Here is a 57,671-nt window from a genome sequence, read left to right as displayed (position 1 = left end):
GCCCGCCGGAAACAGCGACCAGTAACCCGAGAAGAACGGCATACGCGATGATGACGGCCTGCTCCTGGCGCCGGGTGACGCCGATGGACCGCAGCACCGCCCGTTCGCGTTTGCGCTGGAGCAGACCCAGCACAAAGACATTCAGCACACTCAGTCCCGCGGCTGCCATCACCACGTACCCCGCGATCGTGAACGGCTTCAAGAAGCGGGTGATCCCAGAGCTGGCGGCGGTGCGCCACTGCTCGTTGTCGTACACCGACAGTCCGGCGTCGAGGGCGAGAAAAGCATCGCGGTGCGCGGACGCCTCGGCGGGCGAAGAATATTGGACCGCAACCTGATCGCGCACGGCGGCCCAGCTCGAACGTGCCACGCCGTCTGATGCCAGGACGACATCGCCCACCGCGGTGTCATCGACCATCTGCGGATGGAAGACACCGGCTACCTGGAATTGCTTGCGGCCGTGGATGGTCGGCAGCTCGACGGTGTCGCCCGTGGTCACGCCGAGCCGGCTTGCAGCAATCTCACTGAGGGCGATCTGCCCGTCCCGCAGTCCCTTCCACATCGTGTCGCCGTCCCGGATCGGTTGGTACAGCGCCTGGCTGTACCAGCTACCCGGGGTGACGCCGATGACGAGACGCGACAACGTTCCCGACGAAATGGTCGAACGCCAGCGCGACGACACCTCATGCCCATCGGCGGCCTTGGCGATCAGGTCGAACGTCGGGTCGGCAATATGGCCGTCCCGCTGATCGAGCACCGATTGAGCGGTGACGAGCAACGACGAGGGCAGCAGGGCAGTCTTTTGTTCGGCGACCTGCGCGGTGCCGAGCAGTTGCATGCTCTGCGAGCCGATGGCCAGCCCGGTGCCATCCACGAGCAGCGCGGCCGACAGTGCGAACAGCACTGCGTAGCGGCGCACATCGGCCCGCAGCAGGCGCCCGAGGTCCGGCCGCGCCACGGTCAGTATGTCGATGACTCGCTCGGCACCCCGGGGGGCGAACCACACCGTCACCAGGATCACGCCGAACAGTCCGGCGGTCATTCCGTTGATGCCGACGTTCAACGGCAACGATCCCCGTTCGAAGAACTTCATCAGCACCACGGCGCCGCCCGCGATTGCCACCCCCACCGGCAGCGGCCACAGCGGAATCGTCCTGAGCCGCTGCACACCTCCCGCGCTTGCCATCGACGCCAGCGGCCCCTCCCGAACCAGCCGCAGCGCCGGACCGACCATCGCGAGTACACCCGCGCAGACTCCGGCGGAAGCGCCGATCACGATCAGGCTCGGAGTGAAATGCGCCGTGATGGTGCCACCGGAACCGGCCAACATGGATCGTCCGAACATGTTCACCAGATACGTGCCGAGCGCGAAGCCGCCGGGCACACCCAGCAGTCCGCCCAACAGGCCGACAACCGCACCCTCGCTGAGCATCCCGCTGAACAATCCGGCGGGTTTGGCGCCGATGGCGCCGATGGTCCCCATCACCGCCCGGCGGTCCTCGATGGCCAACAGAATGGTGTTCACCGCGATGAGGCAACCGATCAACACACCGGCCAGCACGGTGAGATTGAAGCTCTGCGTGCCGTTTTCGAGTATCGCAGGCTGGTGTGGCCGAGGTGGTCCCGCCGTGGCGACGTCGGCGATGACGCGATCGACCTCCGCTGTGATGTCAGTGTCGTCTCTCGGTATGGCGAACGCCGCCGTGACGTACCCGGGTATTCCGAGCAGGCCTGCGGCGACCTCCGCCGACGGTGCGAACATGACGTAGCCGTTGTTGATCGACTCGACGCGGTCGAACTCGGGAAACGTCCAACCGACGTGGGCCGAGCCGGCGGGCAAGCCCGGGATGTGCAGTTCGTCGCCGAGCCCGAGGCCATGCCGATCCGCGATGACCGCCGGGATCTGCATCGGGACGCCCGGGCCGTCCGCGGCCTTGCTCTCTTGCACGCGCTGCTCGCAGTTGAACGATCCGACGAGCAACTGGATCTGGCATGACCCGCCGAGCAGAAAGAACCCGTGGGTGGTGTCGGCTCCGAGCCCAGAAACTGTGACCGGTGTCAGGCCCGCCACGATCGGGACGACCGCCGCTGCCCCGGTTACCTTGTCGCGCAATGCATCCACAGTCTCGATCGGTAGCCGGCCGCTGATATTCGGGACGACCTCGACTACTCGCCGGTCGGCGGCGTGGGTGAGCGACGGACCGAACGCATCGAATGGGCGGTTGAGTTCGGCTTTGAGGATCAGAGTGCCCAGCACGATCGCCACCCCGACCGCGACGCCGATGATGCTGAGCAGGGTCCGCCGCCAGTCCGCGATCAAGGCGCCCAGGTGGATACGCCGGAACGACAACCACCCGGCCCGCAGCTTGCGCATCATCGTGCTTCGACCGTCGGGGCATCCTCCGAGCACACCCGTCCGTCGACCAGGTGCACCTCGCGGGTTCCGTAGCCGGCTGCGGTCTGATCGTGGGTGACCAGGACAACCGCCGCGCCGTCTTCATCGGAGAGTTCGCGCAGAAGGTCCAAAACCGCTGTCGACGAATGACTGTCGAGGTTTCCGGTCGGCTCGTCGGCGAGGATGATGGACGGCTGGGCGACCAGCGCGCGCGCCACCGCGACTCGCTGCATCTGCCCGCCGGACAGTTCGGCGGGCCGGTGCCGTGCCCGGTCACCCAGGCCGACCCGCAGCAGCAGTTCCAGCGCACGCGCGTCTGCCGAGCGGGCCGGGACTCCGTCGAGCACCAGCGGCAGCGACACGTTCTCGACCGCGCTCAGCGCCGGCAGCAGGTTGAAGAACTGGAATACGAATCCGAGATGTCGGCGCCGGAAGGCGGCGCGAGCGCCGGTGCTCATCTCCCACATGTCTTGACCGGCCACGGTCACCATGCCCTCATCCGGCGCGTCCAGCCCGCCGGCGATGTGCAGGAGGGTCGACTTGCCGGACCCCGACGGTCCTGTCACAACGACGAATTCTCCTGCCTCCAAAGTAAAGTCGAGACCGTCGACCACCCGCACCTGCTCATCGCCGGTGCGGTAGGTCTTGACGATGTCCACGAGCTGCAGTACGGGCGCCATGCCTTCTCCCTCGGGACGGTGTGCCCGAGTCATCGTCGCGCATGCTGGCGGCTCCGACCTCAGTACCGCGGCACTGCACTGCGGGACGGGACCGGCACACGACTACTGAGCCCATCTGTGACGTCGCCGTCAATATCGTCCTCTCGCGGTGCTGTGCGTCTTATCCTTGGGCGATCGAGGGTCGACGCGCCCTGGATGGGCGGTACCGAGATGACGACGGACGTGGCATGCGGGTCGTGCGGCACCCCGTTGCGCGCGAATGCCAAGTTTTGTGATGAGTGCGGTTCCCGTACTGCGCGCCGCGCCGATATCACGGAGTACAAGCAGGTGACCGTGCTGTTCGCTGATGTGGTGCGGTCGATGGACATCGCGGCCACCCTGGATATCGAACGATTGCGTGACATCATGACCCAGGTGGCGGAGCGTTGTGCCGCGGTGGTCCGCCGGTACGGCGGCGGCATGGTGGACTTCACCGGCGATGGTGTCATGGCGGTGTTCGGAGCGCCGGTGGCGTTGGAGGACCATGCTTTTCGGGCCTGCCTGGCAGCGTTGGCCATCCAGGACGAGGCGAACCGGTTGGCCGACGAGGTCCGGCAACGCGACGGGGTGGGACTGCGGCTGCGGGTGGGGCTGAATTCGGGTCGGGTGATTGTCGGCGAGATCGGGTCGGGGGCGCTGGGCTATACCGCGACCGGTGAGGCTGTCGGGTTCGCGCAGCGGATGGAATCGGTGGCGCCGCCCGGCGGTGTGATGCTCTCGGAATCGACGGCGCGGTTGGTCGAATCTGCCGCGGTCCTGGGTGCGCCGGAAATGGTCCGCATCAAAGGCGGCGACGTACCCGTACCCGCACGCCGGTTGCTCGGACTGAGGCCGCGCCACGGTGCCATGCCCCGCAGAGAGGCACGCCTGGTTGGTCGGGATGCGGAGATGGCGGTGATCGGCGCGCTGGTGGATCGGGCAGCTTCGGGCCGCGGTGGGGTCGTGAACGTGGTGGGCCCGGCGGGCATCGGCAAGAGCCGCGTGGCCCGGGAGGCTGCGGCGCTCGCGGGGGATCGGGGGGTTGCCGTGTTCTGGTCCTACTGCGAATCCCATGCCCGCGACGTGCCATTCCATGCCGTGACGCGGTTGCTGCGCGAGGGACTCGGCGTGGCTGCCCTCGACGGGGAAGCAGCGCGCGCCCGGGTCCGCGAACGTCTGCCGAACGCGGACGCCGCGGATCTGCTGCTGCTCGACGATCTGCTCGGGATTGCCGACCCCGCGGCGCCGCTGCCCCAGATCGACTCCGATGCCCGGCGCCGCCGCCTGACGGCATTGCTCAACGCGGCCACTCAGACGCGTGCCGAACCGGCGCTCGTCATCATCGAGGATGCCCACTGGATCGACGAGGTCAGTGAGTCGATGCTGGCCGATCTCCTCGCCGCCGTCGCAGACACTCCGTCACTGGTGCTGATCACTTTCCGACCTGAATACGACGGCGTGCTGCAGGCGGTACCGAATAGGCAGACGATAGCGCTTGCGCCCCTGGGCGATTCGGATGCTGCCACGCTGTTGGGCGAGCTGCTGGGTTCAGCGCCCTCTGTTGGTGAGCTGGCGGAGGTCATCGCCGACCGAGCAGCGGGCAATCCGTTCTTCGCCGAAGAGATGGTGCGTGAGTTGGCTCAGCGCGGAACATTGACCGGCGAGGGTGGCGGCTATGTTTGTCGGGTCGACGTCGCCGAGGTGAGCGTGCCCGCGACAGTGCAGGCGGCGATCGAGGCCCGCATCGACCGATTGAGCGCCACGGGGAAACGCAGCGTGTACGCGGCATCGGTGATCGGTGCCCGCTTCGAGCGTAAGTTGTTGGGTGCGTTGGGAATCGATGTCGACCTCGACGAGCTGCTGAACACCGAGTTGATCGATCGGGTGAGCGTGGACTCCGGCCAGTACGCCTTCCGCCATCCGCTGATCCGCGCGGTCGCCTACGAATCGCAGCTGAAATCCGATCGTGCCAATTGGCATCGCCGGCTGGCATCGATCATCGAAGAAGGCAACCCTGAGGCCTCCGATTCGAATGCCGCACTCATAGCCGAGCACCTCGAGTCGGCAGGCGAATCGCACGCCGCATACGGCTGGCACATGCGTGCCGGCGGTTGGTCGGCGACCCGCGATGTCCGCGCAGCCCGCCTCAGCTGGGAGCGGGCCCGTGTGATCGCCGACTCGCTGCCCGTCGAGAGTCCCACCCGGCTGGCGATGCGTGTCGCACCCCGGACCATGCTGTGTGCCACTGATTGGCAAGCGCGGGCACCACAGGAAAGCCAGGGGCGCTTCGACGAACTGCGCGAGCTGTGCGGTGCAGCGGGTGACAAGGTCTCGTTGGCCATCGGCATGACCGGGCTGGCCACCGAGCACGTGTTCGCGGGGCGGCGCGAGGGCTCGCGGCTGGCGTCGGAGCAGATGGCGCTGCTCGACGCGATCGGCGATCCCTCCTTGATGATGGGGCTGGCGTTCATCGCATTCGCCAACTGGTTCAGCGTTGGTGAGTTCGGCGAGATCCTGCGATGGTCGCAGACCATCATCGATCTGGCTGCGGGCGATCCCGCCAAGGGAGCCGGCTTCGGTTTCGGCTCGCCACTTGCCGTAGCGGTGGCATTTCGGGGAATCGCGCGGTGGTGGTTGGGCCGTCCCGGGTGGCGTCAGGACCTTGACGGCGCTGTCACGTTGGCCCGAGACAGCGACCCCATCACGCTCAGTGTGGTCGTCACGTGGACGTACGGGCTCGGGCTTGTATACGGGGTGCTTCGGGCCGACGACTCAACGCTCGACGCGATGACGGAGGCGGTGCAGACGGCGGAATGGGCGAGTAGCGACATCGCACTGATCTTCGCCGAATTCGCATTGGGTGGTGCGCTGCTCTGTCGGGATTCCTTGGCTGACCGTGACCGTGGGCTGGAGCTCATTGTGCAGGCCCTCGAATGGCAGCGGGAGCGGATGCCGTCCCTGGTTCCTTCCACCGAGTTGGCTCTCGGCCGGGAGAAGGCCGTGCGCGGCGACCATGATGCTGTCATACCGGTGATGCGCCAAGCCGTGGACGATCTATGCCGGATCGGGTGGTACGGGTATGCCGTATACGGCATCGGGGCTATGGTGGAGACGCTGCTCGAGCGCGGCACCGACCATGACCTGGCCGAAGCCGAAGAAGCGATCATGCGATTGGGAGACCTTCGGGCCGAACAGGATTCGGCGATGTGCACCCTGATGATGCTTCGGCTGCGCGCGTTACTCGCGCGTGCCAGGGGCACCGACGTAGCCTTCCGGGACTGGGCGTTTCAGTACCGCGAGATGGCGGAATCCCTTGGCTTCGAAGTTCATATCGCGCAGGCCAACGCCATATGCGAAGGCGCGGAATAGGATTCAGCGCCGGTCGGGAACCATCGCCGAGGCCCGGGCACTGTGGCCCTCGAACCCGAGAGACTCGGACAGTTCGCGGTAGCGCCGCACCACGTCTCGGTAGACCCCAGCATCGCCCTCTGCTCGGGCCAGCAGTGCGCGCAACCACAACAGGGTGACCCCGACGATCGCCCAATTGTGGTGTGCGGTGGCGGTGTCCAACCGGTCGATCACCGCCTGAGCTTCAGTGACGTCTTCGGCGTCGCCACGCTCCAGCAGCGCCTCCACCAGAAGCCCGGCACCCAGCACTGCGAAGAAGGGCCGCCCGGCGTCGTACAGATCGTCCAGCGCGGTGCGCATCACGTCCACCGCGGCATCGTGGTCGCCGCGCCTCGCCCGCTCGCCGGCGATGGCCAGTTCGCCGACGGGGACCAGGAAGTCAACGGACTCGTGGGACCACGCATCGCGGGCCTGCATCATCAGTTCCAGTCCGCGGTCCCGATCGCTCTCCGAATCCCGGTGCAGCAGTGCAGTGGCCAGCGCGTACTGGACGATGCTGAACGCGGTATCGCTGGAACCCTCGGCGATCTGCGCCGCCTGCTCGATCGCGTGCAACGCGGTGTCGTCGGCCCGAAGCACACCGAACGCGATCGGCAGACCGTAGGTCCAGCCCACCACCATGGCCAGCGTCGTCGGGTCACTGCCTTGAGCCATCACGACGGCGTCAGCCATGTTCTGGCGCCACCCGGATTGGCCGAGCCACCACTGTGCGATGCCCCGCCACGCCAGAGCGGCCGCCAGTGGCGAACCGAATCCGAACTCGGCGCCCATGGCGGCATCACCGTCAGCACGCTCGATCACGGTCTGCGACCACCGCACGATCTCACCGAACTCGCCCGCGTCGAACCAGTTGTTGAACGCGATGAACGACGTACCCACCATCGGCGCGGGATCTTCGAGCGACTCGAGCAGCGTCATCTGTTCGGACGCCAACCGCGAGCCCTCCCGTGTGCGCCCGGCGAACATCAGCTCGGTCTCCAGGCCGTTCATGCCGATCGCCAGCGAGACCTTGTCCCCGGCCGCCTCGCACAACGCGCGCAGCTCGTCGAACCGGTCGCGAGTACCCCGGATCGCCTGCCAACCGGTCGCACACAGTAACGCGCGGGGCGCGATGCGCATCGGCAGTCGGTCGTCGTCGCCATCGGGCAGCCGGTCAGCGATCCGCCGCGCCCGCTCCCAGCTGACCCGGGCCGCTCCGATGTCACGGTTGGCCGACCACGCGCCGGCACGCATGTGCCAGTCGTACGCGGGGTGCAGATCGCCCGCGGACTCGAAGTGTTCGGCTATCAATGCCGCATTCTGGTCTGCCGACTCGGCGCTACTCGTCTCGATCGCGGCGGCTACCCGGCGGTGGAGGTCGGCCCGGTCGGACTTCAACTGCGATTCGTAGGCGACCGCGCGGATCAGCGGATGGCGGAAGGCATATTCCGGGTTCGCGGCGATCTGAACCTGATCGATCAGCTCCGCTCTCAGCAGTTCGTCGACGACCCCGTCGACGTCCAGAGCGTCGAGCAGATCGGCCTCGAAGCGGGCCCCGATCACCGATGCCGCGTACACCGTCCGTTTGCCTTCGGCGGTCAGTCGGTCGATGCGCGCCTCGATGGCGGCCTGCACCGTGGCGGGCACAGTCACTTCGGCGACGTCGACTCGGCAGACATAGCCGCCTCGTTCACCCGTCAACACGCCGCGCTGCACCAACTCGCGCACCATCTCCTCGGTGAAGAACGGATTTCCCGCAGCCCTGTCGACGATGACTGCCGCCACCTCCGCGACCGTCGGGTCTGTGCCAAGCAGGTCGTCGATCAGTGTCGCGGTGTCCGAATCGCCCAGCGGGGAAAGGGGTATCGCCCGGGAGCCGGGTATGTGGTCGAGCGTTCCGCAGTACTCGGGGCGGGCGGTCATCAGGACCAGCGTGGGAGTGCCAGGGATCACGGTGAGAAATGCGGCCAGCATCGCCTCGCTGGCCGCGTCGATCCAGTGGACGTCTTCGATGATGAACAGGGCAGGCTCCGCACGTGCCAGTGACACGGTGTTGACCAGCGCGGTCAGCCGGCGACGACGCGCATCCGGATCGATCTGGGGTAGCGCCACATCGGGGTCTGCCACGCCCAGCAGGTCGTCGAGCAGCAGCAGGTCTTGCGGATCGGCGTCTGGAATCCGTTGTCGGAGATGGGTTCGCGCTGCTTCGCCGTGAAGCTCCGCGATGCCGATGCCCGCCCGGAGCAGTCGTGTCACCGCGTGGAACGAAACATCGCGAGCATGCGATTCGCAGAACGTGCAGAACACCTGCACGCCGCACATCGACGCGAGTGCGGCGGCCTCGCGCGCGACGCGGCTCTTGCCGATACCCGGTGGCCCCACCACGTTCACCACGACACCGCGGCCGGCCACCGCATCGTCCACCGCTGCGGCAAGCGTCGCCATCTCCCCCCGCCGCCCGACCAGCCGCGCCTCGGCACGTCCGGCCAAGCCGTCCCGTGGTTCGACGCCGACGAGCCGGCGCGCAGCCACCGGTGCGTCGGATCCCTTGATGCGCACCCACTCTGGCTCTGCGAGCACAGCAAGCTGCTCGACGAGCCGGGCCGTCGACTCCGAGAGAAGTACGCCACCCGGCGGGGCGGCGGATTCCATGCGCTGCGCCATCCCGACCTGTCGCCCGATAGTTCGGTAGCCCAACGTTCCCGATCCGATCTCCCCGGCGATCACCCGACCGGAATTCAGACCCACCCGCAGCCGCAGTCCCACCCCGTCGCGTTGCCCGACCTCGTCTGCCAACCGCCTCGCCTCGTCTTGGATGGCCAACGCCGCCAAGCATGCCCGAAAAGCGTGATCCTCCAACGCCACCGGCGCTCCGAAGACCGCCATGACCCCGTCGCCGGTGAAATCCACGGTGCCCCCACCGTACCGGCGCACGACCGCCGCCGAACGCTCCGCCACTTGGGTCATGATGTCGCGCAGTCGCTCGATATCCAGCGCGGCCGCGATGTCCATCGAGCGCACCACGTCGGCGAACAGCACGGTCACCTGCTTGTACTCCGCCGCATCACCGGAAACAACCACTGGTGTGCCGCATTCGTCGCAGAACTTGGCCCTCGCCCGCAGGACAGTGCCACACGACCCGCATGCCACATCCGCCGTCATTCGATCACCGCCGAATCCGCGAAGCGGTCAAGGGTTGTCATCGTCGGGTGGTTGTCGTGGGGGCAGCAGGCCGCCGAGTTCGTCACGGCTGGTGGTCTCGGTCTTGAGCATCGCGCGGTACAGATGACTCTCGACGGTACGAACCGACAGCGTGAGACGTTCGGCGACGGCTTGATTGGACAACCCCGCGGCGACCAGCATGACGATCTCACGTTCCCGATTGGTCAACGGCAAAGCTCCGGCCGCCGCGCTGAGCGCGGGGGAGCTGACGCCGCCACACTGCTCGGCGAGGGCACTCGCGCGTGACGAGCAGGTCAGCGCCGAACCGCGCAGACCCTGGCCGCGGTACACGCCTGCGGCGTGGGCGGCACAGTCGACTGCGGCGACGACGTCGCCCATGTTCTCGAATTCCACCGACAGGCCGGCCAACTCGACGGCATCGCCCGTGCCCAAGGCCTCGGCGAAGCGGGCGGCAAGACCGGCGCGTGGCCCCTCGACGATCGACTCGAGCTCTCGCAACCGCGCCGCGCCGGAACGATCGCCGAATTGGGTTGCGGTCTGCAGACAAGCCACCTCCGCGGCGAATTGCCGTTTTTTACAGGCAGTTTCGGAGGCTGACAGCAACAGGGCGATCGCCTCGCTGACGGCACCCAGGCCCGCGGCCACCCATGCCTGGGCGATGGCGCGTTCGTACTCCAGCTTCCGGAATCTGCGCGGCAGCTCCTCCAGCGCGGACAGTGCGGACGCAGCCTCAGTGGTTGCGCCGCGTATGGCAAGCCCTGTCGCATGGATGACCTGATAGCGGTATCCCCAGCCGGTGGCGTAGCCCGCGTGTGACAGGCCCATCGTCGCTTGATCGAGCAGCGCACATGCGGTTTTCAACCGGCCCGCACCCAGGGCCGCGCGCCCTGCCAGGGCCGCTCCGAGCAGTTGGGCGGTACCGGGGAGATCGGCGGCCTGCTCGCGCACGTGGTCGGCCACCTGCACCGCTTCGCCGATCCGGCCGGACAGCAGCAGTGCACTGATGTGAGCGTCGGCGATGTTGAACGTCATCTGCGGTGCGTCGTAAGACCGGATCGCAATGGAGTAGCCGGCCTCCGCGGCGGCGATGGCGGCGGTGGTCTGTCCGGCGTCGGCCGATACCGCGGCGTGCACCCAGGCGGCCTCGGCGCCGACGATGGCGGGAAGGTGCTCGAGCACAAGGTGTTCCGTATAGCCCGCGGCTGCAACCGGGTCATCCATGGCGAACGAATACACGGCCAGGAACGCGTCGGTATAGCTGCGTACCTGGCGTGACCCGGTGTGGGAGGCCTCTTCGATGAGGCGCTTGGCGTCCGCGGGGGTCCCGAGCACCCACAGCATGTTGCTGGCCCGCAGGAAAGCCAGTCGCGCACGGTCGGATTCGGACAGTGATGCGGTGGGGATCTCGGTGAGGACGGCGTCGGCTTGCTCGCCGCGGCCCAGCCACGACAGCGCATGTGCCCGGATGAAAGCCGGCTCGGGTCCGGCTCCGGCGCGGGCTGCAGCGTCCGCGAGCCGGTCCGCCAGTGGCAGGTCTGCCAGCCAGACGGCGCCGCGGGCCGCCCTGACGAGCAGCTCCGCGTCGGGTGGGAGGTCCGAATCCAGGCTCAACGTGGCACGCCGCACCGCGGCTCGGATGTCGTGGCCGTCATCGACTGCGGCCAACTCGGTGGCGACCAGCCCGCACAGCCGCCGGAGCCGGGTGGCGGGCGCACGTCGGCGGCGGACCTCGCCGTAGAGCGGATGGGCGACTCGGACCTCCACGCCACCCGCCGCGGTCTCCAGGGTGATGAGGCCGCGAGTGTCTGCCTCTTCGACGGCGGCGGCACCGGCGATGCGTCGCAGGGCCCCGAGTTCGATGGGCTCGCCGACCGCCAGCGCGTCGACCACATCACCGACCGCGCCCGGCAGGACTCCGATGCGGGATTCGATCAGTTCCACGAGGTTGGGTGGCATCACCGGATCGCCGGTCCACTGCCAGAACCCATGTCGCTGCACCAACCGGCCGTCGACGATCTCCTGCTCGACGATGTTGCGCAGGTACAACGCGTTGCCCTGGGTCAATGCCCAAAGGCGTTGGGCGGCATGGGCGTCTATCGATCCGCCAAGGGTGGCCGAGAGGAGCGCCGCGGTTTCGTCAGCGGTCAGCGGCTGAAGGTCGAGCCTGGTGAACTCGCCGACCTTCAATATCTCCCCGAGCGCTGCGGAGCTCGGCTCGTCACGAACCGTCAGGATGACCTTCGCCGCGCCGCGTTGTACGAGCTGATGCACCACGAACATCGACAGTTCGTCAAGCAGCTGCACGTCGTCGACGCCCAGTACCACCGGGGCACCGTCGGGGGTGGATGTGAGGGTCTCGATCACCGCACGCAGTAGCTGAAGTGTGTCGTTGGCACCCGACGTGGCCCATGCGGTGAACGCACCAAGGGGGACGGACTGGGCGGCGGTGGTGCCCACCACCCACCGGCATTCGTATCCCCGTGACTCGGCGACCGCCAGCGCTTCGCGAGCAATCCGGCTCTTGCCCACACCCGCGGCCCCGCACATGAGGATTCCGGAGGCATCGGAAGCCGACAGCGCGGCTTCGACGAAGCTCATCTCCTTCATGCGACCGGTTAACGGCCACGTCAATCGCACGAAAGGAGCTTAGGTTCGCCGCGGCGGTTCAGGGGCGGCTTCGGCCGATGAGCTGCGCAGACTACCGCGTCAGTGACACCAGTTCTTCGCAGAACCGCACAGTCTCGGCGTCGGAGGTGGCCAGCGGATGCACCAGCATCGTGGTCACGCCCGCCTCGGCATAGGCGGCGAGTCGTTCTTTCACGAATTCCGTTGGCCCGACCAGGGATACGTTGCGCACCAGCTCGTCGGGTACGGCCGCGACGGCCTCGGCCTTGTTGCCTGCCAGGTAGAGATCCTGGATGTGATCGGCAACTTCGCCGAATCCGTAGCGGGTGGCGAGATTGTGGTAGAAGTTCTTGCCGCGGGCGCCCATGCCGCCGATGTACAGGGCCAGTTGGGGTTTCGCCCATGCCAGCCGGTCATCGACGTCGTCGCCGATGGCCAGGCTCGCGCTGACCATCACGTCAAGCGGCCCCAGTTCCGGATCGCGTTTGGAGGCACCTGCGCGCAGCGCGTCACCCCAGACGGCGTCGGCCTTCTCGGGGTAGTAGAAGACGGGCTGCCAACCCTCGGCGATTTCGGCGGTCAGTTCCACGTTCTTCGGCCCCAAGGCTGCGATGGTAATCGGGATGCGTTCGCGCACAGGGTGATTGATCAGGTGAAGCGATTTGCCGAGGCCGGTGCCGAGGTCGGCGGGCAGTGGCAGCTGATAGTGCTTGCCGGTGTAGTTGACGTCCTCGCGCCGCCACACCTGGCGGCAGATCTCGACCACCTCGCGCGTGCGGCCCAGCGGCGCGTCGAAGGGGACGCCGTGGAAGCCCTCCACGACCTGGGGGCCGGACGTGCCGATACCGAGCCGGAAGCGGCCGTCGGAGACGTAGTCCACCCCTGCTGCCGTCATCGCCAGCAGTGATGGGGTGCGGGTGTAGATCGGCACCACGCCTGTACCGAGTTCGATGGTCGAGGTCTTGGCGGCGAGGTAGCCCAGCTGACTGATCGCGTCGTACGAATAGGCCTCGGGCACCAGGGCGATGTCGATGCCCACCTTCTCCAGTTCGACCACCTGATCGGCAGCCTCTTTGAATCCGCCCGCGTAGTTGAGAAAGATGCCCGTCCGCATGGTGGAGTTATACACCATCAACTGGTTGGTTGGGCGATGCGCAGACCGGCCAAATGGGCGCTGCTGTCGGATGGGCTCGTACCGCGACATCGACGGAAGTGTTGTTCCATGCGGCTCGAAGCTGCATTTTCGTCAATCTCGCGTGGGCTGGGCGGGTCATGCGGGGGGCTCGGCGCGTCATGGCCCGGGCGCATCAGCCCTTCAGTAGGGCGGCCACCTTGTCCTCCAACTGGACCGGCGGGGCGTCGGGGTCGGCGAACCCGGTGCGCGGCAGCGCCACCTCCGGGTCGGCGAAGTCCCGGTAGGTCTTGTCGCCGGCCAGCGTGGCCAGCAGGTACCCGGTGAGCAGCGCGCGGACCACCTTCTGCGTGCCGCGGTCCGGGCCGGGCAGACCGATGAACCGGCCGAGTTTGCGGCCTTCGACCAGACCGGCAGACTCGGCCTTGTCGACGGTGCGCAGCGTCGAGCCATGCCACGCCGCGGCCAGCTCGGCAGCGTTGGAGCGGATGTTGAGGGGATCGCCCGTCGAGGCGAGGATCAGGCCGGGCACCTTGAGCGACGCCGCCGGCTGTTCTGCCTCCGGCTTGGTGACCGTGGGGAACAGCGCGGCCACCGCCTTCGGGGCGTGCGGTCCGGACGCCAGCCCGGCCGCCGCGAACACCGCGGCCGAACCGCCGAAACCGTGGCCCGCCAGGCCCCGTTTGCCCGGGTGAACGCTGATCTTGCCGGGACCGAGCCGCACGCCGCTGACAATGTCCAGCGTGGCGCCCAGGTCGAAGGCGAAGTTGAGCACCGACGGCGCCACCCCGGCTTCAGTGCTGGGCGCCGCGGCGACGATGCCCCAGGACGCCAGATGCTCCAGGGTGCGGGTGTAGTTCTCGGCTTTCGCCAGCCAGTCGTGTCCGAACGCCACGCCGGGCAGATTCAGACCGGCTTCGGGCGTGTACACGACACCGGGTACGCCGGCGAATGCCAGGTCACCGCGCAGTACGCGGTGCGGTCCGCGGCGGGTCAACGCGCTGAGGAGCTTCTTGGTGCTGGCCACCCGATGACCGTAGCCCACGGCGGTGTCCGGCCACCGGCATTGAGCGGTTGCCAGAGAGGTGCTGACGAGTGATCTGCGTCAAGGCCGTCGGCGCGGAAGCGGGTGCGGGGCGTCGGCTGCACTACCCTGGGTCCCTATGTGTGGAATCGTCGGCTATGTCGGGGTGCGCCCGGCTCGCGACATCGTGGTCGACGCGCTGCGCCGCATGGAGTACCGGGGCTACGACTCAGCAGGGATCGCGCTGGTCGACGGCGAGGGCGGGCTGACGGTACGTCGGCGCGCCGGGCGGTTGGTCAACCTGGAGACCGCGCTCGCCGAGACCGACGATGATCTGCTCACGGGCAGCACCGGCCTCGGCCACACCCGCTGGGCGACCCACGGCAGGCCCACCGACCGCAACGCGCACCCGCACCGCGACGCCGCGGGCAAGATCGCCGTGGTCCACAACGGCATCATCGAAAACTTTGCCGGCCTGCGTGCCGAGTTGGAAGCAGCCGGGGTCGAGTTCGCCAGCGACACCGACACCGAGGTGGCCGTGCATCTGGTGGCTCGGCAGTACGCTCACGGCGACACCGCGGGTGATTTCCCGGCGTCGGTTCTCGCGGTGCTGCAGCGCCTGGAAGGCCACTTCACGCTGGTGTTCGCCAACGCGGACGATCCGGGCACCATCGTGGCGGCACGCCGGTCCACGCCGCTGGTGGTCGGTGTCGGCAAGGGGGAGATGTTCGTCGGGTCCGACGTCGCGGCCTTCATCGAACACACCCGTGACGCTGTCGAACTGGGTCAGGATCAGGCCGTCGTGATCACCGCCGACAGCTACCGCATCACCGACTTCTACGGCAACACCGATGTCGACTACCGGGAATTTCACATCGACTGGGATCTCGATGCCGCCGAGAAGGGTGGCTACGACTACTTCATGCTCAAGGAGATCGCCGAGCAGCCTGCGGCCGTGGCGGACACTCTGCTGGGTCACTTCGTCGACGACCGCATCGTGCTCGACGAGCAGCGTCTGAGCGATCAGGAACTCCGCGAGATCGACAAGGTGTTCATCGTCGCCTGCGGTACCGCATACCACTCGGGCCTGCTGGCCAAGTACGCCATCGAGCACTGGACCCGGCTGCCCGTCGAGGTCGAGCTCGCCAGCGAGTTCCGCTACCGCGATCCGGTTCTGGACCGCAGCACGCTCGTGATCGCGATCTCGCAGTCCGGCGAGACCGCCGACACGCTGGAGGCGGTGCGACACGCCAAGACGCAGAAGGCCAAGGTGCTGGCCATCTGCAACACCAACGGCAGCCAGATTCCGCGCGAGGCCGACGCTGTGCTCTACACGCGTGCCGGGCCGGAGATCGGCGTGGCGGCCACCAAGACCTTCTTGGCGCAGATCGCCGCGAACTACCTGGTCGGGCTGGCGCTCGCGCAGGCGAGGGGCACCAAGTACCCCGACGAGGTGCGGCGCGAGTACCACGTGCTGGAGTCCATGCCGGCGCTGGTGAAGCGGGTGCTGGCCGGAATCGAGCCTGTGAGCCAGTTGGCGCAGCAGTTCGCGCTGTCGTCGGCGGTGCTGTTCCTGGGGCGCCATGTCGGTTACCCGGTCGCGTTGGAGGGTGCGCTCAAGCTCAAGGAGCTGGCCTACATGCACGCCGAAGGCTTCGCGGCCGGTGAGCTCAAACACGGCCCCATCGCACTCATCGAGGAAGACCTCCCGGTGATCGTGGTGATGCCGTCGCCCAAGAACGCGCAGATGTTGCACGCCAAGCTGCTCAGCAACATCCGGGAGATCCAGGCCCGCGGTGCGATCACCATCGTCATCGCCGAGGAGGGCGACGACACGGTACGGCCGTATGCCGATCACCTGATCGAAATACCGTCGGTGTCAACGCTTTTCCAGCCGTTGCTGTCGACCATTCCGTTGCAGGTGTTCGCTGCCGGGGTGGCCCGGGCCCGCGGTTACGACGTCGACAAACCGCGCAACCTGGCCAAGTCCGTCACCGTCGAGTAACGCCGCGTGCCCACCGCCAAGGAACTGCGCAAGCTTTGGGACCAACGGATCAAAGACGAGTGCAAGGCGCGGGGTCTGCGATTCGTCGGTGGGAGCGGGTTTCAGGCCGACGCGGTGTACCTGAGTGTTTTCTCCGCGAGCCGGTGGGCGACCAAAGGCGAGGCAGTGCCCCGCTGGCGGTGGACGGCGACCATCAAGCCGCTGGTGCTCGACGAGATCCTGTGGGCCGCGTTCATGCCCGACGAGGATCTCGGCGGTCCGCTCAAGCGGCTGAACCTGCGGGTGAACGGTTGGTTCGCCGTTGACGGACTGGAGGTCGGATCAGGCTTCGTCGAGGTGCCCGACCCGGCGCAGCCCGGCACCGCCGTGGCAGCGATGCTCGACGAGTTCGAGCGAGCGCGAGCCGAATTCGTCGCTGCGCATCCCGACGTCGCCACATATCTGAAGGCCGCACAGTCGTTGCCCGCCGAGCAGGCCGGCTGGCCGCGCAACCGGTTGCGCGAGATCCTGACGCTGATCGCGGTCGGAGACCGGGACGCGGCAGGCGCGCTGGCCGACGCGGAGCTCGCCGGGGGAGAGCACGGACCCATGTCGGGACCGCGGGGCAGCGTCTTCGAACTGCTGTCGGTGTTCTGCAAGCCTGCCGAGGTACAGGCCGAGTACTGGGAAAAGGTCAAGCCCACCCACCGGTTGACGGTGGTCTCCGGTACGAGTGGACAGTTCACTGTCACGCTCGCGGCCGGGCGTGAACGCAGCGGCTCCTTCGATCGTCGCCTGCGCAAGTTCAACGGCCGCGACGACTTCGCGCTGATCCTCACGCCGATCGGCGACGAGGACACCTATCTGCAGGCAGCGGGTTCCGGGCCGGACCGGATCACCGTCGAGATCCGGAAACCTGGCGGGCAGCAGTGGGGTGTCGAGTCGGTGCGCTACGTCATCGGACGCCCTGGCTCCGACGGTGCCGCACTGGACCAGCCGATCGAGCTGCCCAACAGCACTCAAATGGTCAGTGCGGCAGAGGTTTTCGATGCCGACGAGGCGGCGGCGCTGTTCACCGATTTCTACCGCGCCGGTGCGATCCCCGAGACTTGTGCACTGCGCCCCGCCGAAGGCTGGACCGCCGACGGGACGAACGTCGACCTACGCTGAAGACATGGATCTAGCGGTACCGGAGGTCAACTTCACGGCACGCTGGGCCCGCGGTGGCCTCGGCGGGTTCATCGACGACGAGGCGTTCGACGACTATCTGCGGGCCTACCGCGCCGGCATGGAGCAGCTGCCCGACTGCGAGATAGTCGATGTCTCAACGACATTCGGCACGGTGCGAGCCTACCGGTTCGCCGGCCCGGACGATGGCGCTCCGGTTGTGCTGTTGCCGGGGCGCAACGCTGCGACGCCGATGTACCGGATCAATCTGACGTCGCTGCGCGCGCATCGCACGGTCTACGGCATCGACCTGCTCGGCGAGGCCGGGTTATCGGTGCAGCACAAAGAGATCCGGACGGCGGCCGACCAGGCGCGTTGGCTCGACGATGCCCTGGCAGGCCTCGGCTTGCCGCGCGCTCACCTGCTCGGCGTGTCGATCGGCGGCTGGACTGCGACGAATTGTGCGGTGCACCACCAGGATCGGATCGCCTCGCTGACGCTGCTGGACCCCGTGTTCACCTTTGCCCGGATACCCGTCAAGACGATGCTGGCCTCGGTGCTCATGTATGCACCCGGGGTGCCCGGGGCCTTGCGGCGCCGGGTGCTCAGTTGGATATCCGGCGGCGCCGATATCGAAGCGCTGGCCGAAACTGAGCTGATCGCCGCCGGATCAAGAGATTTCGCGTTGCGCACGCCGATGCCCACGCTGTTCACCGATGCGCAGCTACGCTCACTGGCGGTTCCCGTGTTGGCGTTGATCGCAGGTCGCAGCGTCATGCTCGATCCGGATCGGGCGGCGGCGCGGGCGCGTGCGCTGCTGCCGCACGGGCAGGTCGAGATGTGGGCGCAGGCGTCACATGCCATCAACGGCGAGTACCCGGACGAGATCGCACTGCGCGCGGGCCGGTTCTGGGACGAGGTGGACGCGTCGTCCTGACCGCACCCGTCAGACGGCGCAGGTCGGGCGAGTGGTCGCCCGGTACTGCCGGGCCCGGTTCACCAGGTCCATGTCCGCCGCGTCGAGGGGCAGCTGTTGTGACATGGACACGTCGAGGACCGCGTCGAACCGCTTCATGATCCTGCGGGCATCCATGCCGAACTGCACGCGCGTGCTCTCGTTCGGCTGGGAGAGCAGGTCGGAATCCAACACGAAGCTCACAATGCGTCGGTCATACCAATCGAGATGCATCTCAGGTCTCCCGTCTGCAGAGTTCACGTGTTGTCAGGTTGGCGACCTCAAGATCGACTATTGATCGCCATCTGATATATCAAGTTCGTTTTAAACGGTACGGCAGACGGCGGGGCCGGTCAAGACCCGCACACCGGGGTCGCCAGATCAGCGATGACCCCGGTGTGCGGGTCTAGGAGCCGATGGAATCGACTACCAGGTGATCGCGTACTCCCCGGCGGCGTCGACGAGCCACTCGGCGAGGTAGCGGGCGAACGACGACCGCACCAGGATGCGGTAGTCGGTTCCGTTGTCGGCCAAGGGAATCAGGACGACCGCGGCTAGCCCGAGCATGGTCTGCGCGGCGGCACCCGGCGCGAAGGCCGACGGATGCAGGTCCAGTGAGCAGCCCTTGGCCAGGACGTCACGGGCATGCTCTCCGCGCAACCGCAGCGTGGTGCGCTGCGCCGAGACGTCGACGGCCGCGCCGTCGTGCTCGGCGACCGCGTCCCGCAGCTGTGCTTCGAGATCCTCGCCGGCCCGGCCGGTGGAGGTCACGAGCCACTCATCGGGCCCGAACCAGATCACCGTGGTGTCCGCGCCGTCCACCGCCGTCGACGGGTTGGTGGGCAGCGCATCGACACCGAGGACCCCGGCCGCCGCGGCGGCGCCCGCCCCACTGGGGTCGACCCACAGATCGACCATGGTGACGAAAGGCTCCTCCTCGAGCTGTGCCGAGGGCGGCAGGTCGGCGAACCGAGATTGCCAGTCCTGCAGAGGGCTTTGGCGGTACAGGGTGTCAGCCATCGCGGCGTGCTCCTTCGGGATCGACCAGGACGCTGCTGGTGACCTCGACGGACACCAGCCTGCCGTCCACGGGAACGTGCAGGGTTTCTCCGATGCGGGCGTGCCCGCCCTTGACCAGGGCAAGGGCGAACGGCCGGCCCAGCTCCGCGCTGCGGTAACTGGACGTGACCTGCCCGAGCATCGGCACCGGCGGCGGGGGAAGGACGCCGTCGGCGCAGGTCTCGATGATCTGGGCGCCCTCGGGAAGCACGGTCTGCGCGTCGACGGGCAGCAGCCCGACGAACTGTTTGCGCAGCGGGTTGAGGTTCTCGGCGCGGGTGAACGACCGCTTGCCGATGAAGTCCGGCTTCTTCTTCGACACCACCCAGTTCATGCCGAGATCCTGTGGTGTCACGGTGCCGTCGGTGTCCTGCCCGATGATCGGGTAGCCCTTCTCGGCACGCAGCACGTGCATGGTCTCGGTGCCGTACGGCGTGATCCCGTACGGCTCACCCGCGGCGATCAGACGCTCCCACACCGCGGTCGCATGCCAGCCGGTGACGTTGACCTCGTAGGCCAGTTCACCGGAGAAGCTCACCCGCCCGATCCGGACGTGCACGCCGTGCCCGTCTTGCTCCTCGCGTCCGCCGTCGAGAGTGGTGTCGCGCCAGGCCATGAACGGGAACGCCTCGTTGCTGACGTCCACATCGCTGAAGACGGCGCCGATCACGTCGCGGGACTTGGGGCCGACGACCGGGAAGGTGTGCCACTGCTCGGTGACCGAGGTCATCCGCACCTTCAGGTGCGGCCACTCGGTCTGCAGCCATTCCTCCATCCACTCCAGGATGTGGGCGGCGCCACCGGTGGTGGTGAACACCTGGAATCGGTCGTCCGCCAACCGCATCACGGTGCCGTCGTCGATCACCATGCCGTCGACACCGCACATCACGCCGTACCGGAGCATGCCGACCTTGAGCGTGCTCATCATGTTCGTGTAGAGCATGTCGAGGAAGACGCCCGCGTCGCGGCCCTGCACGTCGATCTTGCCCAGGGTGGAGCCGTCCAGGATGCCGACCCCGCCGCGGGTCGCCGCGCACTCGCGCAGCACCGCGGTTTCCATGCTCTCGCCGTTCACCGGGTAGTAGCGCGGCCGCTTCCACTGGCCCACGTCTTCGAACACCGCTCCGCGGGCGACGTGCCAATCATGCACGGCGGTAACACGTTCCGGGTCGAACATGTGACCCCGGTTGCGGCCCGCGAGGGCTGCGAAGGCCACCGGGGTGTATGGCGCGCGGAAGGTGGTGACACCCAGTTCGGCGACCGGGACGCCGAGCAGGTCGGAGGTGATACCCGAGGCCACCACACCGGATGTCTTGCCCTGATCGTGTGCGGTGCCGATGGTGGTGTAGCGCTTGATGTGCTCCATCGAACGCATGCCCGCGCCGAGTGCGCGCTGGATGTCCGCCACCGTGGCGTCGCGCTGGACGTCGACGAACTGGCTGGCCGTGCCCGCCGGGTCGGCGACCTGCCACAGCACCATGCCTGCATCGCTGTCCGGCGTCGAATCGGCTTCGCCCGCAAACGGTTCGGCGGCGGTGGCGATGCCGAGCGCGTCGAGTGCCGTGGTCGCTGCCTCGCGCCCGCTGCGCAGGCAGCCGGGCAGGTTGAACACCCCGTTGGCGGAGCCGACGACGTGCACGCCGGCCAGCGGCTCACCGGGCACGAACGCGCCGAGCGCCTCGTCGTAGCGCAGGACGCCGCGGGCCTGGCTGAACAGGTGCACCGCCGGGTTCCAGCCGCCGCTGACGAGCAGCGCGTCACAGGCCACCGCGGTGGCGTCGGTGCTGCCGGACCGGGCGACGAGCGCGTGGCTCACGCGGTCCTCGCCGCGCGTTCCGCGCACCACGGAGTCGGTCTGCAGGTCGATGCCGCGGGCGGCGCATTCGTCGCGCAGCCGCGCCGGGACGTCGGCACGCGCGTCGACGATCGCGTTGACCGTCACGCCGGCATCGTGCAATTCGAAGGCCGCGGGATACGCACTGTCGTTGGTGGTGAACACGACGGCCTGCTCGCCGACCTTGACGCCGTAGCGGTTCAGGAAGGTCCGGGCACCGCCGGCCAGCATGATGCCGGGCCGGTCGTTGTCCGTGAAGACCACCGGACGCTCGTGGGCACCGGCAGCGACGATGACCTGCCGGGCGCGGATGCGCCACACCCGCTGGCGGCTGATCTCCGCGGGGGCCGCGGCACCCAGGTGGTCGGTGCGGCGCTGCACCGCAAGCACGAAGCCGTCGTCGTAGTGACCGAATGCGGTGGTGCGCTGCAGGTGCAACACCTCGGGGTGGGTGGCCAATTCAGCGGTGGCATCGGCGACCCAGTCCAGGGCGGGCTTGCCGTCGATGGTGTCGGTGCTGCCCAGCAGGGCGCCACCGGCTTCGCTCTGCTCGTCGAGCAGTACCACCCGGGCGCCTGCGCGGGCCGCGGTCAGCGCGGCGGCAAGGCCGGCAGGCCCGGCACCGGCGACCAGCACGTCGGTGTGGACGTGGGTGGCGTCGTACCGCGCCGGGTCGGCGGTTTCGGCAAGACGTCCCTGACCGGGCAGGCCGCGGGCGACGAGCCCGTCGAACAGTTCGACGGTGGTCGCCAGCAGCATCGGCTCGGGGAAGGGGTGTTCGATCTGCACCAGACCGCCGGTGTCTTCGGCCCACGCCGAGGTGAAGCCGCGGGGCCGGCCCAGCTTGATGCTGGTGGCCACCTGGTGCACGCCGTTGGCCAGCAGGGCCGAGGCGAGCGTGTCGCCGGCGTGCCCGGTCAGTTCACGATCGTTGAAAGTGAAGGTGTGCACGGTGTTCCGGTCGATACGGCCACCGTCGGGGGTGCGCAATGATGCGGTCATCAGATTGTCGGCTTCTGCTCGTCGGTGCGGTACACGCGGTGGAATCGGTAGGTGGCGGTGTCGCGCAGCGCGTTGAACCAGCGCCTGCAGCCTGCGCTGTGGGTCCAGCGCTCGGCGAACAATCCCTTGGGATTGTTGCGGAAGAACACGTAGTGGCCCCACTCCTCGTCGGTGAGAGCCTGGGGATCCTCGGGGTAGGCGACGTGCGCCTGCCCGCCGTAATGGAACTCGGTCTCCTCGCGCGGCCCGCACCACGGGCATTCGATGAGTTGCATGGTGACTCCTGAGATCTAGTGGGCGACGCCGGCGGCGCCGTGCTCATCGACCAGCGCGCCGGTGATGAATCGGTCGAGGCTGAACGGGGCGACGTACTCGTGCTCGCGGCCGTTGGCGATCGTGTCCGCCAGGCACCAGCCGATGCCCGGGGTCACCTTGAAACCTCCTGTGCCCCAACCAGCATTGATGTAGAGGTTCTCGTAGCCTGCGCGGCCCACGATCGGGGACGCGTCCGGGCAGACGTCGACGATGCCCGCCCAGGTGCGCAGCAGATGCGCCCTGGCGAAGACCGGGAACAACTCCACCGCGGCGGCCATCTGGCGTTCGATGATGTGGAACGCACCGCGCTGGCCGTACCCGTTGTAGGAGTCGACACCCGCGCCCATGACCAGCTCGCCCTTGTGCGCCTGAGACACGTAGACGTGCACGGCATTCGACATCACGATCGTCGGATGCACCGGCTCCAAGAGCTCGGAGACGAGCGCCTGCAGCGGATGGCTCTGCAGCGGCGTGCGGATGCCGAGCATGTCGGTCAGCGTCGAGGTGTGCCCGGCCGCGCACAACAGGACCTGCCCGGCGGCGATGTCACCGCGGGTGGTGCGCACCCCGGTGACCCGGTCGCCGTCGGTGGAGAACCCGGTGACTTCGCAGTTCTGGACGATGTCGATGCCGGCCTCGTCGGCCCGCCGCGCGAATCCCCATGCCACGTAATCGTGTTTGGCGATACCGGCCCGCGGCTGATACGTCGCGCCGAGCACCGGGTACCGGATGTCGTCGGAGATGTTGACGATCGGGCACAGCTCTTTGACCTGCTTGGGGTCCACCCACTCGGCGTCGATCCCGTTGAGCTTGTTGGCCTCAACGCGCCGCACGCTGTCGCGGACGTCCTGCAGGCTGTGCGCGAGGTTGAGTACGCCGCGCTGGCTGAACAGGATCGGGTAGTCGAGATCGTCCTCGAGCCCTTCCCACAGCTTCAGGGCGTGCTCGTAGATGCGGGCGCTCTCGTCCCACAGGTAGTTCGACCGGATGAGCGTGGTGTTGCGGGCCATGTTGCCGCCGGCCAGCCAGCCGCGCTCCAGCACCGCGACGTTGGTGATGCCGTGATTCTTCGCCAGGTAGTGGGCGGTGGACAGGCCGTGCCCGCCGCCGCCGACGATCACGACGTCGTAGGACTTCTTGGGTTCGGGTGTGCGCCAGAGGAAATCGGGGTGCTCCGGCAGGTGGGCGCCGGGCGGGGTCGTGGAAGCTGTTGTCACTGTGCGGCCTTCGTCAGGGAGGGGTAGAGCGGGAAACGGGCTGCCAGAGCGTCGACGCGGTCGCGCAGAGCGGCCAGGCCGGCGTCGTCGGTGTCGGGGCGCAGGGCCAGGCTGATGATGTCGGCGACCTCACGGAACGCGTCGAGGTCGAATCCGCGCGTAGCCAGTGCGGGGGTGCCGATCCGGACGCCCGAGCTGACCATCGGGGGGCGGGGGTCGAACGGAACGGCGTTGCGGTTCACGGTGATTCCGACGCGGTGCAGCCGGTCCTCGGCCTGCTTGCCGTCGAGTTCGGATTCCCGCAGATCCACCAGAACCAGGTGCACGTCGGTGCCGCCGGACACCACGTTGATGCCCGCCTTGCGTGAATCCTCTTGCAGCAGACGGTCGGCCAGGATCTTCGCGCCTTCGAGGGTGCGCTGCTGGCGCTCACGGAACGCGGGCTCGCCTGCCAGCTTGAACGACACGGCCTTGGCGGCGATGACGTGCTCCAGCGGGCCGCCCTGCTGGCCGGGGAACACCGAGGAGTTGAACTTCTTGGCCAGCGCGGCATCGTTGGTCAGGATGATGCCGCCGCGCGGGCCGCCGAGAGTCTTGTGGGTCGTCGAGGTGACGACGTGTGCATGTGGCACGGGCGACGGGTGAAGCCCTGCGGCGACCAGACCGGCGAAGTGCGCCATGTCGACCATGAGGTAGGCGCCCACCTCGTCGGCGATCCGGCGGAACTCGGCGAAGTCCAGCTGCCGTGGGTAGGCCGACCATCCGGCGATGATCACCTTCGGGCGGTGCTCGCGGGCCAGCTCTGCCACCTGGGCCATGTCGACGCGGTGGTCGTCTTCTCGCACGTGGTAGGCGGCGACGTTGTACAGCTTGCCGGAGAAGTTCAGGTGCATGCCGTGGGTCAGGTGACCACCGTGGGCCAGCGCCAAGCCGAGGATCGTGTCGCCGGGCTGCAGCAGGGCGGCCATGGCGGCCGCGTTGGCCTGCGCGCCCGAGTGGGGCTGGACATTGGCGTACTCGGCGCCGAACAGGGCCTTGATCCGGTCGATCGCCAACTGCTCGACGACGTCGACGTGCTCGCAACCGCCGTAGTAGCGCCGGCCGGGGTAGCCCTCGGCGTACTTGTTGGTCAGCACACTGCCCTGCGCTTCCATCACCGACAGCGGTGCGAAGTTCTCGCTGGCGATCATCTCCAGGGTGCTTTCCTGGCGGCGCTGCTCGTCGGTGACGGCGGCGTAGATCTCCGGGTCGGCATCGGCGAGGGACTGGCCCAAGACGGTGCCGTGCGCGGCCTCTGTTTGAACACCCATACTGACTCCTCTGATCCAGACGATTGATATATCAGTTGGCGATCACCTTAGCGGCCGGGTTCGAGCCAGGTCAAGGGGTCTGTTGGGTTTGGTCGACACGGGTTTGCCGATAGCGCGGCGCACCAGCCGCTGCGGCAGGAGAACGGCTTGCTGCGGCCGGTCATCGCAGCACTCGACGCCTGGGCGCAGGGCGTCGAAGGCGGGTGCGGAGTCGCCGGAACAGACGAACTCGCGATGGTTTTGCGATGGCGACGCGTCAGATGACGGCGCGCACTCCGACCTCGAAGCCCGTGACGTGCTGCAGCGTGAGTTCGGCTGCCGCGTCAGCGTCGCCGCTGATGATGGCCGTCAGGATGGCCGAGTGCTCGTTGATGTGCTCGGCGACGTCGGTGAGCCGCTCGAGGAACAGGCAGAAGATGCGGGTCACCAGATTGTGGTAGCGGACCAGCACGTCTTCCAGATGCGGGTTGCCCGCGGCACGGTAGATGCTGCGGTGGATGGTGATGTCCAGCCGCATCAATTCGGTGGGATCGGTGGGCAGATCGTCGATGGTCTTGTACGCGTCCAGCAATTGCTGCAACTCGTCACGCTGCGCGGCGCTGGCACGCTCGGCCGCGCGCCGGGCGGCCAGGGGTTCGAGCTGCAGGCGAATCTCGTTGATATAGGCCAGATCGGTGATCTCCACGCCCGTGGCGAACGTCCCGCGGCGGGGGTAGGAGATGACGAGGCGATCGTCTTCGAGGCGCTTGAGAGCCTCGCGGACCGGCGTGCGACCGACATCGAGTTCGCTGGCCACCCGAATGTCGTCGATGGGCTCGCCCGGCCGGATCTGCAGCGTCGTCAGCTGGTCCCGCAGGGCTAGATACGCACGGTCGGCCAACGAGGCCGGTGCGGATTCTGAGCCGATGGGGATGATCGCCACGGCCCGATCTTAGCAGTGATATCCAACAGTTATTGCGTGCGAACGCACCTATGCAGATTAAAACGCAGTTGATATATTAATCGAGTATCTAACCGCGAGTGGCGTGTGAGCTTCCAGGGGTCGTCACCTAACACAAAGGTCAACGGCGTGACTGTCAGCGTTTTCGAGCTGTTCAAGGTGGGTATCGGCCCGTCCAGCTCTCACACGGTCGGGCCCATGAAGGCTGCGTATCTGTTCGTGTCGCGGCTCGCGGCCGAGGGCCTCATCGACGACACCGCCGCGGTGCGCTGCGACCTCTACGGATCGCTCGGCGCCACCGGCCACGGCCACGGCAGCGTCAAGGCCGTTGTCCTGGGCCTGGAGGGCGAACAGCCGCAACTGGTCGACCCGGTCGCGGCCGACCCGCGTGTCGACGCCATCCGCTCCGAAGGCCAGCTGAGGCTCGCGGGCACCCGCCCGATCCGGTTCGACGTCGACCAGGACATCGTGTTGCACCGCCGGCAACGCCTCGACTTCCACAGCAACGGCATGGTGTTCCACGCGTTCGACGTGGCGGGCAATCAGCTGGAACGTCGCGAGTACTACTCCGTCGGTGGCGGTTTCGTTCTCGACGAGGATGAAACCGGCACCCGGATCCTCGTGGTCGACCCCACCCCGGTGCCGTACCCGTTCAGTAGCGGAGCCGAGATGCTGCGGCTCACCGCCGAAACCGGCATGAGCATCAGCGATCTGATGATGGCCAACGAGAAGGTGTGGCGCAGCGAAGCCGAGATCAGGGCGGGTCTGCTGCACATCTGGGACGTCATGCAGCAATGCGTCGACCGCGGAACCCACGTGACCGGCGTGCTGCCCGGCGGCCTCAAAGTCCGCCGCCGCGCCGCCGAACTGCGCGAGCGGCTGGAGAACGGCGGCGACGAGCACGACGCGCTGCGGGCGATGGAATGGGTGACGATGTACGCGCTGGCGGTCAACGAGGAGAACGCCGCCGGTGGTCGCGTCGTCACCGCACCGACCAACGGCGCGGCAGGCATCATTCCCGCCGTCCTGCACTACTACCGCCAGTTCATCGACAGCTTCAGCGAGGACGGCGTGGTGCGGTTCCTGCTGACCGCAGGCGCAATCGGGTTGCTGTTCAAGGAGAATGCCTCGATATCCGGCGCCGAGGTGGGCTGCCAGGGTGAGGTGGGCTCTGCGTGCTCGATGGCGGCCGCAGGGCTCGCCGAGGTGCTGGGCGCCACGCCGGCCCAAGTGGAGAACGCCGCCGAGATCGGCATCGAACACAACCTCGGCCTCACCTGCGACCCGGTCGGCGGCTTGGTGCAGATCCCGTGCATCGAGCGCAACGCCGTTGGCTCGATCAAGGCGATCAGCGCCGCCCGCATGGCCCTGCACGGCGACGGCACGCATCACGTGTCGTTGGACAAGGCGATCAAGACCATGCGTGAAACCGGCGCCGACATGAGCGTCAAGTACAAGGAGACCGCCCGTGGCGGCTTGGCGCTCAACGTCGTCGAGTTGCCGCTCAACGTGGTCGAGTGCTGAGAGGCAAGCAGTGAACACCTTCACCCTGACCCTGACCTGCCCGCAGCGGCCCGGCATCGTCCACGCCATCACCCGATTCCTGTTCCAGCACAAGGGCGACATCGTCGAGCATCAGCAATTCGACGACGCCGGGCGCGGTCAGCTCTACCTGCGGACGGCCTTTCAGGTCGACGGCGAGTGCACCGAGGACCAGCTGATAGACGAGTTCGCCGCCACTGCAGACGAATTCGGCATGTCATTCACGATCCGCGGTGACCGGGTGCCCCGAGTGCTGGTCATGGTGTCCAAGCAGGGGCACTGTCTCAACGACCTGGTGTTCCGTTGGCGCTCAGGCACACTCGACGGTGAGCTGGCGGCCGTAGTGTCCAACCACGACGACTTGCGGTCCATGGCCGAGGCGGCGGGGCTGCCGTTCTACCGCATCCCCGTCACCGCGGAGAACAAGCCGCAGGCCGAGGCCCAAATGCTCAAGCTCGTCGACGATCTGGACATCGACCTGGTGGTGCTGGCCCGCTATATGCAGGTGCTCTCCGATGAGGCGTGCACCGCGCTCTACGGGCGCGCCATCAACATCCACCATTCGTTCCTGCCGGGCTTCAAGGGTGCCCGCCCCTACCAGCAGGCGTTCCAGCGCGGCGTCAAGCTGGTGGGCGCCACCGCGCATTACGTGACGCCCGAACTCGACGAAGGGCCGATCATCGAGCAGGAAGTGATCCGCATCGATCACACCTACGACGAGCGCGCCCTGGCCACCGTGGGACGCGACGCCGAGGCGCTCGCGCTGGCCCGGGCTGTGCGCTGGCACTGCCAAAGCCGCGTCCTGCTCAACGGACACAGCACCGTCGTCTTCCGCTGACCTCTTCTGTGAGTTAGCTGTACGTCGGTTCCGGCTGGGGCAATCCGCGTGCGCGCGACGCGGAGGCGCACGACGATTGGGGCATGCAACCCAACCCTCTCGACCCCGTCGCCGGTGAGCGGCTGTCGCACGCCGACCGCATCTTCACCTCTGATCTGACGGTCAACGAATTCGTCCTGCTGCACGGGGCCGGATTCGAACCCATCGACCTCGTGATGGGTGTGTCGGTCTATCACGTGGGCTTCCAGTTCAGCGGGCTGCGCCAGCAGATGGAGCTGACCGTGCTCACCGAGGCGACCTACCGGGCCCGCTGGAATGCCATGGCGCGCATGCAAGCTGAGGCCGACAATGTCGGCGCCGACGGGGTGGTCGGCGTCGAACTGTACTGGCGCGCACACGGTGAATCGGGGGAGCACCTCGAGTTCATCGCCGTCGGGACCGCCGTGCGCTACGCCGCGCAGCCGGGCGCGTACCGCCGTCCCAACGGCCAGGCCTTCAGCAGTCATCTCTCGGGCCAGGACCTGATCACGCTGCTGCGGGCCGGGTGGGCGCCGGTCGCGTTCGTCATGGGCAACTGTGTCTTCCACGTAGCGGCCCAGGGCTTTCTGCAGACCATGCGCCAGATCGGGCAGAACGTGGAGATGCCGCAGTGGACTCACGGCAACTATCAGGCCAGGGAACTGGCGATGTCGCGCATGCAGGCCGAGGCTGAACGCGACGGTGCGAAAGGGGTGGTCGGTGTGTACACCGCGGTGGACAACTACTGCTGGGGCTATCACACGCTCGAGTTCTATGCCGCAGGCACCGCAGTGCGCCAGACCGGATCCGGCGAAGCCATCGAGCCGTCGTTCGTCCTGCCGATGAGCGGGTAGTGAGCGCGTTCGATCCCGAGCGGGTCAGCCGGACGGTCGCCGCCGCGCTCGATGGGCCGGGCGGGGTCGGGCTCGTCGTCGCCGTGTTCGCCGGGGTGCCCGGCGTGGTTCACACGCCGGCGCAGCGGGGCATGTTCCGGTCGGCCCCTGAGCGCATCCAGATCGCCGACTGGCGTTACGAACTCGGACGCGACGGGCGGCTGCACACCGCCCACGTCGTCAACGGCATCGTCATCGCCGAGGAAGCACTGGCAGCGGCGGCGGTCGGGCCGCACATCGCCCGTGCGCTGGGGCAGCTGGTCGGCGGGTACGGCGAGAACATTGTGCCGAACATCGCTGCGGCACTGGAGGTTCTGCAGCCCGGAAGCACCGATGCGTGGCCTGCTCAGTGATCACCGGCGACGTCGGATGCCCGTGACGGTCGAGCGGGGCAACCTGCCGGCGCGGGAGTAGCCGGTCAACTCGTCGCCGGTCACCACGACGTCGAAATCGAGGTTCAACCGAATGGGCCTGGTGATCGACTGCCGCCAGGTAACTCGGTCGCCATCGAGTGAAATCTGCTGCAGCTCAACTGTTTCGCCCTTCAGTGTGGCGCATCCGGCAAGCCCGTCCGGCCCGGTTGTGAACGTGTAGGCGACCGACAATGAGCCGATCGGCGTCTTGATCGTCATGTCCCAGTCTCCGTCGATGGTCATGTCACAGCTCCCGAGGTTCGGTTCCCGACGGCTTCCATACCGTGCCGCGGCGTTCGTATTCGAAGAGTTCCTCCACGGCGTGCGCGACCCGCGGTCCGTACGAGAGCTCCAACAGGTACAGCCCCAGGTCGAGACCGGACGTGACGCCGCCCGCGCTGATCAGGTCTCCGTCATCGACCACGCGCGCCGTCACGGCATGCGCGCCCGCCGCGTCGAGCACGTCGATACCCAAGTGATGTGTCGTCGCATAACGGTTCTCGATCAGTCCCGCCATCGCCAACAAGGTCGAACCGCCGCACACCGTGGCAATCGTGACCTCTGGATTGTCAAAAGCGCTCCGCAGCAACGGGATCAGCCCAGTATCGAGCACGCTGGCGAGCCGTACCGGTATGGTCTGCACCCCTGCATCGGGATCACCGGCGATCGGACCGCTGGCGCCGGGGATGATGACGTAGCCCGGCTTGGCGGGGTCCAGTGCGGCCCCGGCGCTGAGCACCAGATCCTGTGTGCCGCTGACCACCGGGCGAGGTCCCTCGGCGGACACCAGCTCGATGGTCAGGTCGCCCCCCACCGTCAGGGCGCCTGCGGCCAGAACCTCGAACGGTGCGATGACGTCGAGCGGGTCGAATTTGTCGTAGAGAACGATTTGCGCGTACACAACGGGCAATGCTGGCCGAGCCCGCACGCTCGAACCAGTGGCTGGATAGCCATATTCCGCCGGTATATTGCCAAGCTGTGCATCGGATCGCCGTGGTCGTCCTGCCCGACAGTGTCCCGTCGGACGTGGCCACTCCTGTCGACCTGTTCGGTCGTGTCCGGTTGCCGGACGGTACGGCCGGCTACGACGTGACGGTGTGCAGCGCCACGCCGGAAGTCCGCGCAGGTCCGATGCGGATCGCGACCGACCACGGGCTCGACGTGTTCCCGAACGTGGACACCATCGTGGTGCCGGGCTGTCATGACCCGCTCGCACCGGCGTCCGACGACCTGATTGCCGCACTGAAAGCGGCCTATGCCAACGGTATTCGTATCGCTTCCATCTGCACCGGGGCATTCGTGCTGGCCGCCACCGGCATGCTCGACGGCAAGCGCGCAACCACACATTGGCTCGCGGCGTCACACTTTCGGACCGGCTATCCCGCCGTCGAGCTGGACCCCGATGTGCTCTATGTCGACGAGGGGCAGATCCTGACGTCCGCCGGCGCGTCGGCAGGGCTGGATCTGTGCCTGCACATGGTGGCCCGCGACCACGGGGCAGCGGTTGCCGCGGAGACCGCCCGGCTGGCTGTCGCGCCGCTGCACCGCGCCGGCGGGCAGGCTCAGTTCATCGTGCGCAACCGGCAGCCGGCCAACACAGAACTCGACCATGTACTCGCGTGGATCGAAATCCATGCGCACCAGCGACTGACGCTCGACGATATCGCCGCGCAAGCGGCCATCAGCGTCCGAACCCTGAACCGCCGGTTTCAGGCCGAGACCGGGCAGACCCCGATCCAGTGGCTGACCGGCGTACGGGTGCGCCATGCGCAGGAGCTGCTGGAGCGGACGTCTGAGAGCATCGAAAAGATCGGTTACCGAGTGGGTTTCGAGTCGCCGACGAATTTTCGCGAGCAGTTCAAGCGGGTTGCCTGCGTGTCGCCGCAGAGCTATCGCGCGACGTTCCGCGATCAGGCCGAGGCGTAGCGCCCAGCCCCGCGGCCAGCCCGCACGCGATCAACGCGACGCCGGCCAACACCGGGGCGGTCGGCCACGATCCGGTGACAGGGATGCCGATCACCGCCGCGGCGACCGGGGCCACCCCGGTCAGCAGGCCCGCGCGCCCGGCGCCCAACCGGCCCACGCACGTGTACCAGAGGATGAACGCGAGCGCGGTGACGCCGACCGCAAGATAGCCGATGGCCATGAGCTCTCCGGCATCGAAAGCCGTTGCCGCGCGCCACCCTTCGGTACTCAGCCCGAGAATGCCGAACATGGCCGCAGCCATCCAGGTGGTGTGCACCGACACCCCGGCCGCGCCGTGTGAACCCAGGACCGGCACCGCGAGCAGGGTGAACCCCGCCTCGCAAGCGAACACCACAAGCGTCCACAGCAGGCCCACGGTGTCCGCCTTGCCGAGGCCTTCGACGATGACCGCGCCCGCGCTGACCACCAGGGCCGCCGCGAGCAGGCGGGTAGTCGGTCGTCGTCCCTCCAGCGCGGGCCCGATCGTCGCCAACGCCACCGGTACACAGGCCACCGCGACCGCGAGGACGGCCGGTTCGGCATGGCGCGAGCCGTGTACGAGCGCGATGTTGAACAGCACCAGGCCGCTCGCAGTGACGCCTGCGAGCCAGAGCCATTCGCTGCCGTGCGGGCGCCGCACGCTCTGGCCGGTCAGCCGCACCCACCCGAGCAGCAAGGCGCACGCGAGCGCGTACCGGCAGGCTTGGGCGGTGAGCAAGGGGGCACCGGCGAGCACCCCCGACACCGCGACGCTGCCGCCGACGAACGTCATACCGAGAGCGCCGCAAAGTGCGGCGCGGGTGGTGCTGGACATGAGTTGATAGTGGTTGGATCATGGTCCAACAAACAGCACCAAATACCGACCTATCGGGTGGACCAAATCTCGTTCGGAGCCGACTTTCTCCAGCTCGACCCGGCAGCCGCGCCGGGCCGCGGTCTCACCGCGTGGCTCACGGATGCCTTCCGCGTCGCGATCGCCGATGGTCGCCTCGTCCCCGGCACCCGGTTGCCTGCCACGCGGGTCCTCGCCGGTGAACTCGGGGTATCGCGTGGCGTGGTGGTGGAGGCCTACCGCCGGATCACCGACGAAGGCCTCGTCGCCGGGCGCTCGGGCGGCGGGACGGTGGTTCTCGCCCGGCCGGCGCGGGTGTCATCGCGCCCCGCACCGCTCGTCGATACGCATCGGCTCCCGCGCCCGCGGTTGGCCGTCGCCGAGGGCATCGACCTGTCGCCCGGTGTGCCGGATCTCTCGGCGTTCCCGCGCAGCACCTGGCTGCGTACCGAGCGGGCCGTGCTGACCGAGACCTCGCCGGACGACCTCGGCTACGGCGATCCGCGTGGGCATCCGCGGCTGCGCGCCGCCCTGGCGCCGTGGCTGGCACGTACCCGCGGACTGCGGGTGGGGCCCGACGACATCCTCATCGTCGCCGGGGTGGCGCAGGCCATGGCCCTGCTTGCCCAGCAGCTGCGCCGCGAGGGTACCGAGGCGGTCGCGGTCGAGGATCCCGGCTCGCGCGGTGCCGTCGAAAATCTCGAATACTGGGGCCTGCGAGCGGTCCCGGTACCGGTCGACGAAGACGGCATCCGCGTCGACGCGCTCGCCGCGTCCGGCACCGGGGCGGCGTTCCTGACGCCCGCGCACCAGTTCCCGACGGGGGTCGTGCTGGGCCCAGCGCGGCGGCGCGAACTGCTGTCGTGGGACGCCGAACTGATCATCGAGGACGACTACGACGCCGAATACCGCTATGACCGAGCGCCCGTCCCGGCGTTGCACCCGGCCGCGCCGGACCGCATCGCCTACACCGGCAGCACCTCCAAGAGCCTCGCGCCTGCGCTGCGGCTGGGTTGGCTGGTGCCGCCGCGCAGCCGCTTCCCCGAGCTGGTGGCGGCCAAGCACGCCACGGACCTGGGGAGCCCCACGGTGCCGCAGCTGGTGTTGGCGCGCTTGCTCGAGTCCGGTGAGTACGACCGCCATGTCCGGCTGGTCCGGGCGAGGCACCGGAGCAGGCGTGATGCGTTGCTGCAGAGCCTATCCGGCGCATTGCCCGCGGCGACGGTCACCGGCGTGGCGGCGGGTCTGCACCTGTTGGTCACGCTGCCCGCCGGGGTCGACGATGTGGCGTTGGCCGACGAGTTGCGGGCAGCAGGCGTTCTGGTGCACCCGTTGTCCTGGCATCGGCGGCTGCCCGGCCCACCCGGGCTGGTGCTGGGCTACGCCTCGCAGACCCCTGACCGGTTACGTGCCGCAGCGGCTACCATCGCTCGCATCCTGGCATGACAGCGTCAGAAGCTGTCGCCGACTTCCACGACGTGCACGCCCACACCCGCAGCCGCGATGAGCCGCAGCTGTTCGGCATCGGCAGTGGAATCGGTTACCAGGTGATCGATCTGGTTGAGCGCCACCATCTTTGCCAGAGTCACCTTGCCGATCTTCGAACCGTCGACGGCTACCACGACGCGTTGCGCATTGGTCGCCATCGCGATGGCCGTGCGGGCCTCCGCCTCGTCGAACGTCGTAGCACCCACCTCGGCCGACATGCCGTCGGCGCCGAGAACTGCCGTGCCCACGGTGATGACCTGAAACGCGTGCTCCGACATAGGGCCAACGGCCTCAAGGGAATTCGACCGCACCAGACCGCCCGTCATGATGACCTTCATGTGCGCGTCTACGGCGCAGTCGGCGGCGATCGTCAGCGAGTTGGTGACCACCGTCATCTGCGGGCGTCCCTTCAGCGCGCGGGCCACCTCACCGGTGGTGATGCCACCGGTCAAGGCGACCGACTGCTGGCCCGCCGGCACAAGCGCGGCCGCATGCTGGGCGATCCGGCGCTTGATCGCGACCATCCGATGATCACGAAGTCGCACCGGGATCTCGCTGCCGCTGGGGTCGAGCGCGCGCGCTCCGCCATGAGTACGCACCAGAAGGCCTTGATCCTCGAGCTCGGTGAGATCGCGGCGAAGCGTCGCAGCAGACACTCCCAATTCGGTGCACAGCACGTGCGAGGCCACTTCGCCACGGTCCCGCAAAAGCGAGAGCACTTCCCGCATTCGGTCGGTGCGTTTGATCGACATCGGCGTGACTCCCTGGGCTGACGATAGAGACAATCAGTTTTACTGATCGTTTTGTGGATCAGTATTGCGCGTTTTGAGCGAGCTTTTCATTATCGACGAATGTTCCACAGCGCCCTCGCCCCATCCCGGGTGGCCTCGTGACCCTGGCCGCCACAACCGATCTCATCGCATCCGCGACCGCCGCGCGCTCTGCCGTCCTGGCGTTCAATGTCATCACCATCGAACATGCCGAGGGCATCGCGGCGGGAGCCGAACACGCAGGCACGGCCGTCATCATGCAGATCAGCGAGAACACCGTGCGCTTCCACGGTGGCCGGATCGCGCCGGTGGCGATGGCGTGCGCACGCATCGCCGAGGGCAGCGTGGTGCCGATCGCCCTGCACCTCGACCATTTTCGGGATACGGCGCTGCTCGGTGAGGCAATCGCGAGCGCGGCCGCACTGGGCGTTACATCGATCATGGTCGACGCCGCCCAGCTGCCCTATCAGGACAATGTCGATCGGACCCGGTCCTTCGCCACGGCTGCGCACCAGGCCGGCTTATGGGTCGAAGCCGAGCTCGGCGAGATCGGCGGCAAAGGCGATGCGCACGCTTCGGGGGCTCGGACGGACCCGGAGGAGGCGGCGGTCTTCGCCGAGCAGACCGGCGTCGACGGTCTCGCGGTGGCCGTGGGCAGCACGCACGCGATGACGGTCCGCGATGCCAGTCTCGACCTGGCCCTGATCCATGAGCTGGCGCAGCGGGTGCCGATTCCTCTTGTCCTGCATGGCTCTTCCGGAGTTCCCGACAGCCAGCTTCGGCAGGCCGTGAACACGGGCATCCGCAAGATCAACATCGGAACCGCGCTCAATGTCGCCTTGACTGGCGCGGTACGGGACGTGCTCGCCGCGGACGCTGTGGTGACCGACCCGCGCAGTTACCTGAAGGCCGGTCGCCAGGCGATCGGCGACACGGTGGCCGAACTGTGTCGTGCTGTCGGATCGCCGCGGCAGGCCGTGATCGCAGGGGAAGCGCAGGCGCGATGACCAACATCCAACCGAACACGTTGCCGGACAACAGGATCGCTCAAACGATCCAACGGCACAAGGGCGGTGAGTCCGTCGGCGTCTACTCCGTGTGCTCGGCGCACCCCACCGTGGTGGCGGCGGCCCTGACCCAGGCCGCGGCCGACGATACCTATGTGCTCATCGAAGCCACGTCGAATCAGGTCGACCAGTACGGTGGCTACACCGGTCTGCGCCCGGCCGGGTTCCGTGACCTCGTGTTGGGCATCGCCGATGAGTACGGGTTTCCGCGCGACCGCGTCGTGCTCGGGGGAGATCACCTGGGACCCAACCGGTGGCAGCATGAAAATGCCTGCACGGCAATGGAAAAGGCGGACATCCTGATCGCCGCGTATGTCGAGGCGGGATACCGCAAGATCCACCTCGACTGCAGTATGTCCTGTGCGGACGACCCGGCGGTGCTCGCCGATGAGGTGGTGGCCGGCCGCACCGCGCGGCTGATGCGGGTCGCCGAGGACGCGGCGCAGCGCGCGGGCCGCGACGGCCCGGTGTACGTCATCGGCACCGAGGTACCGGTACCCGGCGGAGCTCACGAAACCCTCAGCCGACTCACCCCGACGCCTGCCGAACGAGCCCGGCGCACCATCGCGGCGCATCGGGCGGCCTTCGCGGAAATGGCACTGGAACATGTGTGGCCGCGAGTTGTTGCCCTCGTGGTGCAACCCGGTGTGGAATTCGACCACCTGAACGTCATCGACTACCAACACGACGCGACCGCTGAACTGCGCCACGTCCTCGATGCCGAAGACCACCTCGTCTTTGAGGCCCATTCCACCGACTATCAGCGCCCGGCGCAGCTGCGGGAATTGGTGGAGGATCATTGGGCGATCCTCAAAGTCGGACCTGCTCTCACCTTCGCCATGCGCGAGGCGCTTTTCGCGCTGGCGCACGTCGAAGAGGAACTCGTCGCGCCGCCGAACCGGTCAAACCTCGTCGACGTCGTCGAACGCCGGATGCTCGCCGAGCCCGCGCACTGGCAGGCCTATTACGAAGGTGACCCCGTCACCCAGCGCACCGCTCGCCGGTACAGCTACAGCGATCGCCTCCGCTACTACTGGGCCGACGACGAGGTGGATACCGCCCGACGCACATTGCTGGCCAACCTCGATCGCAGCGGTATCCCCATGCCCCTCATCAGCCAATTCCTGCCGGCCCAGTACGAACGAATCAGAACCGGCGAACTGACACCCACCGCGCAGGCGTTGGTGATCGACCGAATACGCGACGCATTGCGGCCCTATGCCGACGCCTGCCGGACCGCACACCCCTTGACCACCGGAGATGCCGATGACTAGCTCACAAGCTCAAATTCCCGCCCAAGAACAAGGCGGCGCAACCATTCTCGAGATCGGTCAGCAGCCGGACGCTTGGCGCGAGATCGCAGGCGAAACCGATGAGGGTCTGGCACGCTTCATCCACGGGATCACCGCACGCCCCGGCCTGCGGGTAATCCTGACCGGAGCGGGCAGCTCGGCGTTCATCGGTCAGATCGTGGCTCCGGCGCTGCGGCGACATCTCGGCTGTCGCGTCGAGGCCATCGCCACGACCGACATCGTCGCCACCCCACGGGTTCACCTGGAGCCGGACACCCCGACGTTGATGGTGTCGTTCGGCCGGTCCGGCAACAGCCCGGAGAGCCTGGCGACGACGGCGCTGGCCGACGAACTCGTCACCGACATCTGGCACCTGATCTACACGTGCGACCGCACGGGGGAGTTGGGCCGGGCACACAGCAACCGCGCGAACTCCCGCGTCGTCTACCTGCCGGAACGCACCAATGACACCGGCTTTGCGATGACCTCCAGCCTGACGTCGATGCTGCTGTCGTGCCTGTTGACTCTCGGGCCGGCGCGACGCGGGAACGTCGAGGCCTTGGCGCAGGCCGCCGAGCATGTGGCAAGTCTGCAGCCCGATATCCGGGCCTTGGCGCGGACGGCCCCGCAGCGCATCGTCTACCTCGGCAGCGGATCGTTGGCGGGGCTGGCACAGGAGTCCGCGCTGAAACTGCTCGAACTCACTGCGGGCGTGGTTGTCACCTATTTCGATTCCCCGCTGGGTTTTCGGCACGGACCCAAGTCGGTCCTCGACGGTTGCACCCTTGTGGTGGTGTACGTTTCGAACGATCCGTACACCCGCCGTTACGACCTGGACATCGTCGCCGAACTGCGTGCTCAGTTGGGCCAGGACGCCGTGAGAGTGCTCAGTTGCGAACCGATCCCGCAGGAGTTGGGCACGGCGACCGTGCTGCCGGGACTCGCTCATCTGGACGACGAGCAGGCCGCATTGCCCTATCTGGTGTTCGCGCAGTACCTCGCGCTGTTCACCGCGCTGGAACACGGTAAGACGCCGGACAATCCGTTCCCGTCCGGTGAGGTCAGCCGAGTAGTGCAGGGTGTCACGATCCATCCGATGCCGTCACTCGACCTGGAAGCGCGGTGATCGTCGATGGCGCATTATCTCGGAGTTGACGGCGGCGGTTCGAAGACCGCGTTCGCGTTGATCGACGACGCCGGGCACCTCGTGGCCCGGGCCACGGCGCCGACCTCGTACTACTTCAACGACGGTTTCGAGATCGTAGAACGTGTGCTGGCGCAGGGGATTACCGAGATCTGCGGACGAGCGGGCATCGACACCGCGAGCATCGACGCCGCCTTCTTCGGCATGCCCGGATACGGTGAGTCCAGCAGCGACATCGACCGACTCGATGCCGTCCCCGCGCGAGTGCTCGGGCACGACCGCTACCGCTGCGACAACGACATGGTGTGCGGCTGGGCCGGCTCGCTGGCGTGCGCGGATGGCATCAACGTGATCTGCGGTACGGGTTCGATGACATACGGCGAGCGTCGCGGCGTCGGACGCCGGGTCGGCGGCTGGGGCGAGCTGTTCGGCGACGAAGGGTCCGCGTACTGGGTTGCCACACAAGGGCTCAACGCCTTCAGCCGGATGAGCGACGGAAGGTTGAAGCCCGGTCCGCTGCACGCGCTTCTCAGGGAGCGCCTGGATCTCGGCAGCGACCTCGACGCCGTGAGTCTGGTGATCGAGAAGTGGTCCGGAAGCCGCAGTTCCATTGCGGCCCTGGCGACTACCGTGTGTCTGGCGGCCCGTACGGGAGACCAGGCTGCTCGACAGATCTTGGTGGCTGCGGCCGCGGAACTTGCCGCACTGGTCGAAACCACCCGGACGCTCATCGGATTCACCGAGCAGGAACCGGTCCCCGTGTCCTACTCAGGTGGAATGTTCTCCGACGACGGCTTTCGGGAGCTGTTCGTCGCCGCGCTCGAAGAGCTCCCCGCCAAGTACGATCTGCAGCTTCCGCTCCTGGATCCTGCGGTCGGTGCGGCCCTCTACGCCGCCAAGCGCAGCGGACATCCGCTGAGTTCACCTGCGCTGCACCAACTCACCGCCACCCAGGCATGATCCGAACAAAGTGACTCCGACATGACCGATGCGACAACCGCCACCTCGACCGGCCACCGCCGTGGCTGGATCTTCTACGCCACGCTCCTGATCGTGTTCTGGGGGATCTGGGGCGCCTGCTCTGCTCTACCCGCAACGATATACGGCTACCCCGACGAAATGATCTACAGCATCTGGGCGCTGACCATGCTGATTCCGGCTGTCTTCGCCTTGCGGCGCCAAAGATTCGACCGGCGGCCACGCGCAGCGGTTTACGGCCTGCTCATCGGAATCACCGGCGCCGGTGGGCAATTGCTGTTGTTCCAGGCGCTCACCATGGGCCCGGCGTATCTGATCTTCCCGATCGTCTCGATCTCGCCGGCCATCACCGTGGTGATGGCGATGGTTCTGCTGCGCGAACGGGTCAGCGGCCTCGCGGTTGTCGGCCTCATCGCCGCGCTGGCCGCCATCATCCTGTTCAGCATCACCAGCTCGGACTCTGTAGGCTCATCCGGGCCGTGGCTTCCGTTGGCCGTCCTGATCTGCGTGGCCTGGGGAGTGCAGGCCTATTTCATGCGAAAGACCGCGACGATCGGCGTCAACGAAGCCACCACGTTCGGCTGGATGGCGATCAGCGCTATCCTTCTCGTCCCGGCCGCGGTGCTGTCGATGGGTGGTATCCCGACCGGATTTCCCTGGCAGGCACCGGTTCTGACGGCGGCGACACAGTTGCTCAACGCGGTCGGCGCCCTGTTCCTGGTGATGGCGCTCAGCCGCGGCAAGGCCAGTATCGTCGCACCCACGACCAACGCGCTGGCGCCCGCGCTCACCATCGTGGTGTCACTGGTCGCCTATCACACCCTGCCCACCCCCTACGGAGCCGTCGGTATCGTGCTGGCGCTGCTGGGCTCCACCCTGATGGTCTACAGCGACGAGAAGCGCGGTGAAGCACCGGCCACCACTGCCGCCGGAAGCGCCCGGACAAGGAGCCTTACATGAAACCCACCGTTGTCATCATCGGAGCGGGCAGCGTCGAGTTCACCCGCGAGCTGCTCGGGGACATCCTGTCGTTCCCCGAACTGCAGTCGATTCGGATCATGTTGCACGACATCGACTCCGAGCGTCTGGACACCGCCGAGGCTATTGCGCGCGCCACCGCTCGCGCGGCGGGGGCCAGCCCGGAGGTGACCGCCACCACCGATCGGCGCCGTGCTCTCGAAGGCGCGGACTATGTCATCAACGTCATCCAGGTCGGTATGCACGAGGCGACACTGCGCGATTTCGAGATCCCCGCGCGCTACGGGCTCAATCAGACCATCGGCGACACCATCGGTATCGGCGGAATCTTCCGCGGTCTCAGGACATTTCCCGTGCTCGCCGGTATCGCCCGGGATATGCAGCAGCTGTGCCCGCAGGCCTGGCTGCTCAATTACACCAACCCGATGGCGATGAATGTCAGCTACCTGCATCACGTCGCGCCGGGGCTGAAGGTACTCGGACTGTGCCATTCGGTGTACTGGACGATGGTCGGCCTGTGCGAACTGATCGACGTGCCGTATGACGACGTGTCCTACTGGTCTGCGGGCGTCAACCACCAGGCGTGGGTGTTGAGGTGGGAACGTGGCGGGCAGAACCTGTATCCGCTGTTGGACGAGCGCATTCGCACCGATCCGGAACTGCGGCGGCGGGTGCGGGTGGACATGTACCGGCGCCTTGGCTATTACCCGACCGAGACCAGTGAGCATTCCAGCGAGTACGTGCCCTGGTATGTGCGCCATCCGGACGAGATCGACCGGCTTCGGATCAACGTCGGCGAATACGTGTCCATCAGCGAGGCGAATCTGGCCGAATACGGCCGCGTCAGAGCACAACTGGCCGACGCCGAGGTACTGCCCATCGACACCGGTTCCACCGAGTATGCACCGCAGGTCATCCACTCGTTGGAGACCGGGAGGCGCCGGGTCATCTCGGCCAACGTCGTCAACCAGGGGCTGATCACCAATCTGCCGGACGGCGTTGCCGTGGAGGTGCCCACCGTGCTCGATGCGCTCGGGGCCCATCCGATGAAGGTTGGTGACCTGCCACCGCAATGCGCCGCGCTCAACCGGAATTTTCTCGGGCCTGTGGACCTGGCGGTGCGCGCCGCGGTTGACGAAGATCCGAGGTTGGTGCGGGCGGCGGCGATGGTCGATCCCAATACCGCGGCCACGCTTACCGTCGACCAGATATGGGAGCTGTGCAACGAGCTCACTGCCGCGCACGGCGACCTGCTACCCGAGGGGCTGCGCTCGAGGGTGGCGCTGTGAAAACCGCCGGCCGTACACCACACCCACGCGCAGACGTCGTCAACAAAGGAGTGTCTACCGTGATTCGACACCGGTTGTGTATCGCAGTGGTTGCCGTCCTGGCCTTCGTGCTCGCCGCATGCGGGGGCGGCTCGTCATCGGGCCCCGTCGAGATCGCCGTGTGGCACGGCTATCAGGACACCGAAGGCGAGGTGTTCAAGGGGCTCATCGAGCAGTACAACAAGGCGCATCCCGATGTCAGGGTCAAAGAGCTGTACTCCAGCAACGACCTGGTGCTGCAGAAGGTCTTGACCGCGGTGCGTGGCGGCAGTGCCCCCGATGTGGCGTACATGTTCGGGTCGTGGTCCCCGAACATCGCCAAGATCCCGTCCGTGGTCGACATGTCCAAGGTGGTCTCGGCGCCTGACTGGAACTGGGACGACTTCTATCCCGCCGAGCGACAGGCGGCGACCGTCGGGGACAAGATCGTCGGGGTGCCCGCTCTGGTGGACAACCTCGCGGTCGTCTACAACAAGAAACTGTTCGCCGACGCCGGGGTTGCGCCACCGACAGCGAGCTGGACCTGGGACGATTTCCGCAGTGCTGCTGCCAAACTCACCGACCCTGCGAAGGGACAGTACGGCTGGCTCATCCCTGCCGACGGCAGTGAAGACACGGTGTGGCACTACGTTCCGATGCTCTGGGAGGCCGGCGGTGACGTCCTGACACCCGGCGGTGATCGGGCGGCGTTCAATTCGGAGGCCGGGGTGAAGGCACTCACTGCGCTGCAACAGATGGCGGTCACCGACAAATCGCTCTACCTCGACACCACCAACGAGAACGGCCCGAAGCTGATGAACAGCGGCAAGGTCGCGATGTTGGTCACCGGCCCCTGGGACCTGAGCCAGCTGTCGGACATCGAATACGGGGTGCAGGTGATGCCCACGTTCGCCGGCGGTGCGCATCAGACCATCTCGGGTCCCGACAACTGGGTCGTATTCAACAACGGGGACAAGCGCAAGCAGGCGGCGATCGACTTCGTGAAATGGCTGACCGCGCCTGAGCAGGTCAGGGCGTTCTCGTTGGGCACCGGTGATCTGCCGACCCGGGTGTCCGTCGGTCAAGATCCGGCGTTCCGCGACAAGCTGAACGAAAAGCTGCCCGGCAGTGCCACATTCGTGGAGAATCTGGCCAATGTGAAAAAGGTGCGGCCGACCGTCGAGCAGTATCCGGCGATCTCCGAGGCGCTGGGACAGGCGATCGTCGCGGTCATGCTCGGCAAGGAACAGCCCGTGGACGCGCTGAACTCCGCTGCGCGGGCCGCCGATGCCGCGCTGGCCGGGAAATAGCCGCGGTGGCGATGCGAGGGCTTATGGCCCGCCTCAATTGGCTCGGCCGGTCGGAGACCGTGGCCGGATGGGCCTTGGTGAGTCCGGCGATGGTGCTGATCGGTGCCTTCGGTCTGCTGCCGGTGTTGATGTCGCTGCTGCTGTCGTTCCAGCAATCGGATCTGCTCACACCCGAAACCCCGTGGGTGGGTATGGACAACTACCGCAAGCTGGCCGACGACCCGGTTGTGGTCGAGGCGATCAAACACACCATCATCTACACCGCGCTGTTCGTGCCCGGCACGATGCTGGTGGGTCTGTTCGTCGCTGCGGCGTTGAACCGCTCGGTGCGCTTCATCTCGGTGTACCGGACGGCCGCGTACATCACCATGGCGGTGTCGACCATCTCGCAGGGCATCATCTTCCTGTGGCTGACCGACCGTGACTACGGACTGGTGAACGCGGCACTCGGTTCCGTCGGCGTGCCCGCACAGCCCTTTCTGGCCTCCCCGTCGCAAGCCCTCTACGTGATCGTCGCCATGACGGTCTGGGGCTGGACAGGGTTCTCGGTCATCGTGTATCTCGCTGCCCTACAAGGTGTTCCCGCCGAGTTGCACGAGGCCGCGGCGATTGACGGGGCGAGTCCCTTCACCCGCTTCCGCACCATCACCGTGCCGCTGCTGGGGCCGGCGAATCTGTTCCTCGTGGTCTGGCTGACCATCAACGCGCTGCAACTGTTCGACGAGGTGTACGCAACGACCCGTGGCGGACCGCTGCGCGCGACCACTGTCATCGTCTATTACCTGTGGGACCGCGCGTTCGTGCAGTTCGATGCCGGCTACGCCGCGGCGATGGCCTATGCGCTGTTCGTGGTCATCCTCGCCATCACGGCGGTCCAGTTCCGGCTAGCCCGTAAGCACGTGCACATCTCATGACCACCACACCGGCACTCGACACCGAAATCACTGCGCCGCAGGCACAGTCACACCCACCGCAGCGGCGTAAGCTGCGCCTGCCGTTCAGCCCGTGGCATCTGGTCCTCATCCCGCTGACCTTCCTGTTGATCGTCCCCCTGCTGTGGATGCTCGTCACCTCACTGGAGAGCGAGGGGGAGGCCAACCGCTTTCCGCCGGTGCTGCTGCCCGAGCGACCGAGGTTCGAGAACTACGCGGAAGCCTGGAACGCCGCGCCGTTCGGTCACTTCTTCCTCAACAGCCTGCTGGTGACCTCGGTGGTGTTGATCAGCAACCTGATAGTCTGCAGCCTCGCCGGCTACGCCTTCGCCCGCATCCGATTTCTCGGCAGGGGAGCGCTTTTCGTCACGCTGATGGCCACCCTCATGGTGCCGTTCCAGGTCACGATGATCCCGGTGTTCCTGATCGTCAAATGGTTCGGTGACAACGTGTGGGCAGGTCTGGGTATCGACCACATCGGTGCGTTGATGCTGCCCAACCTGGCCACGGCCTTCGGCATCTTCTTCCTGCGCCAGTTCTTTCAGACGGTTCCGGTCGAGCTCGAAGAGGCGGCCCGGGTGGACGGGACGTCCCGGCTGGGCGTGTTGTTCAAGATCGTGCTGCCGCTGTCGCTGCCCGCGTTGTCGACTCTGGCGGCATTGACGGTGCTGACCTCCTGGAACGACTTCCTGTGGCCGCTGATCGTGATCACCTCACAGGACCAGATGACGATTCCGTTGGGGCTCAGCTACTTCCAGGGCGCGCATCGGGTCAAGTGGCCGCTGTTGATGGCGGCGAACGTCATGAGCCTGTTGCCGATGCTGTTGGTGTTCGTCGGAGCGCAGCGTTATTTCGTGCAATCGGTGGCCAGTACCGGACTGAAGGGCTGAACGTTGGCAGAAGTGGAATTTCGTGATGTCACCCGCCGGTTTGCCGGCGGAGTACTCGCACTCAAGGGACTGAATCTGACCGTGGCGGACGGGGAATTCCTGATCCTCGTCGGACCGTCCGGGTGCGGGAAAAGCACCGCCCTGCGGATGCTGGCAGGACTCGACAAGCCGACATCCGGGGAAATCCGGATCGGTGGCACCGTCGTCAACGACCTCGGGCCAGGTCAACGCGACATCGCGATGGTGTTCCAGAACTATGCGCTGTACCCGCACATGTCCGTCTACCGCAACCTTGCGTATGGCCTGCGGCAGCGGCGGACACCGCGCCACGAGATCGAGCGCCGGGTCCGCGAAACCGCTGAGCTACTGCAGATCACCGAACTGCTGGACCGCAAGCCCGGTCAGCTGTCCGGTGGACAGCGCCAACGGGTCGCGATGGGCCGCGCGCTGGTCCGCGAACCGCAGGCCTTCCTGCTCGACGAGCCGTTGTCGAATCTGGATGCCAAGCTGCGCAACCAGGTCCGCGGTGATCTCAAACGCCTGCACCGAGAGGTCCCGGTCACCTCGATCTACGTGACCCATGACCAAGTGGAGGCGATGACGCTCGGGGACCGGCTGTGTGTGATGTCCGACGGTGAGGTGCAACAGATCGGCACCACCGACGACATCTACAACCGCCCGGCCAACACGTTCGTGGCCGCGTTCATGGGCAGCCCGCCGATGAACCTGATCCCCGCCACCATCCACTCCGGCATCCTGCACGTGGGCGGCGCCGCGGTGACAGCGGCTCGCAGCGCGGCCGGCCCGGTGATCGTCGGGGCACGCCCAGAGCATCTGCAGCTGAACGTCCACTGCGGCGAGGGCACGGTGCCGGCCCGCGTCGACTTCGTCGAACCGCTCGGCAGCCATGTGTTGGTGACTGCCCTCGTCGGTGTCGGCGATACCCAGACGCGGGTCATCGTCCAGGCGCCGGCGGATACCTCGTTGGCCTCGGGCACCCCGATCGGCCTCGTGTTGCCTCCCGAACGGACCTACTTCTTCGACGCCGAGACCGGTGATGCCCGCCGCGAGCGCGAGCGCATCGCTGTCTGAGGTGCACGTTGACCTGGTCGTGGGCGGTGATTTTGGTGGGTGTCGACGCCGTTTGACCGGTGAATCCATGACTCCGCTGGGTGATCGCGCGTAACCTGTTGGCGCGCGGGCATGTCGAGAGTCATCGATCGGGGCGGGAGCTGATGCGGCACTACTACACCGCCGATGCGATCCGAGCCGCTGAGGTCCCGCTGCTGGCTTCGCTGCCCGATGGCGCCCTGATGCGCCGCGCCGCCTACGGATTGGCGAAAGCCATCGCCCGCGAGTTGGTCGCCCGCACCGGTGGGGTAGCTGGTCGCCGGGTGTGCGCCGTCGTGGGTTCCGGCGACAACGGCGGTGACGCGCTGTGGGCGGCGACGTTTCTGCGCCGCCGCGGCGCCGCAGCAGACGCCGTCTTGCTCAACGTGGACCGCACCCACCCCGCGGCGCTGGCCGCGTTTCGTGCTGCAGGCGGGCGCGTGGTGCAAACGGTCTCTGCCGCAACGGATCTGGTGATCGACGGGGTCGTCGGCATCTCCGGCCGGGGTCCGCTGCGGCCCGCCGCCGCCGAGGTGTTCGCCGCCACCACCGCGCCGGTGGTCGCCGTCGACATCCCCAGCGGCATCGATGTGCAGACCGGGGCCACCGACGGCCCGCATGTACGGGCTGCGCTCACCGTGACCTTCGGCGGGCTCAAACCCGTACACGCACTGGCCGATTGCGGACGCGTCGAACTCGTCGACATCGGCCTGGACCTGCCCGCCACGGACGTGCTCGGGTTCGACGCCGACGACGTCAGAACGCTATGGCCGGTCCCCGGTCCCGACGATGACAAGTACACCCAGGGCGTGACGGGCCTGCTGTCCGGTTCGGCGACCTATCCCGGGGCCGCGGTGCTGAGTGTCGGGGCTGCCGTGGCCGCCACCTCCGGGATGGTGCGGTACGCGGGAAGCGCTGCACAACAGGTGCTTTCCCACTGGCCGGAAGTGATCGCCGCGGCAGGCCCGCGGGAAGCCGGGCGGGTGCAGGCCTGGGTGGCCGGCCCCGGTATGGGCACCGACGACGATGCGAAGGCCGCGCTGCGGTTCGCCCTCGACACCGACCTGCCGGTACTGGTCGACGCCGACGGGCTCACGCTGCTGTCCCAGAACCCCGGGCTGCTGGCCGGACGCAACGCCGCGACCGTGCTGACGCCCCACGCGGGGGAGTACCAGCGGCTGGCCGGCGAACCCGTCGGCGACGACCGCGTCGGCGCGGCCCGCAGGCTCGCCGACCGGCTCGGTGCCACCGTCCTGCTCAAGGGCAACGTCACCGTCATCGCAGGCGCCGACGGCAGCACCTACCTCAACCCGGCAGGCCAATCGTGGGCCGCCACCGCCGGTTCGGGCGACGTGCTCTCCGGTGTCATCGGCTCGCTGCTGGCGGCCGGGCTGAAGCCCGCACAGGCCGCCGCGGCCGGGGCATTCGTGCATGCCCGTGCGGCCAACCTCTCCGCGGCCGACCCGGGCCCACGACCCGCGCCCACATCGGCCTCCCGCATTCTCGCTCACATCCGCACCGCGATCGCGTCGTTGTAACCGGAAGGAACACCATGTCCCGCAAGCATTCCCACGCCCAAGTCGCCCCGGCCTACACCGGACGGCTGGACATGGCGCCGGTGCCGGCGCTGCGCCTGCCCGACGACGCGATGGAACCCGCCGCGGCCTACCGGTTCATCCACGACGAACTCATGCTCGACGGCAGCTCGCGGCTGAACCTCGCGACGTTCGTCACCACCTGGATGGACGACGAGGCCGGAAAGCTGATGGCCGAGACGTTCGACAAGAACATGATCGACAAGGACGAGTACCCGGCGACCGCGGCGATCGAGACGCGATGCGTGAACATGGTCGCCGACCTCTTCCATGCCGAAGACCTGCGCGACGACGACCCGTCGACCGCCACCGGGGTATCCACGATCGGATCCAGTGAAGCCGTGATGCTGGCCGGCCTGGCCCTGAAATGGCGCTGGCGCGAGAAGGTGGGCGACGGGTGGAAGGGTCGCACCCCCAACCTGGTGATGGGGTCCAACGTTCAGGTGGTGTGGGAGAAGTTCTGCCGCTACTTCGACGTGGAACCGCGGTATCTGCCGATGGCCGAGGGGCGCTATGTCATCACTCCCGAACAGGTGCTCGGTGCGGTCGACGAGGACACCATCGGTGTCGTGGGGATCCTGGGCACCACGTTCACCGGTGAGCTCGAACCCATCGCCGAGATCTGCGCGGCGCTCGACGAGTTGGCTGCCGGCGGAGGCGTCGACGTCCCGGTGCATGTCGACGCGGCCAGCGGTGGCTTCGTGGTGCCGTTCCTGCACCCCGACCTGGAGTGGGACTTCCGGCTGCCCCGGGTGGTGTCGATCAACGTCAGCGGGCACAAGTACGGCCTGACCTACCCGGGCATCGGGTTCGTGGTGTGGCGCAGCAAAGACCACCTGCCCGAAGACCTGGTGTTCCGGGTGAACTACCTGGGCGGGGACATGCCGACGTTCACTCTGAACTTCTCCCGGCCCGGTAACCAGGTGGTGGGCCAGTACTACAACTTCCTGCGCCTGGGCCGGGCCGGATACACCCAGGTCATGCAGTGCCTGTCACAGACCGCCCGCTGGCTGGGCGACGAGCTGCGCGCCAGCGAGCACTTCGAGATCATCTCCGACGGATCGGCCATCCCGGTGATCAGCTTCCGGCTCAGCGGCGAACCCGGGTACACCGAGTTCGACGTGTCGCAGGCGCTGCGCGCGTTCGGCTGGCAGGTTCCCGCCTACACCATGCCTGACGACGCATCCGACGTCGTCGTGCTGCGGATCGTGGTCCGGGAGGGTTTCTCGGCCGATCTGGCCCGGGCCCTCAAAGAGGACATGATCACGGCCCTGGGGCACCTCGACAAGCTCAAGCCGGGTGGTTTCTTCGACCGGGTGCAGCCCTTCACGCACTGACCGCGCCCGCTCCGGTGCGGGGCCGCTCGCCGTTTCTGGGACAATGGCGGGCGGTGATTATGACGATGCAGACGACCGAACTCACGACCCCTCTGACTCCGCACACCACGCCGCAGGCAGTGGTGGATCTTGGCGCCGTCGAGCACAACGTAACGGTGTTGCGCGAGCTGGCCGGGCCGGCGCAGGTGATGGCGGTGGTCAAGGCCGACGGCTACGGGCACGGAGCTGTCCAGGTCGGCCGCGCCGCGCTGGCCGCCGGGGCTGCCGAACTCGGCGTCGCCACCGTCGGCGAGGCGATGGCGCTGCGGGCCGGCGGGATCACGGCGCCGGTGCTGGCGTGGCTGCATCCACCGGGCACCGACTTCGCCCCGGCCGTCGCGGCCGATGTCCAGGTCGCGGTGTCATCGGTGCGCCAACTCGGCGAGGTGCTCGCGGCGGTCGCTGAAGTCGGGTCACCCGCCACCGTGACGGTGAAGGTCGACACGGGGCTCAGCCGCAACGGGGTGAGTCCCGCCGACTATCCCGCGATGCTGACGGCCCTGCACCGTGCTCACACCGACGGTGCGATCCGGGTGCGCGGGATCATGAGCCACCTGGCGCACGGCGACGTACCCGAGCACCCGTTCAACGGCCTGCAGGCGCAGCGGTTGACCGAGATGCGCGACCAGGCGCGCGAGCACGGGGTCCCCGTCGAGATCGCCCATCTGAGCAACTCACCGGCCGTGCTGACCCGGCCGGACCTGGCGTTCGACATGGTGCGGCCCGGCGTCGCGGTCTACGGCCTGAACCCGGTCCCCGACCGCGGCGATATGGGCCTTCGTCCCGCGATGACCCTGAAATGCCCAGTGGCCCTGGTGCGTTCGGTCCATGCCGGGGACGGGGTGTCCTACGGTCACCTGTGGGTCGCCGACCGTGACACCACGCTGGCGCTGCTGCCGCTCGGTTATGCCGACGGTGTCTTCCGTGCCCTCAGTGGCCGGATCGACGTGCTGATCAAGGGCAAACTGCGGCGCGGCGTCGGGCGGGTCTGCATGGACCAGTTCGTCGTCGACCTCGGGCCTGATGCGTCCGATGTCACCGAGGGCGACGACGCGATCCTGTTCGGGCCGGGTACGCAGGGCGAATCCACCGCGCAGGACTGGGCGGATCTGCTCGACACCATCCACTACGAGATCGTCACCAGCCCACGCGGCCGGGTGGTCCGCAGCTACGTTTCGGGCCAGAGCCATTGAGCGAACGCGCCTCCGATGAGCATCATCACCGGGCCCGCTGGCTGGCGGGTGCAGCGGGGCTGACCGCGGTCGGCACCGTCGCCGGTGCCTCGGTGGCGCGGTCGCTGGGGCGTCGGGTGCTCAAAGAGGACCCGTACGCCGGTGAGAATTTCCGCCTTCTCGACGCCGACCGCAGTTCGGTCGTCACCACCGCCGACGGGGTGCCGCTCGCGGTGCGGGAGGTCGGGCCGCTCGACGCGCCGCTGACCGTGGTGTTCGCGCACGGGTTCTGTCTTCAGATGGGCGCCTTCCACTTTCAGCGGGCCCGGCTGGCCGAACAGTGGGGCCCGCAGGTGCGCATGGTGTTCTACGACCAGCGTGGCCACGGCCAATCGGGAACGTCGGACCCCGACACCTACACCGTCGAGCAGCTCGGCAAAGACCTGGAATCCGTACTGGCGGTGACGGTTCCGCGCGGCCCGGTGGTATTGGTCGGCCACTCGATGGGTGGCATGACCGTGCTGTCGCATGCCCGGCAGTTCCCCAAGCGCTACCCGTCGCGGGTGGTCGGTGCCGCGCTGATCGCCTCGGCTGCCGAAGGGGTGACGCGGTCCCCGCTCGGCGAGATCCTGCGCAACCCGGCGTTGGAGGCCGTGCGGTTCGCCGCGCGATACGCCCCGAAGACGGTGCATCGCACCCGTGGTGCCGCGCGGTCGGTCATCGGTCCGATCCTGCGTGCCGCGTCCTACGGCGACGAGAAGATCAGCCCGAGCGTGGTGGAGTTCTCCGAGCAGATGATGCACAGCACGCCGATCGCCACGCTGGTGGAGTTCCTGCACGCACTCGAGGTGCACGACGAGTCCGCGGCACTGCCCGTGCTGGCCAAGGTGCCGACGTTGATCGCGTGCGGTGACCGGGACCTGCTCACCCCGATGGAATACTCAGAGGCCATGGCCGCGCAGCTACCCAAATCCGAGTTGGTGATCGTCGGAGGCGCGGGCCACCTGGTGCAACTGGAGGAGCCCGAGGTGATCGACGACGCACTGGTCGGCCTGGTCCAGCGGGCCACCCCGTCCAAACTGGTCACGCTGTCGCGGCGGGTGCGCGACCGGGTTCGGCCCCATGACTGAGCGCACCGCGGGCACCGCGCAACCGAGCACCGCCGACGACACCATCGCCCTCGGCGCGACTCTCGGTGCCGGTTTGCGCGCCGGGGACGTCGTGGTGCTGTCCGGACCGTTGGGCGCGGGAAAGACAGTGCTGGCCAAGGGGATTGCCCAGGCGATGAATGTCGAAGGACCCGTGGTGTCACCGACTTTCGTGCTGGCCCGGGTGCACCGGGCCCGCCAAGCCGACCGGCCCGCGATGATCCACGTCGACATGTACCGGCTGCTCGACCATGCCGGGGCCGACCTGCTGGGCGAACTCGACGCGCTGGATCTGGACACCGATCTCCAGGACGCGGTCGTGGTCGTCGAGTGGGGCGAGGGCCTGGCCGAGCGACTGTCCGATCATCATCTCGACATCCGGATCGACCGGGATCCCGACAGTGAGGTCCGTACCGTGACGTGGCAGTGGAACGCGCCATGAACCTGCTGACGATCGACACCGCCACCCCGGCGGTCAGCGCCGGGGTGGTCCGGCGTGCCGACGACGGCACCGCGACGATGCTGGCGGAACGGGTCACCATCGACCCCCGGGCGCATGCCGAGCAGCTCACCCCGAATGTTCTCGGCGCGCTGAGCGATGCCGGGCTCACGGTGGCCGACCTCGACGGCGTCGTCGTCGGCTGCGGACCCGGACCGTTCACCGGGCTGCGGGTCGGGATGGCCAGCGCCGCGGCGTTCGGGCACGCCCTCGGTGTCCCGGTGTACGGCGTGTGCAGCCTCGACGCCATCGGGATCCGCACCTCTGGTGAGGTTCTGGTGGTCACCGATGCCCGTCGCCGCGAGGTGTACTGGGCGCGCTACCGCGACGGGGTGCGGGTGGACGGCCCCGCCGTCAACGCACCCGCCGATGTACCCGCCGGGGCGGACCAGGTGGCGGGATCGCCCGAGCACGCCGCGTTGTTCGACCTGCCGCGGCTGGAACCGGTGTACCCGACGCCCGACGGTCTCGTCGCTGCGGTGGGGGACTGGGCCGAACCGGCTCCGCTGATTCCGCTGTACCTGCGCCGGCCTGATGCCAAACCCTCTGTGGCGGCGCGCAAATGACCATCACGTACGACGCGTTGACCAAGGGCGACGCGGACCGCTGCGCCGAGTTGGAATCCCAGCTGTTCCCCGGGGACGATCCCTGGCCGGCACGGGCCTTCCTCGCCGAGTTGGCCGCCAAACACAATCACTACATCGCTGCGCGCAGTGAAGGGCGCCTGGTCGGCTATGCCGGGATCTCCCGCCTTGGCCGGGTCCGTCCCTACGAATACGAAGTGCACACCATCGGTGTCGACCTCGAGTTTCAAGGCCAGGGCATCGGCCGCAGGCTCCTTGAGGAGATGCTCGAATTCGCCTCGGGGGGAACAGTTTTCCTGGAGGTGCGGACCGACAACGTGCCGGCGATCAAGCTCTATGAGAGCGTCGGATTCGTCAACATCGGTCTGCGCAAACGGTATTACCGAGCCAGCGGCGCCGACGCGTACACCATGCAACGCCTTCCCGCGGGGAGCCCATCATGATCATCCTGGCCATCGAAAGCTCCTGCGACGAAACCGGAGTCGGCATCGCCGAGCTTGCCGACGACGGAACCATCACGCTGTTGGCCGACGAAGTCGCGTCCAGTGTCGACGAGCACGCCCGCTTCGGTGGCGTCGTCCCCGAGATCGCGTCGCGCGCGCATCTCGAAGCGCTCGGCCCGACCATGCGGCGCGCCCTGGACACCGCGGGCATCGAGCGGCCCGACGTCGTCGCCGCGACCATCGGTCCCGGACTGGCCGGGGCGCTACTGGTCGGCGTGGCCGCCGCCAAGGCCTACGCGGCCGGCTGGAACGTGCCATTCTATGCCGTCAACCACCTCGGCGGACACCTGGCCGCCGACGTCTACGACCACGGCCCGCTGCCGGAAAGTGTCGGGCTGCTGGTCTCCGGCGGACACACGCACCTGCTGCATGTCCGGTCACTGGGCGAGCCGATCGTCGAGCTGGGCAGCACCGTCGACGACGCGGCCGGTGAGGCCTACGACAAGGTGGCCCGGCTGCTCGGGCTCGGCTATCCCGGCGGCAAGGTGCTCGACGATCTCGCCCGCACCGGCAACCGCGACGCCATCGTCTTCCCGCGGGGGATGACGGGGCCGCGCGACGACCCGTACGTGTTCAGTTTCTCGGGGCTGAAGACCGCGGTGGCACGTCATTGGGAGGCACATCCCGATGCGTCGCAGGCCGACATCGCCGCCGGCTTCCAGGAGGCGGTTGCCGACGTGCTGACGCGTAAGGCCGTGCGTGCGGCCACCGACCTCGGCGTCTCCACACTGTTGATCGCCGGCGGCGTGGCCGCCAACTCACGCCTTCGCGAGCTCGCCGAAGAACGTTGCGCTGCAGCGGGTTTGACGCTACGCGTGCCGCGTCCGCGGTTGTGCACCGACAACGGCGCGATGATCGCGTCGTTCGCCGCGCATCTGATCGCCGCCGGAGCTCAGCCCTCACCCCTGGATGCCGCGAGCGATCCCGGACTGCCGGTGGTACGGGGGCAGGTGGCGTGAGCCCGGCGGACAAGCTGGAGATCACCGAACTGCTCTACCGCTATGCCGAGCTCATCGACGCGGGTGACTTCGACGGCGTCGGGCACCTGCTCGCGCGGGCGACGTTCGGCGGTACCGCGTCGCCGGCCACGTCCGGCGCCGAGAACATCGCGAAGCTCTTCGCATCGAGCACCCGCCGCTATCCCGAACACGGCAACACCCCGCGGACCCGCCATCTCGTGCTCAACCCGATCGTGGAGATCGACGGCGGGCAGGCGAGTGCGCGGTCGACCTTCGTCGTCGTGCAGGCCACCGAGACGGTTGCGGTGCAACCGATCGTGGTCGGGCGCTACCTCGACGCGTTCGCCCGCGATGACCAGGGCTGGCACTTCACCCAACGCACGGTCGACGTGGAGATGGTTGGCGATGTGTCAGCGCACCTCATGATCGATCCGAGCGTCTATCAGAGGTGATCGCGGGCGGGGTGGCTGCCCCCGTGTTCGCCGTGGACGAACAGTCGGCCGAACAATCACGGTCCAACCTTGAGTGCTAGCACTCGCATGTATAGAGTGCTAGGTGGCACGCGGCCAACCCCAGCGCCGGCACCCGCGACGACGGAGCGAGGGCACGGACGTATGCCACGAACACCTGGTAACCGGCATCTGGGGATCCCCCCGGATCCACACCCCGACAAGTGGAGGGCTTCCATCGTGGCAGTCAACATCAAGCCACTCGAGGACAAGATCCTCGTTCAGGCCAACGAGGCCGAGACCACGACCGCTTCCGGTCTGGTCATCCCTGACACCGCCAAGGAAAAGCCGCAGGAAGGCACCGTCGTCGCAGTTGGCCCCGGCCGCTGGGATGAGGATGGCGAGAAGCGGATCCCCCTGGACGTTGCCGAGGGCGACACCGTCATCTACAGCAAGTACGGCGGCACCGAGATCAAGTACAACGGCGAGGAGTACCTGATCCTGTCGGCCCGCGACGTGCTGGCTGTCGTCTCCAAGTAAAAGCACTCGTGTCCCGCCCCGGAGATCCCCGTACGCGTACGGGCGATGTCCGGGGCGGTATGCGTGATAAGGAAAGACATCTATGAGCAAGCAGATTGAGTTCAACGAAACTGCGCGCCGTGCCATGGAGGCCGGTGTCGACAAGCTCGCCGACGCTGTCAAGGTGACCCTGGGTCCCCGCGGCCGCTACGTGGTGCTGGCCAAGGCGTTCGGTGGCCCGCAGGTGACCAACGACGGTGTCACCGTCGCCCGTGAGATCGATCTCGAGGATCCGTTCGAGAACCTCGGTGCCCAGCTGGTCAAGTCCGTCGCCACCAAGACCAACGACGTTGCCGGTGACGGCACCACCACCGCGACCGTGTTGGCGCAGGCCCTGGTCAAGGCCGGGCTGCGGTATGTCGCCGCCGGTGCCAACCCGATCGCCCTGGGACTGGGTATCGGCAAGGCCGCCGACGCGGTGTCCGAAGCCCTGCTGGCCGCCGCCAAGCCGGTGTCCGACAAGACCGCCATCGCCCAGGTCGCCACGGTTTCCTCGCGTGACGAGCAGATCGGCGAGCTGGTCGGGGAGGCCATGACCAAGGTCGGCCACGACGGCGTGGTGACCGTCGAGGAGTCCTCGACGCTCAACACCGAGCTGGAGATCACCGAAGGCGTCGGCTTCGACAAGGGCTTCATCTCGGCCTACTTCGTCACCGACTTCGACCTGCAGGAAGCAGTGCTCGAAGACGCCGTGGTGCTGCTGCACCGCGACAAGATCAGCTCCCTGCCCGACCTCCTGCCGCTGCTTGAGAAGGTCGCCGAAGCAGGCAAGCCCCTGCTGATCGTCGCCGAGGACGTCGAAGGCGAGGCGCTGTCGACGCTGGTCGTCAACGCCATCCGCAAGACCCTCAAGGCCGTCGCGGTCAAGGCGCCGTTCTTCGGTGACCGCCGCAAGGCGTTCCTGGAGGACCTCGCCATCGTGACCGGTGCCCAGGTGGTCAACCCCGACGTGGGCCTGGTGCTGCGCGAGGCCGGTCTCGACGTGCTGGGTTCGGCACGGCGCGTCGTGGTCAGCAAGGACAGCACCGTGATCGTCGACGGCGGCGGCTCCAAGGACGCCGTGGCCGATCGCGTCAAGCAGCTCAAGTCCGAGATCGAGACCACCGAATCCGACTGGGATCGCGAGAAGCTGCAGGAGCGGCTGGCCAAGCTGGCCGGCGGCGTCGCGGTCATCAAGGTCGGCGCGGCCACCGAGACCGATCTCAAGAAGCGCAAGGAAGCGGTCGAGGACGCCGTCGCGGCAGCCAAGGCTGCCGTCGAAGAGGGCATCGTCACCGGTGGTGGCGCCGCACTCGTGCAGGCTCGCGCCGCTCTCGACAAGCTGCGCGGTGAGGTCAAGGGCGACGAGGCGCTTGGCGTCCAGGTGTTCTCCTCCGCGCTGTCGGCCCCGCTGTACTGGATCGCCACCAACGCCGGGCTCGACGGCTCGGTCGTGGTGAACAAGGTCAGCGAACTGGGCAACGGGCAGGGCTTCAACGCCGCGACGCTGTCCTACGGCGACCTGGTCGCCGACGGCATCGTCGACCCGGCCAAGGTGACCCGCTCGGCGGTCCTCAACGCCGCATCGGTGGCTCGCATGATCCTGACCACCGAAACCGCTGTTGTGGACAAGCCTGCTGAAGAGGCCGACCACGGCCATCATCACGGGCACGCTCACTAGGTAGTTTCCGACGAATGCACCCCCGGTTTTCCGACCGGGGGTGCATTCGTCTGCGAGACTGATCGAAACAGCCTTTGAGGGTGTTCATCTGCGAAAAGCGGGGACATATGGCACACGCAGGTAAGACAATCGATCACCCGCTCACCGGCGAACGCCTCACCTTCCTTGAGACCTCCGCAACGACCAGAGGCGAACACCTGAAGGTGAGGCTGGAAATGGCGCCCGGCGGCTCATTGCCTCGGCCACATACCCACCCTCGGGCAGAGGAACGGTTTGAGGTTGCTGCCGGTCGCGTGCAGATCGTGACGAGTGGCAAGAAGCGGATCGCGGAGGCAGGCGAGACCGTGATCGTTCCACGCGGTGCCGGCCACGTGTGGGGAAATCCGTTCGACGATCCCGCTGCCGTCGTGGTCACGATAAACCCGGCACTCAACCTGGAGACGTTCTTTGAGACCTGGTTCGGCCTCGCCAGGGACGGAAAACTCAACCCGCGCACGCAAATCCCGAGTTTCTTGCAGGCGGTTCTGGTCATGCACGACTTCCGTGCCGAGATCGGAATGCCCGGACTTGCGGGGCTGGCGCTCCGAGGTCTAGGACCGGTCGTCTCGCCGCTGGCCCGGGCACGGGGGTATCGCTCGATCTATCCGCGATACAGCGCAGAGCTGCCCGGTGCTGATGCCTAACGGCTGAAATCGGGCGCCACCGAGACCGCTGTCGTGGACAAGCCGGGTGAAGAGGAGTGCCTCCGAAAACACCCCTGGTCCTGTTGGGCCGGGGGTGTTTTCGCATTCGTGCGGCAGTTCGAGTAGTGGCTTACTCATGTCGAATCACGACATCGGATACATGGTTGGTCATGTCCATTTTTCTGGCGCAACCTCATCCGGCGGCGCTTGAGGAGCGTTCGCAGGTTGTCAATGCGATGTGCGGGGCTTTCTTCGATGATCGGATCTACCGCTGGTTGGTTCCAGACGACGCGCAGCGCCGCAGTAGTGCGACGATCTTCTATTCGCGATTCGTCGACGCATGCTGGCCACACGGCGGGGTTTTCACGGCCGCTCAGGGGTGTCGGCTCCGGACGAAAAGTGAGCAGGTAGTTCCGGTCGAAAAGTGAGCACCCTTCTGATTGGAGAGTGATCACTGTGGAGGATTGGGC

At 67.4% G+C, this 57,671-nt stretch carries 50 protein-coding genes (1 of these 50 running past the window's edge); 32 read left to right on the top strand and 18 right to left on the bottom strand.

Annotated features, from left to right (window positions below):
* Positions 1–2,377 carry the 5' portion of an ABC transporter permease gene (locus tag A5784_RS01395; RefSeq protein WP_064941592.1) on the bottom strand. The gene continues 197 nt to the left of window position 1, outside the view, so 2,377 of the gene's 2,574 nt are visible here — the first part of the coding sequence; its start codon is at positions 2,375–2,377; its stop codon lies off the left edge, out of view.
* The gene (locus A5784_RS01390; protein ID WP_064941590.1) at positions 2,374–3,075 is read right to left on the bottom strand and encodes an ABC transporter ATP-binding protein; all 702 of its coding nucleotides are present in this window, start codon (positions 3,073–3,075) and stop codon (positions 2,374–2,376) included. The genes A5784_RS01395 and A5784_RS01390 overlap by 4 nt, the downstream gene beginning before the upstream one ends.
* Before the next feature lie 210 nt (positions 3,076–3,285).
* Here A5784_RS01390 and A5784_RS01385 point away from each other — a divergent pair, with 210 nt between their 5' ends.
* Positions 3,286–6,462 (top strand): adenylate/guanylate cyclase domain-containing protein, encoded by a 3,177-nt coding sequence (locus A5784_RS01385; protein WP_064941661.1) that lies wholly within the window; start codon positions 3,286–3,288, stop codon positions 6,460–6,462.
* A 3-nt stretch (positions 6,463–6,465) separates the two neighbouring features.
* Here the strand turns inward: A5784_RS01385 and A5784_RS01380 are convergent, their stop codons facing one another.
* The 4 genes from A5784_RS01380 to A5784_RS01365 form a co-directional block, all read right to left on the bottom strand.
* Complete coding sequence (locus A5784_RS01380) at positions 6,466–9,642, bottom strand: adenylate/guanylate cyclase domain-containing protein (protein WP_064941588.1); 3,177 nt, start codon at positions 9,640–9,642, stop codon at positions 6,466–6,468.
* A 27-nt stretch (positions 9,643–9,669) separates the two neighbouring features.
* The gene (locus tag A5784_RS01375) at positions 9,670–12,261 is read right to left on the bottom strand and encodes a LuxR C-terminal-related transcriptional regulator (RefSeq protein ID WP_232005900.1); all 2,592 of its coding nucleotides are present in this window, start codon (positions 12,259–12,261) and stop codon (positions 9,670–9,672) included.
* A gap of 100 nt (positions 12,262–12,361) precedes the next feature.
* Complete coding sequence (locus A5784_RS01370; RefSeq protein WP_064941584.1) at positions 12,362–13,402, bottom strand: LLM class F420-dependent oxidoreductase; 1,041 nt, start codon at positions 13,400–13,402, stop codon at positions 12,362–12,364.
* A gap of 193 nt (positions 13,403–13,595) precedes the next feature.
* Positions 13,596–14,447, bottom strand: coding sequence for a dienelactone hydrolase family protein (locus A5784_RS01365; protein ID WP_064941659.1), 852 nt, complete (start codon positions 14,445–14,447; stop codon positions 13,596–13,598).
* Between the two features lie 136 nt (positions 14,448–14,583).
* Here A5784_RS01365 and glmS point away from each other — a divergent pair, with 136 nt between their 5' ends.
* From glmS to A5784_RS01350, 3 genes are read left to right on the top strand one after another with little or no spacing between them, the layout of a single operon-like run.
* Positions 14,584–16,449 carry a glutamine--fructose-6-phosphate transaminase (isomerizing) gene (gene glmS / locus A5784_RS01360; RefSeq protein WP_064941582.1) on the top strand — a complete coding sequence of 622 codons (1,866 nt, stop codon included), beginning with the start codon at positions 14,584–14,586 and terminating at the stop codon, positions 16,447–16,449.
* A gap of 6 nt (positions 16,450–16,455) precedes the next feature.
* Positions 16,456–17,598 carry a hypothetical protein gene (locus A5784_RS01355; protein ID WP_064941580.1) on the top strand — a complete coding sequence of 381 codons (1,143 nt, stop codon included), beginning with the start codon at positions 16,456–16,458 and terminating at the stop codon, positions 17,596–17,598.
* A 4-nt stretch (positions 17,599–17,602) separates the two neighbouring features.
* Positions 17,603–18,532 carry an alpha/beta fold hydrolase gene (locus tag A5784_RS01350; RefSeq protein ID WP_064941578.1) on the top strand — a complete coding sequence of 310 codons (930 nt, stop codon included), beginning with the start codon at positions 17,603–17,605 and terminating at the stop codon, positions 18,530–18,532.
* 9 nt (positions 18,533–18,541) lie between these two features.
* Here A5784_RS01350 and A5784_RS01345 read toward each other — a convergent pair whose 3' ends face one another.
* The 7 genes from A5784_RS01345 to A5784_RS01315 form a co-directional block, all read right to left on the bottom strand.
* Complete coding sequence (locus A5784_RS01345) at positions 18,542–18,784, bottom strand: hypothetical protein (protein WP_064941657.1); 243 nt, start codon at positions 18,782–18,784, stop codon at positions 18,542–18,544.
* A 192-nt stretch (positions 18,785–18,976) separates the two neighbouring features.
* Complete coding sequence (locus A5784_RS01340) at positions 18,977–19,570, bottom strand: sarcosine oxidase subunit gamma (RefSeq protein ID WP_064941576.1); 594 nt, start codon at positions 19,568–19,570, stop codon at positions 18,977–18,979.
* Positions 19,563–22,445 (bottom strand): 2Fe-2S iron-sulfur cluster-binding protein, encoded by a 2,883-nt coding sequence (locus A5784_RS01335; protein ID WP_064941574.1) that lies wholly within the window; start codon positions 22,443–22,445, stop codon positions 19,563–19,565. Before A5784_RS01335 ends, A5784_RS01340 begins: the two co-directional genes overlap by 8 nt.
* Positions 22,445–22,720, bottom strand: a complete 276-nt coding sequence (locus A5784_RS01330) for a sarcosine oxidase subunit delta (RefSeq protein ID WP_064941572.1) — start codon at positions 22,718–22,720, stop codon at positions 22,445–22,447. The genes A5784_RS01335 and A5784_RS01330 overlap by 1 nt, the downstream gene beginning before the upstream one ends.
* A gap of 15 nt (positions 22,721–22,735) precedes the next feature.
* Positions 22,736–23,977, bottom strand: a complete 1,242-nt coding sequence (locus A5784_RS01325; RefSeq protein WP_064941571.1) for a sarcosine oxidase subunit beta family protein — start codon at positions 23,975–23,977, stop codon at positions 22,736–22,738.
* On the bottom strand, positions 23,974–25,287 hold the full coding sequence (gene glyA / locus A5784_RS01320; RefSeq protein WP_064941569.1) for a serine hydroxymethyltransferase: 1,314 nt from the start codon (positions 25,285–25,287) through the stop codon (positions 23,974–23,976). The genes A5784_RS01325 and glyA overlap by 4 nt, the downstream gene beginning before the upstream one ends.
* Positions 25,288–25,543: 256 nt before the next feature.
* On the bottom strand, positions 25,544–26,209 hold the full coding sequence (locus A5784_RS01315) for a GntR family transcriptional regulator (RefSeq protein WP_064941568.1): 666 nt from the start codon (positions 26,207–26,209) through the stop codon (positions 25,544–25,546).
* A 147-nt stretch (positions 26,210–26,356) separates the two neighbouring features.
* Between A5784_RS01315 and A5784_RS01310 the strand changes: the two genes are divergently transcribed.
* The 4 genes from A5784_RS01310 to A5784_RS01295 all read left to right on the top strand — a co-directional run bounded on the left by A5784_RS01310 (position 26,357) and on the right by A5784_RS01295 (position 29,871).
* On the top strand, positions 26,357–27,751 hold the full coding sequence (locus tag A5784_RS01310; protein WP_064941566.1) for an L-serine ammonia-lyase: 1,395 nt from the start codon (positions 26,357–26,359) through the stop codon (positions 27,749–27,751).
* 10 nt (positions 27,752–27,761) lie between these two features.
* Complete coding sequence (gene purU / locus A5784_RS01305; protein WP_064941563.1) at positions 27,762–28,607, top strand: formyltetrahydrofolate deformylase; 846 nt, start codon at positions 27,762–27,764, stop codon at positions 28,605–28,607.
* 83 nt (positions 28,608–28,690) lie between these two features.
* Positions 28,691–29,479 carry a heavy metal-binding domain-containing protein gene (locus A5784_RS01300; protein ID WP_064941561.1) on the top strand — a complete coding sequence of 263 codons (789 nt, stop codon included), beginning with the start codon at positions 28,691–28,693 and terminating at the stop codon, positions 29,477–29,479.
* Entirely contained in the window at positions 29,479–29,871 is a 393-nt protein-coding gene (locus A5784_RS01295) for a DUF5073 family protein (RefSeq protein WP_064941559.1), read from the top strand. The genes A5784_RS01300 and A5784_RS01295 overlap by 1 nt, the downstream gene beginning before the upstream one ends.
* Here A5784_RS01295 and A5784_RS01290 read toward each other — a convergent pair whose 3' ends face one another.
* Together A5784_RS01290 and A5784_RS01285 are read right to left on the bottom strand one after the other, a co-directional pair.
* Positions 29,872–30,174, bottom strand: a complete 303-nt coding sequence (locus A5784_RS01290; protein ID WP_064941557.1) for a hypothetical protein — start codon at positions 30,172–30,174, stop codon at positions 29,872–29,874.
* A 1-nt stretch (position 30,175) separates the two neighbouring features.
* Positions 30,176–30,832, bottom strand: coding sequence for a DJ-1/PfpI family protein (locus A5784_RS01285; protein ID WP_064941555.1), 657 nt, complete (start codon positions 30,830–30,832; stop codon positions 30,176–30,178).
* A 77-nt stretch (positions 30,833–30,909) separates the two neighbouring features.
* On the opposite strand from A5784_RS01285, the gene A5784_RS01280 reads away from it, so the two are divergent.
* Positions 30,910–31,857, top strand: coding sequence for a GlxA family transcriptional regulator (locus A5784_RS01280; RefSeq protein WP_064941655.1), 948 nt, complete (start codon positions 30,910–30,912; stop codon positions 31,855–31,857).
* Here A5784_RS01280 and A5784_RS01275 read toward each other — a convergent pair.
* On the bottom strand, positions 31,790–32,710 hold the full coding sequence (locus A5784_RS01275; RefSeq protein ID WP_064941553.1) for a DMT family transporter: 921 nt from the start codon (positions 32,708–32,710) through the stop codon (positions 31,790–31,792). The genes A5784_RS01280 and A5784_RS01275 overlap by 68 nt on opposite strands.
* 57 nt (positions 32,711–32,767) lie before the next feature.
* Here A5784_RS01275 and pdxR point away from each other — a divergent pair, with 57 nt between their 5' ends.
* Complete coding sequence (pdxR, locus tag A5784_RS01270) at positions 32,768–34,174, top strand: MocR-like pyridoxine biosynthesis transcription factor PdxR (RefSeq protein ID WP_064941551.1); 1,407 nt, start codon at positions 32,768–32,770, stop codon at positions 34,172–34,174.
* Positions 34,175–34,179: 5 nt separating this feature from the next.
* Here pdxR and A5784_RS01265 read toward each other — a convergent pair whose 3' ends face one another.
* A complete protein-coding gene (locus A5784_RS01265; RefSeq protein ID WP_064941549.1) occupies positions 34,180–34,968 on the bottom strand; it encodes a DeoR/GlpR family DNA-binding transcription regulator in 789 nt (262 codons plus the stop codon).
* A 137-nt stretch (positions 34,969–35,105) separates the two neighbouring features.
* Between A5784_RS01265 and A5784_RS01260 the strand changes: the two genes are divergently transcribed.
* The 22 genes from A5784_RS01260 (at position 35,106) to A5784_RS01155 (ending at position 57,201) form a co-directional block, all read left to right on the top strand.
* Complete coding sequence (locus A5784_RS01260; protein ID WP_064941542.1) at positions 35,106–35,993, top strand: class II fructose-bisphosphate aldolase; 888 nt, start codon at positions 35,106–35,108, stop codon at positions 35,991–35,993.
* On the top strand, positions 35,990–37,327 hold the full coding sequence (locus A5784_RS01255) for a D-tagatose-bisphosphate aldolase, class II, non-catalytic subunit (RefSeq protein WP_064941540.1): 1,338 nt from the start codon (positions 35,990–35,992) through the stop codon (positions 37,325–37,327). The genes A5784_RS01260 and A5784_RS01255 overlap by 4 nt, the downstream gene beginning before the upstream one ends.
* Positions 37,320–38,471, top strand: coding sequence for an SIS domain-containing protein (locus tag A5784_RS01250; protein WP_064941652.1), 1,152 nt, complete (start codon positions 37,320–37,322; stop codon positions 38,469–38,471). Before A5784_RS01255 ends, A5784_RS01250 begins: the two co-directional genes overlap by 8 nt.
* 6 nt (positions 38,472–38,477) lie before the next feature.
* Positions 38,478–39,449, top strand: coding sequence for an N-acetylglucosamine kinase (locus tag A5784_RS01245; RefSeq protein ID WP_064941538.1), 972 nt, complete (start codon positions 38,478–38,480; stop codon positions 39,447–39,449).
* Positions 39,450–39,470: 21 nt separating this feature from the next.
* Positions 39,471–40,427: an EamA family transporter gene (locus A5784_RS01240; RefSeq protein ID WP_064941536.1), complete on the top strand. Its 957-nt coding sequence runs from the start codon at positions 39,471–39,473 to the stop codon at positions 40,425–40,427.
* Positions 40,424–41,734, top strand: coding sequence for an alpha-galactosidase (gene melA, locus A5784_RS01235; protein WP_064941534.1), 1,311 nt, complete (start codon positions 40,424–40,426; stop codon positions 41,732–41,734). The genes A5784_RS01240 and melA overlap by 4 nt, the downstream gene beginning before the upstream one ends.
* A gap of 59 nt (positions 41,735–41,793) precedes the next feature.
* Complete coding sequence (locus A5784_RS01230) at positions 41,794–43,062, top strand: ABC transporter substrate-binding protein (protein WP_064941532.1); 1,269 nt, start codon at positions 41,794–41,796, stop codon at positions 43,060–43,062.
* Between the two features lie 23 nt (positions 43,063–43,085).
* Positions 43,086–43,976, top strand: a complete 891-nt coding sequence (locus A5784_RS01225) for a carbohydrate ABC transporter permease (protein WP_232005899.1) — start codon at positions 43,086–43,088, stop codon at positions 43,974–43,976.
* Entirely contained in the window at positions 43,973–44,884 is a 912-nt protein-coding gene (locus A5784_RS01220; protein WP_064941528.1) for a carbohydrate ABC transporter permease, read from the top strand. The genes A5784_RS01225 and A5784_RS01220 overlap by 4 nt, the downstream gene beginning before the upstream one ends.
* 3 nt (positions 44,885–44,887) lie before the next feature.
* Entirely contained in the window at positions 44,888–45,976 is a 1,089-nt protein-coding gene (locus A5784_RS01215; RefSeq protein WP_064941526.1) for an ABC transporter ATP-binding protein, read from the top strand.
* A gap of 143 nt (positions 45,977–46,119) precedes the next feature.
* Entirely contained in the window at positions 46,120–47,532 is a 1,413-nt protein-coding gene (locus A5784_RS01210; RefSeq protein WP_064941650.1) for an NAD(P)H-hydrate dehydratase, read from the top strand.
* 14 nt (positions 47,533–47,546) lie between these two features.
* Positions 47,547–48,926, top strand: a complete 1,380-nt coding sequence (gene gad / locus A5784_RS01205) for a glutamate decarboxylase (RefSeq protein ID WP_064941524.1) — start codon at positions 47,547–47,549, stop codon at positions 48,924–48,926.
* Between the two features lie 65 nt (positions 48,927–48,991).
* On the top strand, positions 48,992–50,158 hold the full coding sequence (gene alr / locus A5784_RS01200; protein ID WP_064941648.1) for an alanine racemase: 1,167 nt from the start codon (positions 48,992–48,994) through the stop codon (positions 50,156–50,158).
* Positions 50,155–51,267 carry an alpha/beta fold hydrolase gene (locus A5784_RS01195; RefSeq protein ID WP_064941522.1) on the top strand — a complete coding sequence of 371 codons (1,113 nt, stop codon included), beginning with the start codon at positions 50,155–50,157 and terminating at the stop codon, positions 51,265–51,267. Before alr ends, A5784_RS01195 begins: the two co-directional genes overlap by 4 nt.
* Positions 51,260–51,727 carry a tRNA (adenosine(37)-N6)-threonylcarbamoyltransferase complex ATPase subunit type 1 TsaE gene (gene tsaE, locus A5784_RS01190; RefSeq protein ID WP_064941521.1) on the top strand — a complete coding sequence of 156 codons (468 nt, stop codon included), beginning with the start codon at positions 51,260–51,262 and terminating at the stop codon, positions 51,725–51,727. The genes A5784_RS01195 and tsaE overlap by 8 nt, the downstream gene beginning before the upstream one ends.
* Positions 51,724–52,350 (top strand): tRNA (adenosine(37)-N6)-threonylcarbamoyltransferase complex dimerization subunit type 1 TsaB, encoded by a 627-nt coding sequence (tsaB, locus tag A5784_RS01185; protein ID WP_064941646.1) that lies wholly within the window; start codon positions 51,724–51,726, stop codon positions 52,348–52,350. The genes tsaE and tsaB overlap by 4 nt, the downstream gene beginning before the upstream one ends.
* On the top strand, positions 52,347–52,811 hold the full coding sequence (rimI, locus tag A5784_RS01180) for a ribosomal protein S18-alanine N-acetyltransferase (RefSeq protein WP_064941519.1): 465 nt from the start codon (positions 52,347–52,349) through the stop codon (positions 52,809–52,811). The genes tsaB and rimI overlap by 4 nt, the downstream gene beginning before the upstream one ends.
* On the top strand, positions 52,808–53,830 hold the full coding sequence (gene tsaD, locus A5784_RS01175; RefSeq protein ID WP_064941517.1) for a tRNA (adenosine(37)-N6)-threonylcarbamoyltransferase complex transferase subunit TsaD: 1,023 nt from the start codon (positions 52,808–52,810) through the stop codon (positions 53,828–53,830). Before rimI ends, tsaD begins: the two co-directional genes overlap by 4 nt.
* A complete protein-coding gene (locus A5784_RS01170) occupies positions 53,827–54,282 on the top strand; it encodes a nuclear transport factor 2 family protein (RefSeq protein WP_064941515.1) in 456 nt (151 codons plus the stop codon). Before tsaD ends, A5784_RS01170 begins: the two co-directional genes overlap by 4 nt.
* A 234-nt stretch (positions 54,283–54,516) precedes the next feature.
* A complete protein-coding gene (gene groES, locus A5784_RS01165) occupies positions 54,517–54,819 on the top strand; it encodes a co-chaperone GroES (RefSeq protein ID WP_029367666.1) in 303 nt (100 codons plus the stop codon).
* A gap of 82 nt (positions 54,820–54,901) precedes the next feature.
* Positions 54,902–56,518, top strand: a complete 1,617-nt coding sequence (groL, locus tag A5784_RS01160) for a chaperonin GroEL (protein ID WP_064941513.1) — start codon at positions 54,902–54,904, stop codon at positions 56,516–56,518.
* Between the two features lie 80 nt (positions 56,519–56,598).
* A complete protein-coding gene (locus A5784_RS01155; RefSeq protein ID WP_232005898.1) occupies positions 56,599–57,201 on the top strand; it encodes a cupin domain-containing protein in 603 nt (200 codons plus the stop codon).
* A 134-nt stretch (positions 57,202–57,335) separates the two neighbouring features.
* Here A5784_RS01155 and A5784_RS38985 read toward each other — a convergent pair.
* Positions 57,336–57,671: hypothetical protein (locus tag A5784_RS38985; protein ID WP_232005897.1), on the bottom strand; the 336-nt coding region annotated here is incomplete at its 5' end.

The sequence above is a fragment of the Mycobacterium sp. 852013-50091_SCH5140682 genome (assembly GCF_001665685.1).
GTDB lineage: Bacteria > Actinomycetota > Actinomycetes > Mycobacteriales > Mycobacteriaceae > Mycobacterium.
This window is presented reverse-complemented; position numbering and strand designations above follow the sequence as displayed.

Coding starts and splice junctions, on each gene's coding strand:
- A5784_RS01390 (WP_064941590.1), bottom strand. CDS start 3,075: ATGGCGCCCGTACTGCAGCTCGTGGACATCGTCAAGACCTACCGCACC.
- A5784_RS01385 (WP_064941661.1), top strand. CDS start 3,286: ATGACGACGGACGTGGCATGCGGGTCGTGCGGCACCCCGTTGCGCGCG.
- A5784_RS01380 (WP_064941588.1), bottom strand. CDS start 9,642: ATGACGGCGGATGTGGCATGCGGGTCGTGTGGCACTGTCCTGCGGGCG.
- A5784_RS01375 (WP_232005900.1), bottom strand. CDS start 12,261: ATGAGCTTCGTCGAAGCCGCGCTGTCGGCTTCCGATGCCTCCGGAATC.
- A5784_RS01370 (WP_064941584.1), bottom strand. CDS start 13,402: ATGCGGACGGGCATCTTTCTCAACTACGCGGGCGGATTCAAAGAGGCT.
- glmS (WP_064941582.1), top strand. CDS start 14,584: ATGTGTGGAATCGTCGGCTATGTCGGGGTGCGCCCGGCTCGCGACATC.
- A5784_RS01350 (WP_064941578.1), top strand. CDS start 17,603: ATGGATCTAGCGGTACCGGAGGTCAACTTCACGGCACGCTGGGCCCGC.
- A5784_RS01345 (WP_064941657.1), bottom strand. CDS start 18,784: ATGCATCTCGATTGGTATGACCGACGCATTGTGAGCTTCGTGTTGGAT.
- A5784_RS01340 (WP_064941576.1), bottom strand. CDS start 19,570: ATGGCTGACACCCTGTACCGCCAAAGCCCTCTGCAGGACTGGCAATCT.
- A5784_RS01335 (WP_064941574.1), bottom strand. CDS start 22,445: ATGACCGCATCATTGCGCACCCCCGACGGTGGCCGTATCGACCGGAAC.
- A5784_RS01330 (WP_064941572.1), bottom strand. CDS start 22,720: ATGCAACTCATCGAATGCCCGTGGTGCGGGCCGCGCGAGGAGACCGAG.
- glyA (WP_064941569.1), bottom strand. CDS start 25,287: ATGGGTGTTCAAACAGAGGCCGCGCACGGCACCGTCTTGGGCCAGTCC.
- A5784_RS01300 (WP_064941561.1), top strand. CDS start 28,691: ATGCAACCCAACCCTCTCGACCCCGTCGCCGGTGAGCGGCTGTCGCAC.
- A5784_RS01290 (WP_064941557.1), bottom strand. CDS start 30,174: ATGACCATCGACGGAGACTGGGACATGACGATCAAGACGCCGATCGGC.
- A5784_RS01275 (WP_064941553.1), bottom strand. CDS start 32,710: ATGTCCAGCACCACCCGCGCCGCACTTTGCGGCGCTCTCGGTATGACG.
- A5784_RS01265 (WP_064941549.1), bottom strand. CDS start 34,968: ATGTCGATCAAACGCACCGACCGAATGCGGGAAGTGCTCTCGCTTTTG.
- A5784_RS01255 (WP_064941540.1), top strand. CDS start 35,990: ATGACCAACATCCAACCGAACACGTTGCCGGACAACAGGATCGCTCAA.
- A5784_RS01250 (WP_064941652.1), top strand. CDS start 37,320: ATGACTAGCTCACAAGCTCAAATTCCCGCCCAAGAACAAGGCGGCGCA.
- A5784_RS01245 (WP_064941538.1), top strand. CDS start 38,478: ATGGCGCATTATCTCGGAGTTGACGGCGGCGGTTCGAAGACCGCGTTC.
- A5784_RS01240 (WP_064941536.1), top strand. CDS start 39,471: ATGACCGATGCGACAACCGCCACCTCGACCGGCCACCGCCGTGGCTGG.
- melA (WP_064941534.1), top strand. CDS start 40,424: ATGAAACCCACCGTTGTCATCATCGGAGCGGGCAGCGTCGAGTTCACC.
- A5784_RS01225 (WP_232005899.1), top strand. CDS start 43,086: ATGGCCCGCCTCAATTGGCTCGGCCGGTCGGAGACCGTGGCCGGATGG.
- A5784_RS01220 (WP_064941528.1), top strand. CDS start 43,973: ATGACCACCACACCGGCACTCGACACCGAAATCACTGCGCCGCAGGCA.
- A5784_RS01210 (WP_064941650.1), top strand. CDS start 46,120: ATGCGGCACTACTACACCGCCGATGCGATCCGAGCCGCTGAGGTCCCG.
- gad (WP_064941524.1), top strand. CDS start 47,547: ATGTCCCGCAAGCATTCCCACGCCCAAGTCGCCCCGGCCTACACCGGA.
- alr (WP_064941648.1), top strand. CDS start 48,992: ATGCAGACGACCGAACTCACGACCCCTCTGACTCCGCACACCACGCCG.
- tsaE (WP_064941521.1), top strand. CDS start 51,260: ATGACTGAGCGCACCGCGGGCACCGCGCAACCGAGCACCGCCGACGAC.
- tsaB (WP_064941646.1), top strand. CDS start 51,724: ATGAACCTGCTGACGATCGACACCGCCACCCCGGCGGTCAGCGCCGGG.
- rimI (WP_064941519.1), top strand. CDS start 52,347: ATGACCATCACGTACGACGCGTTGACCAAGGGCGACGCGGACCGCTGC.
- tsaD (WP_064941517.1), top strand. CDS start 52,808: ATGATCATCCTGGCCATCGAAAGCTCCTGCGACGAAACCGGAGTCGGC.
- groL (WP_064941513.1), top strand. CDS start 54,902: ATGAGCAAGCAGATTGAGTTCAACGAAACTGCGCGCCGTGCCATGGAG.